Below are 56,343 nucleotides of genomic sequence, written 5' to 3'. Positions count from 1 at the left end.
TGCCAGCTCGGCGGGCGCTCGGCGCGCGTCGTGGAGGCGCTCGAGGCGCGTGGCTACGATGCCACGAACGTCGAGGGCGGCACGGCCGAATGGATCGCGGAGGGGCGCGCGATCGAGACGCCCGCGTCGTGATCACGCTGACCCTGATCGGCAAGCCCGACTGCCATCTGTGCGACGTCGCCTCCGATGTGGTCGACGCGGTCGTCGCGGAGCTGCCGGATGCACTCGCCGAGGACATGGAGATCACCGAGCTGTCGATCCTCGACGACCCCGCGCTCTACGAGAGGTACTGGGAGAAGATCCCCGTGCTGCTGATCGACGGCGAGATGCACGGGCATTGGCGGATCTCGCCCGATCGGCTCCGCGACGCCCTCGCCGAGAAGGCCGGGGGCGCGAGCGACCGGGAACGAGCCGTAGACGCGGCAGAAGAAGCTGCGGCAGAAGGTACTTCGGCCGGAGAACCTGCGGCCGGAGAACCTGCGGCCGAAGAAGCTGCGGCAGAAGGAGAAGAGCGATGACGCTGCGACACGTGGTGACCTGGAAGATGGCGGCGACCGATCCGGCAGAGCGCGCGGAGCACGCCGCGGGCGTGGCCTCGCGGCTGGAGGGGCTCGTGGGCGTGGTGCCGTCGATCCGTGCCCTCAGCACGGGCGTCAACGCGCTCGCGATCGAGGGCAACTGGGACGTGACGCTGATCGCCGACTTCGATGATGCCGCGGGTCTGGACGCATACCAGGTGCACCCGGCGCATCAGGAGGTCGTGGGCTATGTGCGCTCGGTCTCGGGCGGGCGCTCGGCCGTCGACTTCGAGGTCTGAAGAGCAGGTCGATCCGGCTTCCCTGACGCGTCACGTGAGTCATCGTCTCGGATCTCAGACATTCTGGACGCCCGGAGAGGATCGCGACCCGCGGGATTCCGCGGTGACGGTGTCGCCGAGACCGAACCGAGACAGCGGTGGGTGCCTTCCCGTTACACGGTGGTAACCGCACCGTGTCAAGATTGTCGGCAACCCGCATAGGACGCCCGCGTCCTCGACACAGGAGTCGCACATGGAACGTCGCTCGAAGATCGCCTACGGACTCGCCCTCGCGGCAGCCGCCACTCTCACCCTCGCCGGGTGCTCGACCGGGGCGGCCGCCGACCCGAGCGCGAGTGCCGCCGGTGGCACGGACTACGGCCTGATCACCGCGGGCACGCTCACCGTGTGCTCCGACATCCCCTACAAGCCGTTCGAGTACGAGGAGTCGGCGGGATCCGGCAAGTACACCGGCTTCGACGTCGACCTGCTCACCGCGATCGGCGACAAGCTCGACCTGAAGACGCAGTTCCAGGTCACCAACTTCGACACGCTGCAGTCGGGCGCAGCCCTGCTCGCGGGCCAATGCGACATGGGTGCCTCTGCGATGACGATCACCGACGAGCGCAAGAAGAACATCGACTTCTCCGACGGGTACTACGACTCGCTGCAGTCTCTGCTCGTCAAGACCAGCTCCGGTATCAAGGACATCAACGGCCTCTCCGGCAAGAACGTCGGCGTGCAGCAGGGCACGACCGGCGAGAACTATGCGAAGGAGCACGCCAAGGGCGCCAGCCTCGTGCAGTTCTCCGACGACGGCGTGCTGTGGCCCGCCCTCCAGGGCGGTCAGGTCGACGCGATCCTGCAGGATCTGCCGGTCAACCTCCAGCATGAGAAGGACGACTCGTCCTACAAGGTCGTCGAGACCTACAAGACCGACGAGCAGTACGGCTTCGCTTTTGCGAAGGGCAAGAACGAGACCTTGCGCAAGGCCATCAACGAGCAGCTGAAGGCGCTCAAGGACAACGGCGAGTACAAGAAGATCTACGACAAGTACTTCACTGCGGCGAAGTGACCGGGGCCTGACTCACGCCGATGGCTCTGAAGAAGCGGACCCGCACACGGGTCTACCACTACACCGTCTACGCGGTGATCGTCGCGCTCGTCGCGTGGGCCGCGCTCGCCACGGACTGGCCCACGGTCGCGAAGCAGTTCGCGAATCCCGAGGTCGCGCTGAAGATGCTCCCGGGCATCATCACCGTCGGTCTCAAGAACACGCTGCTGTTCACGATCGAGTCCTTCGCGGGAGGCCTCGCCCTCGCGATCGTGCTGGCATTGATGAAACTCAGCAGCATCCCACCGTTCCGGTGGGCCGCGACCGTGTGGATCGAGTTCTTCCGCGGCATCCCCGCGCTGATGACGATCTTCGGGTTCGCGCTCATGCTGCCGATCGCGCTGCACGTCAAGATCCCGGGCGGCCCGGTGGGAGCCGCGACGCTCGGACTCATCGTGGTGAGCTCCGCCTACATGGCCGAGACAATCCGTGCAGGCGTCCAGGCGGTGCCGAAGGGGCAGACGGAGGCCGCGCGCTCGCTCGGTATGTCGCCGACGAGGACCATGGTCTTCATCGTGATGCCCCAGGGGTTCCGCATCATCATTCCGCCGCTCACGAACGAGTTCGTGCTGCTGCTGAAGGACACGTCGCTCTTCTTCATCGCAGGCGCCACGCCGCTCACCTATGAGCTGACGACGTACGCCCGCAACGGCCTGTCCACCTATGCGAATGCCACGCCGATGGTGATGGCGGCGCTGCTGTACCTGGTCGTGACGATCCCGCTGACGCGGTTGACGGCCTGGCTCGAGCGACGGATGGCGAGGGAACGATGAGCACCGACCTGATCAACCTGAACGCGCCTGCGATCGACATCCAAGGGCTCGTCAAGCACTACGGCGACAACGAGGTGCTCAAGGGCATCGACCTGACCGTGCACGCCGGCGACGTCGTCTGCGTGATCGGCCCCTCGGGATCCGGCAAGTCGACGCTGCTGCGCTCGGTGAACATGCTCGAGGAGCCGACGGGCGGGAAGATCTTCGTGGAGGGGATCGACATCACCGATCCCGACATCGACCTCGACCGCGTGCGCGCGCGCATCGGGATGGTGTTCCAGAGCTTCAACCTGTTCCCGCACATGAGCGTGCTCGGCAACCTGACGATCGCTCAGCGTCAGGTGAAGAAGCGCGGCAAGGCCGAGGCGGAGAAGGTCGCCAAGGCGATGCTGGAGCGTGTGGGCATGGCGCACAAGGCTGACGCCTACCCGAGCCACTTGTCCGGCGGGCAGCAGCAGCGCGTGGCCATCGCGCGGTCGCTGTGCATGAACCCGGACATGATGCTCTTCGACGAGCCCACGTCGGCGCTCGACCCCGAGCTCGTCGGCGAGGTGCTGCAGGTGATGCGGACGCTCGCCGACGAGGGCATGACCATGATGGTGGTCACGCACGAGATGGGCTTCGCCAGGGAGGTCGGCTCCCGCCTGATCTTCATGGACGGCGGGCACATCCTCGAGGAGGGCGACCCCCGTGAGGTGCTCGCGAACCCGCAGCACCAGCGCACGAAGGACTTCCTCGCGCGCGTGCTGTAAGACGCCTGCGACGAAAGGCCACCCCTGAGTCGCGGATCTGTAGCGCAAACCGGTGGCGCCGACCGGAATCCATGAGACGCGCCGGGGACTTATCCGCCCCCGGCGCGTCTCATAGCGTTCTCCGAGCCTGATCGGGGCCCTCGCACCGGTTCCGCCGAGGCGGCACGGAATACGATGGGTCGTCGCCCCGTCCGGAGGCGGGAACGGAGCACGCCCTTCATGCCGCGATGGTTGCTGGAGTTGGACCTCGCCGAGGGACCGGTGCCCTGGATCGTCTGGGGGCTCGCCGCCGCGGGCCTCGTCGCGCTGCTGATCCGACCGCTCCGCCGGCGCTGGATCGTGCGCGCCTCGATCGGCGTGGTCGCCGGTGCGCTCGTGGGCTGGTTCCTCGTGGTGTTCGTCGACGTCGCCGACCTGTTCGGCGTGCCGATGCCCGATGCGGTGAAGTGGTGGACGTCCGGTGGTTTCGCGCTGATCGGGCTGGCGATCGTGAGCCTGTGGGACTCGCGCTGGTGGCGCAAGATCATCGCGATCCTCACCGTGATCGCCTCCGTGCTCTCGATGGGCATCGGCATCAACCAGGCGTTCGCGCTGGACCGCACGCTCGGCGACATCCTCGGCATCAACACGCTGGGGGCGCTGGACGACTTCGCACCGCCGCTGAGCAACCCCGACCCGTCCACGAAGCCCTTGGCCGAGACGTGGACGCCGCCTCAGGGCATGCCGGCGCACGGACGGTTCGGATCGCTGTCCGGTGAGAACGCGCCCACGTCCTCCGCAGGGTTCAAGCCTCGCAAGGCGACCGTCTACCTGCCTCCGGCGGCACTCGTGGCGGATCCGCCGGCCCTTCCCGTCGTGGTCTTGATGATGGGCCTGCCGGGCTATCCCAATCCGCATCCGATGGTGGACGTCATGGACGAGTTCGCCGCGAAGCACGACGGCCTCGCGCCTATCGTGATCATCGCGGACCAGCTCGGTGCAGAGGATCAGAACCCCGGTTGCATCGACTCGGCCGCCTATGGCGGCGTCGAGACGTACTTCAACAAGGACATCCCGGACTGGATCCGCGGGCATCTGCGGGTGCTGCAGGATCCGAAGTACTGGACGATCGCCGGGTACTCGAACGGCGGGGCCTGCGCGTTCATCTACGGCGCCAGGCATCCCGGCATCTGGGGGAACATCGCCACCGCGTCCGGTGAGCCCTGGGCGGGCTTCGGCGACCCCAAGTCGGTCGAGAAGGCGTTCAAGGGCGACCAGGCCGCGTTCGACGCCAACAAGCCGGAGGCGATCCTCGCCGAGCACCCCGGAGCCTATGCGGGGCACTACGCGATCTTCGCGGCGGGCGCGCTCGACAGGAAGTACGGGCCCGCGAACCGCGTCTCCGCGGGCCTCGCGAAGGCCGCGGGGTTCACCACGACGTACTACCTCGTGCCGAACGCCACCCATACCGGGCCGGGCCTGCGCGGCGGCCTGGAGAAGGCGTTCGCGGTGCTCTACCCGCGCCTGGGGCTGTCCCGATGACCTCCTCGCGGGCGACGGCAGCGGTCCTGGCGGTGGCGCGCAGGGCCGGGCGCTACGCGCGTCATCATCCGTTCGCCGTCGGTCTGCCCTTCCTCCTCCTGGTCAGCGGTCTGGTGCTCGGACCGCTGCGCGGGTATCGTCCTGCCGGGGTCGGGCTCAGCCCGCTCGCGTTCGGGCGTGAGCGGGAGTGGTGGACGCCGCTGACGGCGCTGCTCGTGCCGGACTCATGGGGCGGCCTGCTGCTGTCCGCCGTGCTCGCCCTCACGCTGCTGGCCTACGCGGAGCGGCTGATGGGCACCTGGCGCGTCGTGAGCGCCTTCCTCGTGACGGGCGTGATCGGCGGGCTGCTCGGCCTCGGCATCCAGTCGCTGGCCTGGTCGTGGGGGCAGGTGTGGGCGCGGATCGACGCCCGCGGCGCCGTGCTGGATCCCTCGATCGGGATCTTCGGGGCGATCCTGGCGGGCAGCGCATTCGCGCCGGCCCTGTACCGCCGCCGGATCCGCCTGCTCGGCCTCTCGCTCCTCGTCACTTACACGTTGTACGGCGGCGACGCGGACAGCGTCTACCGACTGCTGGCCGCGCTCGCCGGTCTCGTCCTCGGCGTGATCCTCACGAGCGGCCGGCCGCGGCCCGCCTGGTACCGCAGTTCGTATCACGAGACCAGGACCCTCACCGCGGCCATGGTCGCGGTGACCGGCCTGGGGCCGTTGATCGTGCTCCTCACCGGCGTGGGCATCGGACCGCTGGCTCCCGTGGTCGCGGGACTGCGCGGCGTCGACATCTCCGGGATCACCGACGCGTGCGCGCGGAACAACGCCTCCGCGCACTGCGTCGCCGGAGTGACCACCGCGGTCGCCGCCGGAACCGGCGTGGTGCTGATGAGCCTCGTCCCCCTGCTGCTCAGCCTGGTCGCGGCATGGGGCCTGCGCTCCGGACGCCGCGCCGCGTGGTTCCTCGCGATCGGCGTGAACGCCGTGATGGCGCTGCTCACCGGTCTCAGCGTGGCCACCCGTTCGCTCCGGGTGCCGACGGATGTGATCGCGATCGACCGGCAATTCCCCGGATTCTCCGTGCTGGCGATCCTCGTCCCGGTCGGGATGTGCATCCTGCTCGCGATGACGCATCGTCGGTTCGCCGTGCGCGCATCGCGTCGCGCGGTGCGGCGGTTCTCGCTCACGATCGGGATCGCGTTCGTGGTGCTGGCCGCCACGAACATGATCCTTGTTTCGGCCGTTTCGCACTCGCCATCGTTCTGGTCTTCCCTGGGGACGACGCTGCGCCGGTTCCTGCCTACGATCATCGGCCGCCCGAGCGGGCACACGCCGCTCACCGGAATCGCGCTCGCGCTGCACCGGGACGTGGGCGCGCTGTTCTGGCTCGTCTTCGCGATCGCCATGGTCGCGCTGCTGCTGGGACGATCGCGCAAGGCGGCGGACGATGCGGAGCGGTTCCGCACCCAGCTGCGCACGACCGACGGAGGCACGCTCGGGTTCATGGGCACCTGGGAGGGCAACGAGCACTGGTTCACGGCGGACGGCCGTGGTGCGGTCGCCTACCGCGTCGTGAACGACATCGCGATCGCCGTGGGGGATCCGGTCTGCACGCCGGGCGACAGGGCGAAGACGATCCGCGGATTCCTGGACTTCTGCGACGCGAACGCCTGGACGGCGGTGTTCTACAGCACGCACGAGGAGTTCGCTCCGGCATTCAAGGACATCGGGTGGAAGAGCATCTCGGTGGCGGAGGAGACCCTGGTGCCGCTCGATCGGTTCGAGCTGACCGGCAAGGTGTGGACCAAGGTGCGTCAGCCGTACAACCGCGGACAGCGCGACGGGCTCACAACGCTCTGGACCACGTGGGAGCAGCTGCCCGCGGGCCTGGTCGCACAGCTGGACGCCCTCAGCGAGCAGTGGATCGCGGAGAAGGCGCTGCCGGAGATGCGCTTCACCCTGGGCGGGATGGAGGAGCTCAGGGATCCGGACGTCGAGATCCTGCTCGCGATCGGACCCGAGGGGGAGCTGCAGGCCGTGACCAGCTGGATGCCGGTGTGGCGCGAGGGTGAGCTGGTGGGCCGAACACTCGATTTCATGCGCCGCGCCGACGGTGCGATGCCCGGTGTCATGGAGTTCGCGATCGCTTCGGCGGCGCTGCACATGAAGGAGCAGGGGCTGGAGGTCATGAGCCTCTCCGGGGCGCCGCTCGCGCAGACCGTGGACGGCGATGCCGATGCGGATCCCGGGATCACCCGGCTGCTGGGATGGCTGAGCCGAGTGCTCGAGCCCGCGTACGGCTTCGCCTCGCTGCTGCGGTACAAGGGCAAGTTCAACCCCGAGTACCGTCCGATGTACCTGTTCTACGCCGACAACGGGCAGCTTCCGGCGATCGGGCTCGCGATCGGACGCGCATACCTGCCGAACGCCTCGCCGGCCGAGTACATGGCGCTCGCCCGATCGCTCGCGGGCTGACCTCCTGACACTGCGGAGGCGCCGCGCCCCGGGACGGCGCCTCCGACGTGTCAGCTCAGTCCTCGGTCTCGAGAGCCGCGATCATGTGTTTCCTGTGCGTCGGCGAGCCAGGGTCCGGTCCTCGTTACGATGGGGCGGGCGGGGTCAGGAGGCGTGTGCGAGATGTCCTCTTCGACGACGCGTGCCAGGAGCCGCGCCGGTGCGCTCGCCGTCCTGCTCGTGGCCGGGACGCTGGCCGTCCTGCTCGGCGTGATCGGCCGGCCCTGGTCGCCGGCACCCGGGGCGCCGCGCACCATGTCCGGGGCATCCGCGCTGCCGCTCTTCGATACCTGGACGCCGCCCGCCGACCTGCCGGCGAAAGGCAGCGTGACCCGGCTCACGGGGGATGAGCGCATCCCCTCCTCCGCCGGATTCGTTCCGAGGGACGCCTCGCTCTATCGGCCTCCGGCCGCGCTCGTTCCGGATCCGCCCGCGCTGCCGCTGGTCGTGTTCATGATGGGTGAGCCGGGCGATCCGGATCCGTCGTTCGTCGCGGCCGCGATGGACAGGCTCGCCGCCGCGCACCACGGGCTCGCCCCGATCGTGATCGTGGCGGACCAGCTCGGCTCCGAGGACGGCAACCCGGCCTGCGTGGATTCCGCCGCGTACGGCGGCGTGGAGACGTACTTCACGAAGGATGTCCCGGCCTGGGCGCGCAGCCACCTGCGGGTGCAGCCGGGTCCGGCTGCATGGACCATCGCAGGATTCTCGAACGGCGGCGGATGCGCGCTGGACTGGGGCGTCGCGGATCCCGGCCTGTGGGGTGGCATCGTGAGCATCGCGGGGGAGTCGTATCAGGGCACCGAGTTCCCGGACGAGGTGCTCCAGCAGGTGTTCGACGGAGAGCAGAGCGCCTACGAGGCCGCCAAGCCCGCCGCCAGGGCCGCGCAGAACGCCGGCCATTTCGACGGGCACGTGGCCCTGTTCGCCGCGGGCGACCAGGATGCGTTCTTCACGACTCAGGTGCAGCTGTCCGCGCAGATCACGCAGCAGGCGGGCTTCGAGACGCAGGTGTTCACGATCCAGGGCGAGGACCACGTCGGATCCCTCCCCGAGGGGCTCTTGGCGACGTTCGGCGCCCTGTTCCCGCACCTGGGGCTCGCTCCGCCCGGCGGCTAGTCGGTCTGCCGGATCGCCACGGGCTCGGGGTCGACCGCGAGCCCCACGAGGTCCCCGTACTGCGGGTGGATCCGCGCCGAGTGCTGCACGCGCACGAGCAGGCCGTCCTCGGTGCGCACGAGCGTGCGCCGCATGCTCCCCAGGAACATGCTCTCCTCGACGGTCGCCGTCACGGCCGCGCCGATGGGCTCGACCAGCCGCACGTTCTCGGGGCGCAGGAGCACATCGACCTCGCCGGTCGCGGGGATCTGCAGCGGGATCTCGGCGCCCCACACCCGCACCGTCGCCCCGTCGGCGAGCCCGCGCACGACGCTGGACAGCCCGACGAACGCGGCGACGTGCGCTGTCGCAGGGCGCAGGTAGAGCTCCTCCGGCGTGCCGATCTGGTCGATCCGGCCCGCGTTCATCACCGCGATCCGGTCGGAGACGCTGAGCGCCTCCTCCTGGTCGTGCGTGACGAAGACGGTCGTGATGCCGAGCCGCAGCTGCAGCCGGCGGATCTCGTCGCGCAGCTGCACGCGCACCTTGGCGTCCAGCGCCGAGAGCGGCTCGTCCAGCAGCAGGACCCGGGGTTCGGTGACGAGTGCCCGCGCAAGCGCCACGCGCTGCTGCTGACCGCCGGAGAGCTGGTGCGGATACTTGTCGGCGTGCGCCTCGAGCCCGACCAGGGCCAGCGCATCGAGCGCCCGCCGCCGGGCCTCGGCCGTGGCGACCCTGCGCCGGCGGAGCCCGAACGCCGTGTTGTCCACCACGCGCAGATGAGGGAACAGCGAGTAGGACTGGAACACCATGCCCAGGTCGCGCTTGTTCGTCGGGACGCCCGACACGTCCCTGCCGCCCAGCAGCACGGCGCCGCCGTCGGCGTCCTCGAGTCCTGCGAGCACACGGAGCAGAGTGGTCTTGCCGCAGCCGGAGGGGCCGAGCAGCGAGACGAACTCGCCCGGCGCGATGTCGAGGTCGATACCGTGCAGGACCGTGGTCCTGCTGTAGCTCTTCACGATCTCGCGGAACTCGACGCGGGTGCCGTCGGCCCGATCCGCGAGCAGGGAGTTGTCCGCCGTGCGGGGGAGCGCGATGTCGCTCATGAGTCGGCCTTTCCGGAGCGGCCGCGGGCGGCTCTTCCGATGATGAGGAGCAGGAGGAAGCTGAACGTGAGCGCCATCAGGGCGAACATCGCCGGAGCCCAGCCGTCCTGCTTCTGCACGACCACGAGCGCGGTCTGCAGCACGTCGCGATTCAGCAGAGAGGCGATCGTGAACTCGCCGAGCACGACCGCGATGGACAGGAGGGAGGCGGCGAGCAGTCCCTGACGCAGGTTCGGCGCGAGCACGCGCAGCACGACCGTGCCCCATCCGGCGCCCAGGGAGCGGGCCGCCTCGGCGAGCGTGGTCATATCGACCGCATCGATCGACGCCTGGATGGATCGGTACGCGAAGGGCAGCACGGTGATGCCGTACGCGAACGCGAGGGTCCAGGCGCCCGTGCCGAACGACCGCCCGATCTGCAGGTAGATCGGGGTGAGGCCGACCACGAGCACGATCGCCGGGATCGAGAGGGGCAAGAGTACGACGAACTCGAAGAGCGGGCGCAGCCGCGGGTAGCGCAGGTTCACCAGGATCATCGTGGGTGCGAGCACGAGCAGCACGATGAGCACCGTGACGACCGCGAGGACCAGCGAATTGCCGAGCCCGGTCCAGATGGGCTGGTAGATCGCCGCCTTCGCGGGATCTCCGAGAGCTGCCCAGTGCGCGAGGGTGAACCCGCCGTCCTCGCCCCGCAACGTGTACGCGAGCGTCGCGACCAGCGGGATGAGGAAGAAGAGACCGACCAGGATCCCGATGATCCAGCGGGTGAGCGGCGACGGGGCGAGCCGGTTCATGCCTGCCACCTCGCCGCTCGGCGCTGGACCAGGGAGTAGAGCCACATGACGATCCCGACGACGAGGATCATGCCGAGCGCGAGCGCGCCGGCGAGGTTCTCCCGGCCCAGCACCGTCTCGCTCGTGAGCGCGGCACGGATCTGCAGCGGAACGATCTGCGATCCCTGGCTCGCGAGGGCGGCGGCGGTCGCGTACGAGGAGAACGCGTTCGCGAAAAGCAGCAGGAAGCTGGCGAGGAAGGACGGGGCGAGGACGGGGATCCCGATCCGCAGCCAGAAGCTCGCGCGGGTGCCGCCGAGCGTGAGGTTGGCCTCGGTCCACTGCGGCTTCAGCGCCGAGAGGGCGGGCATGAACGTGATGACCATGAGCGGGATCTGGAAGTAGAGGTAGGGCAGGATCAGCCCCGGCAGCTCGTAGATCCACGGTCCCTGGGCGAACAGGTCGATGCCGAGGGTGTTCTTGAGCAGCTCGGTCAGGACGCCGCGAAGACCCAGCGTCGCGATGAACATGAACGCGAGCATCACGCCGCCGGTCTGCGCGAGCACTCCGGAGGCGGCGTCGATCACGGTGCGCACACCGCCTCCGGGGTTCATGCCGAGCAGGGCGTAGCAGACGAGGGCGCCGACCACCGCGCCGATCGCCGCGGTGAGGAGGGACAGGCCCGCGGAGTTCGCGAACGTGAGCAGCACCGTCGGATCCCAGAGCGCGGAGAGATTGCTCGTGGTGAAGGCGCCGTCGCGGGTGAAGAAGCCGGTGGCGACCGCGAGGATCGTGGGCAGCACCAGGAACAGCAGCAGGTAGGCCGCGAACGGAACGAGTCCGATCGCGGCGAGCCCCCGGGTCAGGCGGGCAGGGAGAGGGGTGCGACCCGCCCCGGGCCGGGCCGAAGCGCGAGGCTCCGACCCGGCACGGGATGCGGCGGGAGCCGCGGTGGTGTCGGAGGTCACTGGACGGCCGCGGCCCACTTCTCGCCGAGCAGCTTGCCGGCAGCGGTGCTCTGCGCCTCGGTCGGCACGACGGTCTCCTTGGGAGCCGTGGGGAGCGCCGCGGCGAGCGTCTTGTCGATCGTCCCTGCCTTGGTCATGGCGTCCATGCGGACGGGGCGGGCGCCGCCCTTGAGCCAGAGGTTCTGGCCCTCGTCGCTGTAGAGGAACTCCTGCCACAGGCGCGCGGCGGCCGGGTGCGGAGCCGCCTTGTTGATCGCCTGGTTGTAGTAGCCGGCGTAGCCGGTGCCCGGCAGGACGACGGTCTTCCAGTTCTTGTTGTCCTTGACGTGCGCGGCGTTCAGGTAGTCCCAGTCGAAGACGACGGGGGTCTCGCCGCTCGCGACGGTCGCCGTGGTGACGTCGACCTTGAGCAGGTTGCCGGCCTTCTGCATGTCGGCGAAGAAGTCGACGCCCTTCTGGTAGTCGTCGAGCGTGCCGCCGGACTGCACCGTGGCGAGGCCCACCGCGGCGAACGCGGCCCCGGCCTGCGTCGGATCGCCGTTGAGCGCGACGGCGCCCTTGTACTCGGACTTCTTCAGGTCGTCGAGGCTCTTCGGCTCCGGGAACTTCGAGGAGTCGTAGCCGATCGACATGTACCCGCCGTAATCGCCCGTGAACAGGCCCGTCTTGTCCTTGAGGTTCTCCGGGATCTCGTCCCACTTCTCCACCTGGTAGGCGGCGAACTTGTCCGTGTTCTGCAGCGTCACCGTCAGGCCGAGATCGAACACGTCGGGAGCCGTGTCCAGGCCCTCGTTCGTCTTGGCGGCCTGGATCTCCTCGGCGCTCGATGCGTCGGGGGAAGCCTCGTTGACGGTGATCTTCGGGTACTTCTTCGTGAACGCGGCGAGGATCTCGCCGTAGTTGGCCCAGTCGTGGGGGAGCGCGATCACGTTGAGCTTGCCCTCGGTCTCCGCGGCCTTCTCGAGGTCGGCCAGGGAGCCGAAGTCCTTGAGCGAGGTGGCGGTCGAAGCCTTGGCGCCGGAGCCGGACGTGCCGGTCGGGTCTGCGGAGGCGGATCCGGAGCAGGCGGAGAGCAGGAGCGCGGCGCTGGTCGCGAGCGCGATGCCGGCGCCGATGCGCGCACGACGGTTGCTGATGAGCATGGTTTCCTCTCGGTGTCCGGCGTCACCGCCGGGTCGGGTTGAGAGGGAATGTACGGCGGCGGAGTTACCGGTCGGGCGGAGCGGGGTGAATGCAGCATGAACGGTTCGGGTCCAGGGCGATCGGCCCTCGGATCATCCTCGGGACCGCGTGCTGCGCCGGAGGGGCGATTGCCGTCGTCGGGACCGCGTACTGCACGGGACCGGGCGCGGTCTGGTTGGATCGGAGCATGAGCACCCTTCCCGAGACGATCGAGCTCGACGGCGCCACCCTGATCCGGATCGACGCACCGGACGACATCGCCTGCTGGATCGGGGGCGTCGAGGGCGGGGACGGCGGGTGGACCGTGAGCCTCATCGCCGAACCGGCGGAGGAGCCCAGCACGGAGGCGCGGGAGGCTGCCCAGGGCATCGTGACCGAGTTCGCGGAGCTCAGCGAGGCCGCGATCCGCTACCTCGTGGAGGAGCTGGCCGGCCCGCGGGGCGCCCTGTCGGACGCCGACCGGGCGCGGCTCGCGGAGGAGGATCCGCCGTTCGGCGCGCCAGAGGCCGTGGTCTGGCAGGACGGCACGTGGATGATGCGCTTCGCGGAGTGCGGCCTGGACATCGGCGACGAGTACGGCGTGGGCGTCATGTTCGCCGGCCGCATCCCGGTCGCGGTCGAGGACCTGTCGGACCCGGACGAGGCCTGAGGCGCCCTTCGTCTCGCTGCGCTCGCTCAGGGACCACCCAGCCCGGACCGGTCCCTGAGCGAGGAGCGCAGCGACGAGACGAAGGGCGTCTCGCTCCGACGTCGTCGGTGCTCGCTCAACGACCGGTGGGCACGCTCAACGACTGGCGGGCGCGTTGTACTTGAAGCCCTTGTGCGATCCTGCGAAGCCGAGGCGCTCGTAGAAGCGGTGCGCCTCGACGCGCTGCGCATCCGAGGTGAGCTGCACGAGCGGGCTGTCCAGGTCGGCGGTCGCGACGTCCATGATCCAGCGCATGAGCGCGGAGCCGACGCCGCTCGAGCGCAGATCCGAGCGCACCCGCACCGCCTCGACGAGCAGGCGGGTCGAGCCGCGGCGGGACATCCCCGGAATGCGGGTGAGTTGGAACGTGCCGACGATTCCGCTGTCGTGCTCGGCGACGAGGAGGTCGTTGGATCCGTCGGCGAGCACCGACTCCAGGCCGGCCGCGTACGCCGGCAGGTCGTCGTCGGAGGCGGTGTCGCCGCGCGCGGCGCTGATCGCGTCATCGGCGAGGAGTGCGACGATCGCCGCGGTGTCCTCGGTGCGCGCGCGGCGCAGCGTCACCTCCCCGATCCGCGTGTCGAGGGGAGCGGGAAGTGTCAGTGCGAGCATGGTCCGATCCTTTCACCTCGGGGACGCCGAACGAGCGTCCTTCGTCTCGCTTCGCTCGCTCAGGAACCGGGGATCAGGAACCGGGGATCAGGAACCGGGGATCGCGAACCGGTCCCTGGGCAGCGTCCTTCGTCTCGCTTCGCTCGCTCAGGAACCGGGGATCGCGAACCGGGGATCAGAACCGGTCCCTGAGCGAGGAGCGCAGCGACGAGACGAAGGGCGTCGCCTCCGCCGTCAGGCGTCGACGGTCTCGACCGACTCGGCCACCGGGTCGACGCCGGCCTCCTTGCGCTGCTCCGCGGTGATCGGGGCGGGTGCGGCGGTGAGCGGGTCGAAGCCGTTGCCGGTCTTCGGGAACGCGATGACCTCGCGGATCGACTCGGTCTTCGACAGGTGCTGCAGCACGCGGTCCATGCCGAGCGCGATGCCGCCGTGCGGCGGGGCGCCGAACTTGAACGCGTCGAGCAGGAAGCCGAACTGCTCCTGCGCGACATCGTCGGAGAGGCCCATGACCTCGAAGACGCGCTTCTGCACGTCCTCGCGGTGGATGCGGATGGATCCGCCGCCGAGCTCGGAGCCGTTGCAGACGATGTCGTACGCGTAGGCGAGAGCGGATCCGGGGTCGGTGTCGAAGGTCGCCTCGAACTCCGGCTTCGGACCGGTGAAGGCGTGGTGAACGGCGGTCCAGGCGCCGGCACCGACGGCGACATCGCCCGAGGCGACCGCGTCGGCGGCCGGCTCGAACATGGGGGCGTCCACGACCCAGGTGAAGGCGAACACCTCGGGGTCGAGCAGGCCAAGGCGGCGGCCGATCTCGACGCGCGCGGCGCCGAGGAGGGCGCGGGAGTCCTTCACGGATCCTGCGGCGAAGAACGCGCAGTCGCCGGGTGCCGCTCCCACGAGCTCGGCGAGGCCCGCCTGCTCGGCCTCGCTGAGGTTCTTCGCAACAGGGCCGCCGAGCGTGCCGTCCTCGTTGAACAGGACGTACGCGAGGCCGCGGGCGCCGCGCTGCTTGGCCCAGTCCTGCCAGGCGTCGAGCACCTTGCGGGGCTGCGAGGCGCCGCCGGGCATGACGACAGCGCCGACGTAGTCGGCCTGGAAGACGCGGAACGTGGTCTCCGAGAAGTACTCGGTCGCCTCGACGAGCTCGAATCCGAAGCGCAGATCCGGCTTGTCGGATCCGTACTTCGCCATCGCGTCGGCGTAGGTCATCCGCGGCAGCGGGGTCTGCACCTCGACGCCGATGGTGGCCCACATCGCGCGGATCACGGCCTCCATCATCTCGATGATGTCCTCCTGGTCGGCGAAGGACATCTCGATGTCGAGCTGGGTGAACTCGGGCTGGCGGTCGGCGCGGAAGTCCTCGTCGCGGTAGCAGCGCGCGATCTGGAAGTACTTCTCCACGCCGCCGACCATGAGCAGCTGCTTGAACAGCTGCGGGCTCTGCGGCAGGGCGTACCAGCTGCCGGGGTGCAGGCGCGCGGGCACGACGAAGTCGCGGGCGCCCTCCGGGGTCGAACGGGTCAGCGTCGGGGTCTCGACCTCGACGAACTCGCGCTCGTGCAGCACGTCGCGCAGGGCCTTGTAGACCTTCGAGCGCAGCTGCAGGGGCGCGATCGCGGCAGGGCGGCGCAGGTCGAGGTAGCGGTGCTTGAAGCGCACGTCCTCACCGACCGGGTCGGTCTCGGCAAGGCCCGAGGAGACCTGGAACGGCAGCGGCGCCGACTCGTTCAGCACGACGACGTCCTGCGCGACGATCTCGATCTCGCCCGAGGGCAGGTTCGGGTTCTCGTTGCCGGCGGGGCGGCTCGATACCTCACCGGTCACCTGCAGCACGAACTCGCTGCGCAACGGGTGCGCGATCTCCTCGTCGCGGATGACGACCTGGGCGATGCCGGATCCGTCGCGCAGATCGATGAAGGCGACTCCGCCGTGGTCACGACGGCGATCGACCCACCCCGCAAGGGTGATGGTCTGACCGATGTGCTCGGCTCGTAGCGAGCCTGCCGTGTGAGTGCGAAGCACGGAATACGCCTCCAACTAGGGAAAAGGGATCCCGTCCATTCTACGGGGACGCGCGGAACGCCTCGTGGTGAGCGGGCGAGGCTCACTAGACTCGCGGCAGCACCACCCCTCGACCGATTCCTGGAAGGCGCTTCACATGCATATCCTCCCCACCGAAGACCCGACCGACGCCGCCAGCAACGTATACGCGGCGCTGTTCTCCGGCACGACCAGCGTCTTCGCGCTGATCTTCTACGTGATCGTCGTGATCGCGCTGTGGAAGGTCTTCACCAAGGCGGGCCACGCGGGCTGGCTCGCGCTCATTCCGATCGTCAACCTGATCTTCCTGATCAAGATCGCCGGCATGAGCGGCTGGTTCGTGCTTCTCTATCTGATCCCGATCGTAAACATCGTGATGTCCATCATCGTCGCGGTGAAGCTCGGCAAGAACTTCGGCAAGGGCGGGGTGTTCTCGTTCTTCCTGCTCTGGCTGTTCTCCTTCATCGGGTACTTCATCATCGGGTTCGGTTCCGCCCAGTACCGCCGCGTCTGATCGGATGGCGGCGGAGCGTCTTCACCTCGTCCGCCACGGCGAGGTCTTCAACCCGGGGCGGATCCTTTACGGACGGCTGCCCGGATACCACCTGAGCGACGCGGGTCGGCGGATGGCGCAGGCCGCCGCCGACCACGTCGCGGCGATGGACCGTCCGGTGTCCGCGCTGCGGTGCTCGCCACTCGAGCGCACGCAGGAATCGGCCGAGCCGTTCACCGCCGCCTTCGGGCTCAGTCCGGTGCTGGACGAGCGGATCATCGAGCCGTGGAATGTGTTCGAAGGCACGCAGATGCGTCGAGCCCTGATGAATCCGTGGAACTGGCGGCACTTGCGTCGTCCCGCGGTGCCGAGCTGGGGCGAGCCGTACTCCTCGGTCGCCGCGCGCATGCGCGACGCTATGGACGAGGCGTGGCACGAGGCCGACGGCGGCGACGTGGTGTTCGTCTCGCACCAGGCGCCGATCTGGATCACGCACCTGTCGGTCGCGGGGCTGCCGTTGCGGCACGACCCGCGGACGCGTCGGTGCGCCCTGTCCAGCGTCACCTCGTTCGAGCGCGTCGGCGACGTGTGGCGCGAGGTCTCCTACGCGGAACCGGCCGCAGGCGGGATCGACCTGGGCGCGGTCTGACGACGGCTTGTTCGATGCTTGTCTGACGTTCGCGTGACGCGACGTCTGGGCGGCGGCCGCTGATCCGCGCCTGACGCGACGTCCGGGCGGCGGCTCGTGCTTACCGCGCGCTCTCCGGGGAGGTCAGATGCGCGGGCCTCGTCGATCCGGATGCGTGGCCGCGTCCGTGCGCTCGCGTCGTCCCGTGCGGGTGCGGAACGGGTTCCAGGTCGAACGGATCCGCGTCGCGTGCGGGCAACAGGAACCGGCGCTCGGCGGTCGCGGCGACCGGGACGAGAGCGCGGATCAGTGCGGCCCCGCGCACGCCGGCCTCGCGCAGGGCCTCGACCTCGGCGGAGTTGAGGCCGGCCGGCTGGTCGCCGTTGCCGAGGTCGGTCCCGTAGCGGACCGTCCCGCCGTGCGCGTGGAAGCGGCGCAGGTTGTCCAGCGCGATCGCTCGGGCCTCGCCCTCGTGGATCGCGAGGGTGGAGATCCACGCGATCCGGCCTGCCTGGGCGGAGACCTCGGCATCGCTCAGCCGCTCGGTGAACGGGGTGTGCGCGAGCGCCCTGACGCCGAGTCGCGGCATGCGCTGCGCCTCGCCGGGGCCCTCCGCGTGGGCGACCACGGGCAGGCCGTGGCGATCGGCGATGCGCACGATCGCCTGGAGCAGGTCGTCGCCGAACACGGGGCCAGCCGTGCTGTTGCTGGCGACCTTGATGACCGATGCTCCTGCGGCCTTCATCTCGGCGACGGTGGCCTCCGCGGCCTCGGCGTCGGCGATCTCGCGGAAGGATCCCGCGGGCGCCCAGTTCCGGTCGGAGGGGTACCCGCCGATCGGGGTCAGGAACGCGCCGGAGAAGGAGATCGCGACGCCGCCGGGCGGGTGTGCGGCGAGGGCCGCGATCGCCGCGGGAGCGGATCCGAGATCCAGCACGCGGCCGAGCATCCCTGCGCCGTCGGGGACTCCGACGAATGCCACCCCGAGAGCGGCCGGATCCACGAGCTGCAGATGCACGTGATGGTCCGTGAACCCGCCGATCACCGTGCCGTCCGCCACGCTCACGCCGTCACTGCCCGATCTCGGTGCGCACCGCGTACAGCTCGGGGAAGAACGTCAGATCGAGGGCGCGCTGCAGGAAGTCGACGCCGCTGGATCCGCCCGTGCCGATCTTGCGTCCGATCGTCCTGGTGACGGTGCGCAGGTGCCGGAAGCGCCAGAACTGGAAGTTGTCCTCGACGTCGACGAGCTCCTCGCACGCCTCGTACAGGTCCCAGTGGTCATGGGGGTTCTCGTAGATCCGGGTGAGCACGGGCACGAGCGAATCGTGCATCCGGTAGGGCTGGCGCACGTCGCGGTCGAGGATCTCCGCAGGGATCGGCAGGCCGCGGCGCGCGGCGAACCGCAGGAACTCGTCGTACAGGGTCGGCCGCTCGAGCTCCGCCGTGAGCATCGCCAGGTTCTCGGGATGGGAGCGGAACACGCTCAGCATCCGCTCGTTCTTGTTGCCGAGCGCGAACTCGACGGCGCGGTACTGCACGGACTGGAAACCCGAGGAGTTGCCGAGGTCGCCGCGGAACTGCGCGTACTCCGTGGGGGTGAGCGTCGCGAGCACCGACCACTGCTGCGTGAGCACCTCCTGGATGTGCTTCACCCGTGCCATGTGCTTGAGGGCCGAACGCAGGTCGTCCTCGGCGAGCCGGTCGCGCGCGGTGCCGAGCTCATGCAGCACGAGCTTGAGCCACAGTTCGGTCGTCTGGTGCTGGATGATGAACAGCATCTCGTCGTGGTGCTGCGGCACGCTGACCGGGTGCTGCGCGCTGAGGAGCCGATCCAGGTCGAGGTACGACCCATAGGTCATGCGATCCTTCAGATCGGTGACGATGCCCTCTTCGAGCGCACGCTCGTTCTCGGTCGTGTTATCCGGCACGGGGCGACCTCCTTGTCGTTGAACATGTCCAGTATTTCATCGGCGCTTCGGAAGCGTCTGTGATCGGTGCCATCGCTCCGCCCGGTGATTCACCTCGCTGGACTTGTCCTCGGGGCGGCGAGCGTGTAGACGAGCATGTGAACCGGGGTCCCGCTCGCGCGCTCTCCGTGTTCACGCGGCCGATGCGGAGACGGAGTCCTCCTCCACGAACATCACGCGAGGCGGCGGTGTGTCCGAGTATTCGACGCCGGCAGGGGTGGTCCAGACGATGGTCCCGCCTCGGTGCTGCCGGGCGGTCCAGCGCCATCTCGGGTCGACGTCGGGGTGTTTGAGGGCGTGATGGGTGGCGCAGAGGCACGCGAGGTTCGTGATCGCGGTGGGCCCGCCACGGGCGTAGTCATAGGTGTGATCGATCTCGCATCTGCGCGCGGGTCTACGGCAACCCGGGAAGCGGCAGGTTCGATCGCGAGCCCGGAGATGTCGTCTCATCGCGTCGGTGGGCTGATAGGCCGTGGTGCGGGCGATCATCCCCGCGTCGTCCAGATGCAGGCGCCGCCAGGCCGCGGCGGATGCGGCGATGCTGCGCGCGGAGGCGGCGTCGATCGGTCCGTGCCCGTCGAGTTCGGCCAGGCGGTCGTCGATGCCGGCGAGGGTCGCGGCGCTGACGGTGACCTGCACGGTGGGCCGGATGCTGTCGAGGATGTCGGCGTCGTCGTCGATGCGGCCGGTGAGCAGCCGCAGCAGGGTCCGGTCGCAGCGCACCTGATCCAGCGACCGCGCGTCGCCCAGCGCATCGGGGGCCGCGCCGTCCTGCTTCGCCGCGCGGAGGATCGCGCGCCCCTCCTGGGTGACCAGGTCGTAGGCGGAGTGGATGAGCACGGCGGGGCCGGTGACGTGCAGGGTCGCCTGTCCGCGTCCCTCGTCGGTCACCGTGACGACCCGCTCGTCCTGTGCGCGGTCGTGCTGCTCCTGCACGGTCGCGGGCGCGAGCGCGGCGACGACGCTCTCGGCGAAGGCCTTCGTGCGGGCGCGCGTCTCGGCGGACGCGTAAGGGACGACCGCCGTCTCGTAGGCCGCCGCCACGGCGTCGTCCCCGGCGGGCAGGTCGCGGGCAGCCTCCACGATCACGTCGGCGTGCGCCAGCGTGAGCGCACCGGCGGCGAGGGCTTCACGCGTGCCCGGGAGACGCTCCTGCAGAGTGTGCGCGTTGGCGAGCTGTTTCGCCGCGGCGTAGGCGGTGATCCGCAGCCCCGCGGAGAACTCGCTGATCATCGAGCGTTCGGCCTGCTCGAACCCGTCCTGACCTGGTCGGATCTCATCGAGAAGCAGCCGTACTCGCTCGGCGAGTCTCTCCGCCTTCCTGGCGTGCAGCCGGGCGATCTGGCTGTCGATCTCGGCGCACTCCGCGACCAGCGCCGCGCTGCGGCGGAGCGTGTGGTCGGGAGCGATTTCCATGCCTTCAGCCTAGAACATAGCACCGACATTGAGTGGGCAAAGTCAGGATCTGTGGACAACTAGTATCGCACATGTGTTTGACGGATCGAAGAGCGGATCCACGGGGTTCGACCGCGCGGCTAGGCTGGGATTCGACAGCGCCTAGGGTTCCGGGGTTCGCCCGACTGGTCCGAGCGGCGCCACGTCGGGCCTTCGTGGGTCGGGCGTCATCTGAACGGACAAAAGCCTGGAGGAACCACGTCCGTCGCGCCCGCGGCGGACCGAAGGTTCCCATGTCTCTTCTCGCATTCGTCCTGGTCTTCTCCGCCGCTGTCGCGCACGCGGGCTGGAACGTGCTCGCGCACGGTATCAGCCGCGCCGGTCTCCCTTTCCTCTGGTGGGGCGCCGTCGCGAGCACGGTCCTCTGGGCCGGAGTGGTGCCGTTCACCGGCGGCCTCGGAACCGACGACATCGGCGGCTTCGCCCTCGGCGTGCTCGTCTCGAGCGTGCTCCACGTGGTCTACATGGCGGTGCTGCAGCACGGGTATCGCGTCGGCAATCTGTCCACGGTCTACGCGACCGCGCGCGGCACGGGGCCGTTCCTGTCGGTCATCATCGCGATGCTGCTGTTCGGGGAGCGTCCCACACCGCTCGCGCTCGTCGGGGTGGCGGTCGTCATCGTCGGGATCGTCGCGATCGGCTTCGTGGATCGGGCGGGGGTCGTGCGTCTCGACGCCGGGGCTGGCGACCGCCGACGGATCGACCCTGGACTGCTGTTCGGCGTGCTCACCGGCATCGCGATCGCGCTCTACACGATCTGGGACGCGTTCGTCGTGCGCTCGTTCTCGCTCTCCCCGGTCGCTTTCATGGTCGGCACCGCCGGCATGCAGGCGGTGTACTACTCCGCCGCGATGCGCCGCCGGTGGCCGGCCGCCGCGGCGCTGTGGCGCACCGAGTGGCGCCGCATCCTGGCCTTCGGGATCCTCTCGCCGTTGTCGTACATCCTCGTGCTGCAGGCGATCAGGATCGCGCCTGTCGCGCTCGTCGCACCGCTGCGCGAGGTGAGCGTGGTGCTGGTCAGCCTCTTCGGCGCCTTCGTGCTGCGCGAAGGCCGCCCGGCCTGGCGGATCGGCGCCGCGGCGGTCGTCGTCGCCGGGATCGTACTGCTCGCGGTGTGAGGGGCGTGGCGGGCCCTTCGACAAGCTCAGGGACCGGGACCGCGACCGGCCTGGGGTCGAGCTGACTCAGGGACCGGATCCGCGACCGCTCTCAGCCGCCCACGGCGCGGAGGTACTGGCCGTCGGGGGAGATGCCGGATCCGGAGACGGTGAAGCGCACGATGCTGGAGAGGTAGCGGTCCTCGCTGGCCTCGAAGATGCGGCCGTCGGCGCCCCGCGAGGTACGGCTGAGGCGCAGGATCGGGGTGCCCTGCGGCACCTGCAGCAGCGTCGCGTCCTGCTCGTCGGCGGCGACCGCGTCGATCTCGTGCTGCAGGCCCACGATGGGGTGCCCCTGCGAGCCCAGGAAGTCGGTGATCGAGATCGCGTCGGTGTCGATGGCGAACAGCAGGCGGCCCACCTCCTCGGTGTAGAACAGCCGCTCCAGCATCGTGGGGCGGTCGTCGAGGAAGCGCAGCCGGACGACGCTCACGATCGTGTCGTCGGGATCCACCCCGAGAGCCTGCGCCTTCTCGGTTCCCGCGCGGCGCAGGCTCAGCTCCTGGGTGCGCGCACCGGGGCGGGCGCCCAGCTCGCGGGCCCAGCGGGTGAACGGCACGGACACGTCGACCGCCTGGGTGGCCTTACGCTCCACGACGCGCGCAGGCCGTCCGCGGGCGGTTTCGATGAGGCCCTCGGCGCGGAGGGTGGCGAGGGCGTTGCGGATGGGGCCGCGCGACGTGCTCCAGCGTTCCGCGAGCTCCGCTTCGGTCGGTACCGCGTCTCCCGGACGCAGCCGGCCCGCCGTGATCCTGGCGCGCAGTTCGTCGGCGATCTGGGTGTAGACAACCTCGGGCACATAGGCATACTACTTCGTCGCCACGCTCGGGCGCACCCTCGTTCCTTAGGTGTTCATTCAGGCGAATCACGGGTAAACAGTCGGGGAACAGTGCCGAGGTAGGTATACATCTCGACCGCGGGCTTGAGAGAGTCTTCGAGGATTCCCTCCGCACCTGAAACCCGAAAGGTCCTCATGAAGCTTCGCGCTCTCACTGTCGCGGCCGGCGCCGCCGTGCTCGCCCTCGGCCTCGCCGCGTGTTCCGGCGCTGCCGGTGCCGCCACCGGCACCGATGCGCCCGCCGCCGCGAACGGCGGCTACGCCGTCGACGCGAACACCCTCGTCTTCGGTGTCGTGCCCGACTCGGTCGACACCCAGACCAACTACCAGCCGCTCATGGACTACCTCGCCAAGGAGACCGGCAAGAAGGTCGAGTACCACGAGTCGACCGACTACGCCGCCCTCATCGAGGCCGCCGTCGCCGGCAAGGTCGACGTCGCCTCGTTCTCCGGCTTCACGTACATCACCGCCACCAACGCCGGCGCCAAGCTCACCCCGATCTCCTCCATCGTCACCAAGCAGGGTCAGGAGCCGGGCTACTACTCCGAGGCGATCGTGCCGAAGGGATCCTCGATCTCCTCGATCAAGGACTTCAAGGGCAAGAAGGTCTGCTTCGTCGACCCGTCGTCGACCTCGGGCTACCTGTTCCCGAGCTACAACCTGCTCAAGGACGGCATCGACGCCAAGACCGGCGTCACCCCGGTGTTCGCGGGCAAGCACGACGTGAGCGTGCAGAAGGTCGGCGAGGGCAAGGAGTGCGAGGCGGGCTTCGCCGAGGACTCCGAGGTCGCCAAGAGCGACAAGGTCACGGTCGTCGACAAGACGATGGTGCCCGGCGCCCCGCTGGTCTACTCCTCGGCGCTGCCGAAGGAGACCAGCGACAAGGTCGTCTCCGCGCTCAAGGAGATCACGATCGACGACATCGTGAAGGCGGGCGTCAAGAACGCGGACAGCGACGCGTTCAAGGCGACCTTCTACGCGACCAAGCCGGTCGACGACAAGTACTACGACATCATCCGCGACATCTGCGACAAGACCAAGGCCGATCAGTGCAAGAAGTGATCTGACCGATCACGTCCTCATCGGGGTCATTGAGCGGGTGCGGCGCCCTTCGTCTCGCCTTCGGCTCGCTCAGGGACCGGTTGCCCCCGGTTCCTGAGCGGGTGCGGCGCCCTTCGTCTCGTCGCTGCGCTCCTCGCTCAGGGACCGGTTGCCCCCGGTTCCTGAGCGGGTGCGGCGCCCTTCGTCTCGTCGCTGCGCTCCTCGCTCAGGAACCGAGGACGGTCGCCGGCCCGGCATCTTCACTCAAGGACCCCGATCACAACCAGGAGCGCAACACCATGAGCACCTCCACCACGGAGCCGGTCATCCGCCTCGCCGGCGTCACCAAGCAGTTCGGCGCCACCACCGCCCTCAACGGCGCGGACCTCGAGGTCGCGCGCGGCGAGATCGTCGTGCTCCTCGGGCTCTCCGGATCCGGCAAGTCGACCCTACTGCGGCACCTCGACGGACTGGAGACGCCGACCTCGGGCAGCGTCGAGGTGCTCGGATCCTCCGTCCCGGCGCTCAAGGGCAAGGCGCTGCGCAGCCTCCGCAGCCGGGTCGGATTCATCTTCCAGCAGTTCGAGCTGGTGCCGTCGCTCACGGTGCTGGAGAACGTGCTGACCGGGTCGCTCTCGTCCGTGCGCGGGGCGCGCCTCGGGCTCTGGGGCTATTCGAAGGACGCGAAGCTGCGCGCCCTCGGCCACCTCGAGCGCGTGGGGCTGCTGGATCGCGCCTACCAGCGCAGCGACACCCTCTCCGGCGGCCAGCAGCAGCGCGTGGCCATCGCCCGCGCGCTCATGCAGCGCCCCGAGATCCTGCTCGCGGACGAGCCCGTCGCCTCGCTCGATCCAGAGTCGAGCGACCAGGTCATGGCGCTCATCCGCGAGATCGCGGCCGATCAGGGCCTCACCGTGGTGTGCAGTCTGCACCAGGTCGACCTCGCCATCAGCTGGGCCGATCGCATCGTGGGCCTCCGTCACGGCGAGGTCGTGCTGAACACCTCCACGACGGGCCTCAGCAAGGCCGAGGTCATGGAGATCTACGGCCGAGTCGCCACGACCACCGCCGACCTCACCGCCGTCACCACCGAGCTCATCGAGCAGGGGATCGCGACGCCGGCTGCGCCTGCCGCTTCGACGGGCTCAGCGACCGGCGGGTCCGTCGGGGTGCGCTCGTGACCGTCGTCGCCGCTCCCCGCCGCGAAGGCTACGTCGGCGGCCTTCTGTCGCGCGCCCCGCAGCGGCAGGTGTCGCCGGAGCGCATCGCGGCAGCGCTGACGCTCATCGTGCTCGTCGGGCTCGGCATCGCCTCGCTCGTGCAGAGCGGATTCTCGCTCACCGGCGTCCTGTCGAGCTGGGGCAACGCGCAGCGCTTCATGACCCGGGTGGGGGCGCTCAGCTTCCCCGCCCCGCTCGACCTGCTCTGGCTGATCGCGCTCACCGTGGGCCTGGTGCTGGTCGGCACGCTCGTCGCCGCAGCGCTCTCGGTGCCGATCGCCTACCTCGCCGCCGCGAACACCACGCCCGGACCCGTCTGGCGCGGGATCGCCCGGTTCATCGGCGTGCTCACCCGCTCGATCCCGGACGTGGTGCTGGCCATGGCATTCGTGCTCATGTTCTCGCTGGGCACGCTGCCCGGCATCCTCGCGATCGGGATCCACTCGATCGGGATGATCTCGAAGATGTTCGCCGACGCGATCGAGCAGATCGACGAGGGCCCGCGTCTCGCGATCCGCGCCGCGGGGGGCACCAAGCTGCAGCAGTTCACCGCGGGTGTGCTGCCCCAGGTGCTGCCCAGTTGGGTCGCCACCGTGCTGCACCGCAACGACATCAACCTGCGCGGCAGCGTCGTGCTCGGTTACGTCGGCGTCGCGGGACTGGGTCTTGAGATGTCCTACGCGTTCAAGGCGCTGAACTACGGCCGCGGCCTCGGGATCGCGCTCGTGATCTTCGTGCTCTGCGTCGTGATGGAGATCGTCTCGAGCGCCGTGCGCGGCGCGATGCTCGGCGAGACCGTTCAGACGCGCTCGTGGATCGACCGGATCCTGCATCCGCGTCTCCGCCACCCGGCCGACGCCGCGAGCGGTCCGGCTGCCGCAGCCGCGAAGCCGGCCTGGGCGGCGTCCCCCGCCGCGGCCGTGCACCGTCCGTGGACGCGCGAACGCCGCCGCAACACGATCGCCGGCTGGGTCGCCGTCGCGATCGTGATCGGCAGCCTGATCGTCTGCCAGATCCAGTGGAGCGACCTGATCACGGTATGGGCGAAGATCCCGGAGACCGCCGTCAAATTCTGGCCGCCCGACTTCGGCAACTACGACACCTCCGTCATGCTCGGCGCGATGCGCGACACGATCGCGATCGCGCTCGCCGCCACCGTGCTGACGCTGCTGCCTTCGCTGCTGCTGGGATCCTTCGCCGCCCGCAACGTCGCCCCGAACGGCACGGTGCGCGGCATCGCCCGTTTCCTGCTCGTCGGCATCCGCGGCATTCCCGAGCTCATCCTCGCGATCGTGCTCATCGTGGTCACCGGCCTCGGCGCCACCGCGGGCATCGTGGCCCTCGCGATCGGCGGTATCGGGCTGCTCGGCAAGCTGGTCGCCGACTCGTTCGAGGAGGTCGACCGGGGTCCTGAGCGCGCGCTCCGCGCGGTCGGGGCGACGCGGATCCAGACCTACRCCTCCGCCACCGTGCCGCAGGGCACGCGTGCGCTCATCGGACACAGCTTCTACATGCTCGACACGAACATCCGGGCGGCGACGATCCTCGGCATCGTCGGCGGCGGCGGAGTGGGCTACTACCTGCTGAACGCCGGGCAGGGTTCGCGCTACGAGGTGGTCACGGCGATCGTGCTGATGATCCTCGCCACGGTGCTCGTGGTCGAGGGCCTCGCGATGTGGATGCGGAGGGTCTTCCGATGACGAGCGTGAAGGCGATGACGGTCTCCTCGGACGATCGGTTCGACRTCGCGATCGTCGGCTCCGGMATCGTCGGACTCGGCGCAGCGTACGCGGCCGTACGACGAGGGCTGCGCGTCGTGGTCGTGGACCGCACCGACCGGCCGGTAGGTGCGACGATCCGCAACTTCGGCCACCTCTGCATCGGCGCGCAGGACGGACCCGCGCGCACCTATGGCGAGGCCTCGCGGGGGATCTGGCTGCGCCTCGCGGCGGACGCCGGGTTCTGGGCACGCGAGAGCGGCACGCTCGTGGTGGCCAGGGCGGAGGACGAGTTAGCGCTGCTGGACGAAGCCGCCCGGGCAGAGGAGGAGACGGACGGCGGGATCCGCGTGCTCTCGCCCGCTGAGGTGATGGCGCTCGCCCCCGTGCGCCCGGAGGTCGTTCACGGCGGCGCGCTCGTGCCCGGCGACCTGCAGGTGAATCCGCGGGAGGCCGCCGGTGCGATCGTGCGGCATCTCGCCGCACTCGGCGTCGAGTTCCGCTTCCGCACCGCGGTCACCGAGGTTCGGACAGGGCTCGTGCGCACGAGCCGCGGCGATATCGCGGCGGGCGATGTGGTCGTCGCGGTGAACCACGACGTCGATCAGCTGCTGCCCGCACTCGCCGAGCGCGCGGGAGTGATCCGCTGTGCGCTGGACATGATGCGCGTCTCGGCCGATCTGCCGTCGCCGCTGCAGGCGCCGCTGCTCACCGGCTGGTCGCTCGTACGCTACCGCCGGTTCGCGGGCCTCGGAACCGCGACGGCGCTGCGCGAGCGGCTGCACGCCGAGCGTCCGGAGCTTGCCGCGCTCGACCTGAACCAGATGTACACCCAGTTGCCCGACGGGACGCTCCTGCTCGGCGACTCGCACCACAGGGCCGTGCAGCCGGATCCGTTCCAGCCCGAGGCCGCGTTCGACGCGTTCCTCACCGAGGCGCAGGAGCTGTTCCGGGTCGGCGGCATGCGCGTGCTCGAGCGCTGGCAGGGCGTGTACGCGGCCGCCGGTGAGGAGTTCCTCATCGAGGAGGTCGCCCCGCGCGTGCTCGCGCTCGCCGCGACCACCGGGATCGGCATGACCACGGGACTCGGGCTCGCCGAGATCGAGACCGTCCGCGTCTTCGGCTGGGGCGGATCCGGATCCGCGGATGCCGACACGTCCGTCGCGGACGGCGCAGGAACGACCGCCACCGTCGGCGGCGCAGGAACGACCGCCACCGTCGGCGGCATCGCACAGGAGGAGAACGCATGACCCCGCACACCCCGATCGAACTGGTCGTGCTCGACATGGCAGGGACCACCGTGCTCGACGACGGCATCGTGGAGCAGGCGTTCCAGCGAGCGGCCGAGCGCACCGGCGTGGCCGCACGGATCGGCTGGGACGAGGCGCTGCAGTACGTGCGCGAGACCATGGGGCAGTCCAAGATCGACGTCTTCACGCACCTCGCCGATGGTGATGTGGAGGCCGCCGAGCGCGCGACCGCCCAGTTCGAGGCTGCCTACGCGGAGCTCGTGACCGAGCAGGGAGCGACCGAGATCCCCGGCGCGGCGGATGCCATCCGCGCCCTGCGCGACGCAGGTCTGAAGGTCTGGCTGACCACCGGGTTCGCCCCGGTGACCCGCGACGCGATCCTGGACGCGCTGGGCTGGCATGACCTCGTCGACGGCGTGCTGAGCCCGATCGATGCGGGCCGCGGACGCCCCGCCCCCGACCTCGTGCTCACCGCGCTGCTGCGCGCCGGTGCGTCGTCAGTGCAGGCGGTCGCGGTCGCCGGCGACACGGTCAGCGACGTGCGGTCGGGCCGTCGGGCCGGCGCCGGCTTCGTGGCGGGAGTGCTGAGCGGTGCGCACGACGTGCTCGCGCTCGAGAGCGCCGACCCCGACGTCGTGCTGCCCGACGTCACCGCCCTCCTCGGCGTGCTCGCGGAGCTCGGACTCGTCCCGGCTCTCGCGCCGATCGCGGCCGACTGACATGCGCGCGGCGCTGGTCCGCCCCGTAGAAGAGGTGCACCGCCAGGACGTGCCACTGCGGCCGGCCGGCGTCGCGATGGCCTGGCTCGGCGTGGGGCTCCCACACGAGGTGCTCGCCGTGCCCGGCGTCGCCCTGGCCCTGCACGACGTGCTCGTCGCGGTGGAGATGTCGACGATCTGCGGATCCGACATCCACACCGTGCAGGGCCGACGGCATGCGCCGACGCCTCTCGTGCTCGGGCACGAGAGCGTGGGCCGGATCATCGCGATCGGCGACGAGGGCGCTCAGGCGGTCGATGGCGCGGCACTGCACATCGGTGACCGCGTGGTCTGGTCGGTGACGGTCTCGTGCGGGCACTGCGACCGCTGCCTCGCGGGGCGCACGCAGAAGTGCCGGCAGCTCGCGAAGTACGGGCACGCGCGCATCGAGCCGCGCTGGGAGCTCACCGGCGGCTTCGCCGGGCACGTGCATCTGCGCGCGGGCACCGGGATCGTGCGCGTGCCGGAGGCGCTCCCGGCCGCCGCACTCGCGCCGGTCTCGTGCGCCACCGCGACCGCCTGGGCGGGCGTCGCACGCGGAGCCGCGCTGCGGGGCCGTGCGGTGCCGGATCCGTCGCCGTCCGCGGGGGAGGATGCGGAGGTGCTCGCCTGCGAGCGCGTGCTCGTGCTCGGCGCCGGGCTCGTCGGGCTGACCGCCGCGGTGATCGCCGCGGAGCTGGGCGGGCGTGTGCAGATCGCGGATCCCGACCCGGCCCGGCGTGCCTTCGCCGAGCGGTTCGGCCTCACCGCCATCAGCCCGGACGACGTGGCGGAGGAGGGGTTCGACCTGGTGATCGAGGCCTCGGGGCACGCCGTGCGCGCGGCGCTGGACGCCGTCGACGTGGGCGGCGCGGTGGTGCTGCTGGGCAGTGTCTTCCCCGCGGAGCCGGTGCCGCTCGACGCCGAGCGCATCGTCCGGGGTCTCGTGACCGTGGCGGGGGTGCACAACTACACCGGCGCCGAGCTGCAGGCCGCGGCCGCCTTCATGGCGGGTCGCGGACGCGCGCACCCGTTCGCCGACGCCGTCGGGGCGGTGCATCCGCTCGTCGCGGTGGACGCCGCCCTCGTGCAGGCGGCCGCTCCCGGAGCCCCGTTGCGGGTCGGGCTCACCCCGCGCTGAGGGGCGTGGCCGCACCCGTGTCCTGATCGTGGCAGCACCGTGTCCCACTTTTGGCTGTACCGTGTCCCGATTTCGGTCGGGAAACGGGCCCGATCGCAGCCAGAAGTGGGACATGGTCGGTGGCGGCACACGGACCGGGGCCGTGCCAGGCTGGAGGGGTGAACTCCCAGGAACCGCGGCAGCAACCCGCTCTCGGCGTGCTGCTGGTCGTCGGATCCTGCCTGTCCCTGCCGTTCGGCGCGGCCGTCGCGACGACGATCTTCCCGGAGCTCGGGTCGTGGGGTGTCACGGGGCTCCGCGTGCTGATCGCGGCGATGGTGGTGCTGATCATCGCGCGCCCGCGCCTCGGGCGGTGGAACCGGGGGCAGTGGATCGCCGCGATCCTCTTCGGCGTCTCGATCGCCGCGATGAACGGCACCTACTACGCGGCGATCGACCGCATCCCGCTCGGGCCCGCGGTCGCGATCGAGTTCCTCGGCCCGCTCGTGCTCGCCGCCCTGCTCACCCGCCGCCTCGCGGATGCCGTCTGGGTGGGGATCGCCCTGCTGGGCATGGCGCTGCTCGGGGTCGACGGGCTCACGGGCGCGGAGGCGCTGGACCCCTGGGGTGTGCTGTTCGCCCTGATCGCCGCCGGGTTCTGGATCATGTACATCAGGATGAGCACCCGCGTCGGCGCGCTCACCACGGGAACCGAGGGGCTGGCCGTCGCGCTCGCCGTGGCCGCCGTGCTGCTGCTGCCGTTCGGCGTGCCCGCCGCGGCCGCCGCAGTGGGGGACCCCCGAGTGCTGGGGCTCGCCGCACTCACCGCCCTGCTCGCCTCGGTGATCCCGTACATCCTCGAGCTCGCGGCGCTGCGCCGCCTGCCGCAGCGGGTGTTCGGGATCCTGCTCAGTCTCGAGCCGGTCTTCGCGACGATCGCGGGGCTGCTCGTGCTCGGGCAGCACGCATCGCCGCTGCGTCTCGCCGCGATCGCGCTGGTCGTGGTCGCGAGCATCGGCGTCACAGCAGGCGCGCGTCGTCGTCGCGGCGCCCGCCCCGATGAGGAGCCGCCGTCGCCGCTGACCGGATCCATCCCCGTCGTCCCCGACTGAGGTTGCCGTCGTCCCCGACTGAACCGGAGCGAGGGGCCGGAAGCAACCGCCGACGACCGGCGCGAAGGGCCGGCAGTGCCGCGTCACACCGGCCTGCCCCGCCCTGCACGGGCGTAGCCTCGGGAGCATGAGCTCGCTCACCGACCTCCTCGACATCCGCACGCCCGTATTCCTCGGCCCCTTCGGCGGCCTCAGCTCGATTCCGCTCGTCGCCGCGGTCAGCGCGGCGGGAGGGCTCGGATCCTACGGCCTGTACGGCTACGACGCGGAGCGGATCCGCACGACCGTCGCCGGGATCAGGGCCGCGACGCGCAGGCCGTTCGGGGTCAACATCTGGCTGCCCCGGGGCGATGAGGTCGAGCCCGGCGCTGAGCACGACGATTATGCGGCGGCCCTCGCCCCGTACTTCGCCGAGGTGGGCGCCGAGGTGCCCGCTCGGCCCGAGGCGTATCTGCCCTCGCTCGACGAGCAGCTCTCCGCGGTCCTCGAGGCCGCGCCGGCCGTGCTGAGCGTCGTCTTCGGCGTGCCGTCGGCGGCGCTCGTCGACGAGGCGCACCGCAGGGGGATCCGGGTGATCGGCACCGCGACGACGGTGGCGGAGGCGCGAGCCCTCGCGGAGGGCGGGGTCGATGCGATCGTCGCGACGGGGGCCGAGGCCGCGGGCCACCGGGTGTCTTTCCTGCGACCCGCGGAGGAATCGCTCGTCGGGCTGTTCTCGCTGCTGCCGCAGGTCGTGGATGCGGTGGACGTGCCGGTGATCGCCGCGGGCGGGATCTCCGACCGGCGAGGGGTCACCGCCGCGTTCGCGCTCGGGGCGCAGGGCGTGCAGGTCGGCACCGCCTTCCTCGGCACGGCCGAATCGGCCGCGAACGAGGCGCACAGGGCGGCGATCCGCTCGACGCCCGCCGAGGGCGCCGTGCTCACGCGGGCGATGAGCGGCCGGCTCGCACGGGGCGCACGCAATCGCGTGGTCACGGAGATCGAGGCGGCCGGATCCATCGCCCCGTTCCCTGCGCAGAACTGGATCACCGGACGTTTCCGCACCCCGGCCGGACAGCAGGGCAACGGAGAGCTGCAGTCGCTGTGGCTCGGCCAGTCGGCGCCGCTGGCCCGCTACGAGACCGCTGCCGCGGCGTTCGCGGAGCTGGCCGCGGGGGTTCCCGTCTGATCAGAGGATGACGGTCGAGCGGCCGTGCACGATGACGCGGTCGTCGGCGTGCCACTGCACGGCGCGCGCGAGCACAAGGCGCTCGACGTCGGCGCCCCGGCTCTGCAGCTCGGAGGCCGACTCGGCGTGCGTGACGCGCGTGACGTCCTGCTCGATGATCGGGCCCTCGTCGAGGTCAGCCGTCGCGTAGTGCGCGGTGGCGCCGATCAGCTTCACGCCGCGCTCCTTGGCCCTGGCGTAGGGGTTCGCGCCGATGAAGGCCGGCAGGAAGGAGTGATGGATGTTGATCACCGGAGCGCCCACGCTCTCGATGAACGCGTCGGTGAGGATCTGCATGTAGCGGGCGAGGACGACCAGATCCACATTGCCCTGCAGCAGCTCGAGCTGACGCTGCTCCATCTCCGCCTTGTCGCCGGACGGGATGTGCACGAAGGGCACCCCGAACGAGCGCACCGACTCCGCCAGGTCCGGATGATTCGAGACGACCATCGTGACGTCGATGTCGAGCTGGCCGCGCTGGGTGCGCCAGAGCAGTTCCATGAGGCAGTGGTCGTACTTGGACACGAAGATCGCCACCCGCTTGCGCTTGGACGCGTCGTGCAGCGACCACTCCATGCCGAAGCGCTCGGCGACCGCGGCCAGATCCGCTTCGAGCGCCGGACGCGCGGCGGCGAGGCCGTCGCGGTGGATGACCGTGCGCTGGAAGAAGCGCCCGCCGGCTGCGTCGGTCGAGTGCTGGTCGAGGGAGATGATGTTCGCCCCGTGAGCCGTGAGCACTCCGGCCACGGCGGCGACGATTCCTGGCTGATCATCGCACGCGATGAGCAGTCGTGCGGTGTCGGGCTGCGCCATGGGGTCGTCTCCTTGCAAGCGGGGTGTCCGTCGATTCTGCCGTGCCCCGGCGCGCGGGGCGAATCGCGTCTGCAACGCGCCCGCCCGGCGCGGGGACCGCGCCCCGCAGACGCAGACGCAGAGGGACCCCGGCGCATGGCCCGGGTCCCTCTGCCGACGATCCTGCGTCGGGGATCCCTTGCCGTCAGTTCCCGGCGAACTCGGCCAGGCTCAGCGTCTGGTCGCCCGGTCGCGTGAAGCGACCCGCCTGGGAGGTGCTGGAGGCGCCGTGCGCCGCCGGCGCGTTCCAGGTGCGGCCGGGCGTGGTCGCCGCGGTGGACGTGTCGATTCCCAGCGCGAGCCCCGAGTAGCGGTTCACGAGCCGGACGGATCCGGTCGCCTCACCGCTGGCGGGGTCCGTGTTCGGCACGAGGAACCACTGCTGCCCTACACCGGCCGACGCCTTGTCGGTGAGCGTCAGCCCTGCTCCCCACGCCCGACCGGCGGTCGAGGAGGCGTCGACGCCCAGGAGCGCTCCGGCCTGGGTCGCGATCGTGTACGCGCCGTCGCCGGTCGCCGTGAACGTCCAGGCGCCGTTCTTGCGGTTCACGGAGCCCGCCGTCGTCAGCTTCTTGCCGTTGCCGGACGCCGAGAGCTTGCGGCCGTCCGCGTTCGCGATCGTGTACGCCTTCGTGGTGTCGATCGCGGTCGCCGGCGAGACGGACGGACCGGCGTCGATCGTGATGTTGGCGAGCTGCGCGTAGGCGTCGCCCATGCAGCCGAAGGAGCAGTACGACCGGAACGACTTGCCCACGATCGCCGAGCTCGTCTTGTTGGCGGGGTCCACGAACCACCGGTACCACGAGGCCGTGGTGTAGGCGGATCCGGAGTCGCCGAGACGGAACCACTTCTGCGTGGCGAGGTTCTTCGTGGCGTAGAACTCCTGGGGCGCCTTGCCCGACTGGTCCGGATTCTGCGGCTGGCCGATGTACAGGCCGAGGTAGGCGTCGTAGGTGACGTCCATCACGAACAGCGGCGAGGTCGCGGGCATCCGCCCGTTCTTGATCTGCTGCTGCGCCGTGCCGGGGGTGTGCGGGTCGTACTCCTTGTCGACCGGCGTGTAGCCGGTCTCGCTGTCGTCGGCGACGGGCACCATGTTGCTCTCCTTGCCGGAGACGCCGGGCTCGGTCCATGCGCCGTCGTACCACTTCTGCCACGAGCCGGTCGCCATCTTCCCGGAGATCGGGGCGCGGGCGACGTGCTCGTAGAAGGCCACCCAGCCTCCGGTCTTGTTCACGACGCGGGAGCCGTAGAACGCGTAGAAGTAGCCGGAGGCGTAGTCGACGTAGAGCCGGGGGTCCCCGTCGCCGTAGTAGTACGTCTGCTGTGGGAACGCGCCGGTGTCGCCGCGGGTCGTGCTGTACGGAGAGGTGATCGCGTGACCGGGGATGCTCCAGGTCTTGCCCTTGTCGGTCGAGACCGCGTAGTCGATCGCGTCGTAGTGCWGGCCGTCGCCGAAGGGCTTGGGCGTGAACTCGTTGTGCACGAGGCCGTACCAGTCGCCCGTGTCGGGGTCGACCCACATCTGCGTGATGTCGCAGTAGTTCGGCTGGGTGTAGCTGGATCCGGCCGGCGCCTTCGTCGACTCCACGCCGGTCGGGCTCGCGTTGCAGAAGTCGGTGGTGTCCGGATTCGTGCCTGCGGCGTTGAGGGCATCGTTCGGCTTCGCCGTGTCGAAGTTCGAGCCCGTGTACCAGTTCCACTGGCGGATGCCGCCGTTGCTGCCGTCGGGCTCGTTGTAGTAGTTCGCGTGCGACTCGCCGAAGTGGAACGTGCCGTCGGCGTCCATGAACGGGCTGGCCGGGGTGTCGTCGGGGTAGTTCCACGTGCTGTTGTCGACCGAGTCCGTGGTCACGGTCGCTGCAGCGGGTTTGGGTGTCGGTGTGGGCGTCGGCGTCGGGGTCGGCGTGACGATCGGATCGGTCGTGTAGGCGACGATCTCGGAGGCCGAGGCGTTGTTCGAGCCGTTCACCGCGTCGAGGATCTTGAACTCGACGTAGCGCGCCGACACCGGCTGGGTGAACGTGACGTACTGGATCTGCGTGCTGCTCGTCGGCTGCGAGAACGTCGCGGTGCCGGCGGGCGTCCAGCCGCTGCTCTTGCCGTCCTTGGCGATGGCCGCGTCGTTCGTGGTGAGCACCTGCACGTCCTTGGCCGGGCCGTTGCCCTGCACCTTGACGGAGTAGCCGAGCCCGGTGAGGGTGTGCTCGGCGCCGATGTCGAACGTGAGGTAGTGCGGCATCGGATCCGGCGTGCCGCCGTTGTAGTTCGACGCCCACTGGGTGGAGTAGTCGCCGTCGAACGCGCCCTTCGCGGTGCCGTCGAGGGAGGGCGGGGCGGGGTAGGGGGCCGACTCGGAGTCGACGTCGAGCAGCGCGTAACCCGTATCGGGGATCGCGGCGCCCGCGGGAGGGGCGGGGTCGGCGTGCGCCGGGGCGACGGCGCCGAGGGTCAGCGTCGTCGCGGCGATCGCGAGTGCGGCGCCGGCGGCGAGAACGCCCCGTGATCGACGGGGGAGGGACAGGATCTGTGGAGGCATCGGTCTTCCTTGCTGCGTCATCGAGGCGGGGAGAACACGGGCCACGGTACTCGCAAGTTATCGCTAACATCAAGACTCTTCTGCGAAATTCGCCGCTTTCGGCGCGCGGGAGATATCGCGAACATCGTCGAGTCCACGGGCGCGACGAGGCGAGAGCGGGCGGCGAACTCGGTCCGGGCTGTCAGCGACGGGGTGCGGCGGTCGAGCGGCGCACGACGAGCTGCGGCGCGATCGATTCGGCCGGGGGCACGGCGCCGGGATGGGAGATCGCATGCAGGAGGTGCTCGACGGCGATGCGGCCCACGTCGACGAACGGCTGAGCGACCGTGGTGAGCGCGGGGGAGCAGAACTCCGCGAGCGGGATGTCATCGACGCCCACGATCGACACCTCGTCGGGGATCGTCCGCCCGAGCTCGGCGAACGCCCGCGCGAGGCCGAACGCCATCTCGTCGCTCGCGACGAACACGGCGGTGACTTCGGGGATGCGTGCCAGGATCTGGCCGGCCCGATGGCCCGAGGCGGGAGACCAGTCCCCGGCGATCTCGGGCGGCGCCTCGCGGCCGGCGTCGGCGAGCGCCTCGCGCCAGCCCAGGGTGCGGCTCGAGGCGTCGAGCCACTGCTGTGGTCCTGCCACGTGCCAGACCGTTTCGTGGCCGAGATCCAGCAGATGGCGAGTCGCGATCCGTCCGACCTCGCGCTGATCGACGGCGACCACCTGGGTCGATGCCGTGCGCGAGCCGTCGATCGTGATCGTCGGCAGCGTGCGGGTCAGTTCGTCGATCGCGCGCGTGGTCGAGATCAGCGGCACCGCGAGCACGATGCCCTCGACGCCCTGGTCGGCGAGGCGCGACATCGCCCGCTCGATCTCGCCGGCATCGAGCGAGGGCGTCGTGACCGAGTTCACGATGTACCCCGCCTCGGACGCGGTGGTCTCGATGCCGGCCGCGACCGCGCCCCGCGAGTAGAAGCCCGTGCGAAGAGACACGACCCCGATCGCCCTGCTGCGCCCGGAGGACAGGGCGCGGGCCGCATTGTTGCGCCGGTAGCCGAGCTGATCGACCGCGGCGAGCACCTTCGCCCTGGTCTCGGGCTGCACGCTCGGATTGCCGCTCAGCGTGCGCGAGACGGTCTGCGCCGAGACTCCGGCCAGGCGTGCGACGTCGGCCATCCCCGGGATGCGGCGGGGATCCGGCGTCGCTGCGGTCGTCATGGGGTCCGATCGTGGGTGGGCGCCCGGGCGTGGTCCCGGCACAGGAGCATGATATCGATCACATCCGGAGGTGCGCGCGAGGCGCCTCCGCGGGCGTCGCACGGGCATAGCCTGGATCCGTGACCTCCTCCGAACCGGACGCTCCGCTCGCGGTGCTCCTGGACGGCGCCCGTGTCGCCCTCGCCGGACTGCCCCAGGAGGCGCTCGGTCGTGAGAAGACCTCGCGATGGCGGGCGCCGCGGATCGTCCGCGCCGGATCCGCGTGGCACCTCGGCGTGCTCCTGATCGCGGACGACGCCGTGTTCGCCACGGCCGAGGTGCTGCGCTCCGCGGCACCGGTGCGCCGGGGCTACGCGGCGGAATCGGCGCGCGCGAGGGCGGAGCGCCGGGCCGAGGCGTCGCGCGGCGGCTTCGCAGACGGCGAGACCGTGCACGTGGGCTGGACCCCGATCGATGTGGCCGCCGTGGCGGCGGGCGGCTCCTCCGGCCCGCTCGCGCTGGTGGACGGCGTGCCGTCGGTGCGGTGGTCCGCGTCCGGCGGATTCGTGCCCCTCTCCGCCTACCTGGACGACCGGATCGCGTTGCTGCGTGGGGAGCGCTGAGGTCCTTCGTCTCGCTGCGCTCGCTCAGGAACCGGGGACGGAGCGAGGAGCGCTGAGGTCCTTCGTCTCGCTGCGCTCGCTCAGGAACCGGGGGTTGCGCTCGCTCAGGAACCGGGGCGGTACCCGGTCCCTGAGCGAGGAGCGGAGCGACGAGACGAAGGGCGCGGTTCAGCGATCGCGGCGACGAGCCAGGGCGCGCTCGCCGAAGCGGTGCAGGATCCGGGCCGGCTCTGTCACGACGGATCCGAGCACGGCCTCCTGCACAGTGTGGAAGGCGTCGGGGTCGAAGTATCCCGTGGTGCGGTAGAACACCATGCGGTCGGCGAAGTCGCGCGGGGACGGCTCGGGGTGGAACTGCGTCGCGTACAGGTCGGTGCCCACGCGATACGCCTGCACGGGGCAGGTGTCGTTGCCGGCGAGCAGGACCGCGCCGGGCGGCACCTCCGCCGAGCCCTCCTTGTGCGCCGTGAAGGCGTGGAACACCGGTCCGGCGGGGCCGAACAGCGGATCCGCCGCGGCGTCCGTCGTGCAGCGGATCTCGGCCGCGGTCGCCTCTTCTGGCGTGTCCATACCGACGTCGCCGCCGAGGAGGCGGGTGACCACGCCGATCCCGAAGCACGTGAAGAACGCGGTCGTGGCGCCGTCGATCGCGTGCTCGGCGATCCGCTCCAGATCCGCCTCGACCCGTCGCTGCGCCTCGGACTTGCGGACGTCGGTGACGTTGAACGGGGAGCCGCCGATCACGAAGCCGGCGTAGCGGTCGAACACGTCCTCGGGCAGTGCGGCGGTGGTGAGGTCGATGCGGTCGAGCGCGTCGGCGTCGACGCCGAGGGCGACACGGAAGGACGCGCGCTCCGCCGTCGCCGCATCCAGCTCAGGGCGCACGCCGACATACAGAAGCGAGGCCATCCCTGGATTCTAGGCGAGCGGCGAGGGTCGGCGGAGTCGCGCTGCAACGGTCCGGAACACACGGGAGAGGGGGCGGGAATACTCGCCGCAGGGTCGCGTTGAACTTGACAGCACAACGCTCAAGTTTGAGAGGAAGCGAAATGCCCAACGACTTCACCGATGCGGGTTCGGGCTCGTTCGACGAGTTCCTCGCCCGCTACCTCGCCGGTGAGCAGGCCCGGCAGACCCGGTCGATCGACCTCAGCCGGTTCCTCACCGTGCGCACCCAGCGCATCCTGCAGCGCGCCGGCCGCTTCGCGCTCGAGCGCGGCCAGACCGAGCTCGACGCGCTCCACGTCCTCCGCACGATCGTCGAGGACGACGCGGTCGAGCAGGCGATCCGCAACATCGGCGTCGGCCCGCAAACCATCGTCGACGCCGTCGACACGCGACTGCCCGCGCCGGGCGAGACGTCCGACGTCGAGGCCGCGACCATCACCCCGAGTGCCAGCCGCGCGCTGTTCCACGCCTACCAGGTCGCGCGCTCGTCCGGCGCGACCTACATCGAGCCGGAGCACGTGTTCTTCGCGCTCGTGCTCGGGCAGGATGCCCCCGCGGGCCAGATCCTCGCCCGTGTCGGCGTCACCGCCGAGGCCCTGACCCAGGGCCTGCGTGAACCCATGCCCGCGGGCACGGCCCAGGATCAGGACGAGGCGACGACCCCGTCCGGATCCGAGACGCCGATGCTCGACCAGTTCGGTCTCGATCTCACGGCGCGTGCGCGCGCGGGCGAGCTCGATCCCGTGATCGGTCGCGCCTCCGAGATCGAGCAGACCATCGAGATCCTCAGCCGCCGCACCAAGAACAACCCGGTGCTGATCGGCGAGGCCGGCGTCGGCAAGACTGCGATCGTCGAGGGCCTCGCCCGCGCGATCGTCGACGGCGCAGTGCCCGCGCAGCTCAAGGACCGTCGCGTCGTGGCGCTCGATCTGCCCGCGATGCTCTCCGGCACCCGCTATCGCGGCGACTTCGAAGAGCGCCTGACCAAGACCATGGACGAGATCGCCGCGCACAAGGGCGAGATCATCGTCTTCATCGACGAGGTGCACACGGTCGTCGGCGCGGGCGGATCCGGAGAGGGCGGCATGGATGCCGGCAACATCCTGAAGCCGCGCCTCGCCCGGGGCGACCTGCACCTGGTCGGCGCGACCACGCTCTCGGAGTACCGCAGGATCGAGAAGGATCCGGCCCTGGAGCGCCGCTTCCAGCCCGTGAAGGTCGCGGAGCCCTCGATCGAGGACGCGGTGCGCATCCTCGAGGGGCTCAAGCCCGCGTATGAGCAGCACCACGCCATCGCCTACACGGATGAGGCGATCCGCGCCGCCGTCGAGCTGAGCGCTCGGTACCTGCCCGACCGGGTGCTGCCGGACAAGGCGATCGACCTGATCGACCAGGCCGGCGCGCGGCTGCGGCTCCGTCTCGGCGTCGTGACCGACGTCGCGGCGCTGTTCGCCGAGCTGGCCGACCTCGAGGCGCGCAAGAACGCCGCGGTCGGCGCCGAGCACTACGAGGAGGCCTCGCGGATCCGCGATGAGATCGCCGCGGTACAGGCCCGGATCGACGACGCCGGCACCCCTGCCGGCCCCGTCGACCCCGAGCCCGCGATCGTAGGGGAGGCGGACATCGCCGCGGTGATCGCGCGCGCCACCGGGATCCCGGTCAGCCGGGTGTCCGAGAGCGAGCGTGAGCGGCTGGCGGACCTCGAGTCCGACCTGCACGCCCGCGTGATCGGGCAGAATGACGCGGTCGCCGCCGTGGCGCGGGCCGTGCGCCGCAGCCGCACCGGCATGGGCGATGCCCGTCGGCCGGTCGGATCCTTCCTGTTCCTCGGCCCGACCGGCGTCGGCAAGACCGAGCTGGCCAAGGCCCTCGCCGACCGTCTCTTCGACGATGAGACCGCCGTGATCCGGTTCGACATGAGCGAGTTCGGCGAGCGGCACACGGTGTCGCGGCTCGTCGGTGCCCCTCCGGGATACGTCGGCTACGACGAGGCGGGGCAGCTCACCGAGCGCGTGCGGCGCAACCCCTACTCGATCGTGCTGTTCGACGAGATCGAGAAGGCGCACCCCGACGTGTTCAACCTGCTGCTGCAGGTGCTCGACGACGGCCGCCTGACCGACGGTCAGGGCCGCACGGTCGACTTCCGCAACACCGTGATCGTGATGACGTCGAACATCGGATCCGAGTTCCTCGCCTCGCGCTCGGGCGCGCTCGGGTTCGTCGCCTCGCAGGACTCCTCCGCAAACGGATTCGCCTCGCAGGAGGACCTGCGGGCGCGCGTGATGGGCAAGCTCCGCGAGGCCATGCGACCCGAGTTCCTGAACCGCATCGACGAGATCGTGCTGTTCCAGAAGCTCAGCCGCGAAGAGCTGGGCCGCATCGTGCGGCTCCTGCTCCAGGCGACGTCCCGGCGCCTGGCCGGGCGCGAGGTGACGCTCGACGTCACCGACGCCGCTGTGGCCTGGCTCGGCGAGCACGGCTACGAGCCGGAGTACGGGGCGCGTCCGCTGCGCCGCCTGATCCAGCGCGAGGTGGACGACCGCATCGCGGACCTGTTCGTCTCGGGGGAGCTGGGCGACGGCGGGCGCGTGGTCGTGGACGCGTCCGGCGACGCGCTGCGCGTCACCGCGATCGCGGAGATGGCGCAGGCGGCCTGACGCCGCCGTACGAAGGGCGGGGCGATCCACCGGGATCCCCCGCCCTTCGTGCGCGCAGGGGACGGCCCCAGTGGGCGGCTGGAGACGACTGCCCGCCGAATGCAGGACGGCCCGCCCAACTGCAGGACCGCGACGTGCATCCGGGCGTTCGCGGGCGTATCGCCCGCGTCGTTCCGGCTTGCGGCGTCCGGGTGGGCCGGGGCGCTCCTGCATTCGGGAGCGCGGCCCTGCATTCGGCGCCGCCGCGGTGTGCGGCCCGGCTCGCTCAACGGCCCCGGAGCAACCCGGTGCGCGGCGACTCAGCGGGAGGACGTGGCGCGGCGGCCTCGCACGACGCCGACGAACGCCTCGATGTCGGGCGTCGTGGCGGCGGCCGGCCAGGCCAGCAGCACCGGTGAGACCGGCGCATCGCGGAGGGGTCGGTACTCGACGTCCTTGCGGTGATACAGGCGCGCGAGCGACATCGGGGCGACGAGGATTCCGACACCCGAGGCGACGGTCGCGATCGCGTCCTCGACGGTCTCGAGCGGGGGGATCCGCGACGGCTCGGTCGGAAGATCGAGATCGCCCAGCACGTCCTCGCGCGTCGTGAGCAGCGTCTCGCCCTCCAGGTCTGCGGGGGAGAGTTCCTCGGCGGCGAGCAGATGGGACTCGGCTCCGACGATCACCACGGGCAGCTCCTCGTAGAGCGGGATCGCGTGCATGCCGTCCTTGTCGAACGGTGCGCGCACGAGCGCGAGGTCGACGGTGCCCTCGGTCAGCGCCGTGCGCTGCGCGGCGAAGGCGATCGGCACGAGTTCGAGCGTCACCTTCGGCATCCGCTCCTTCCAGGCGTCGATCCAGTGACCCGGAGTCGCGCCGGGGACCGCACCGAGGCGCAGGGTGCGCGGCTCATCGACCGGGGTCGGGGCGTCGAAGACGACCTTCTCCGCCTTCTTGCCGCGCGGTGCGGACTTGACGGCAGGTTTCCCGCCGCTCTTGCCCTTGCCGCCCGGACCGCCGACCGTGCTGCGGGCGCCGCCCTTCGCGGAACGCACCGCGGGCTTGCGTGCGCCGGATGCCCCTCGCCTGCTCATGTGTTCAGCGTACCGGCGGGTGCGTGTGAAACGGATGCGGAGGCGGCGCCGCCGCATTCGGCGACGCCGCCCGCCCGGCGTCAGGCTGCGAGCCAGAGCCCCTTGCGGTCGGTGTCCAGCGTCATGCCGGCGGCGATGATCTCGTCATCGCCGATGCGGGCGCCGCGCGCGATGTGCGCTCCGGCCCCGACTTCGGTGCGGACGCCGATGCTGGCACCGTCCCCGATCACGGCCCCCTGCCCGATATGGGCATGGGCTTCGATCCGGGCGTTCACGCCCACGACCGCGTCGGGTTCGACCCAGGCTCCGCGCGCGACGCGCGCTCCGGCCCCGACCTTCGCGCGCGGTTCGATGTAGGCGCCCGCTTCCACGACTGCCTGCGGGTGCACCTTGGCACCGTGCGCGATGAGGCCGCGACCGTTGGTGTGCTTGCGATAGCGCAGCGTGCCACCCTGGCCGTCCTCGATGTCGACATAGTTCTTGCCCACGAAAACCTCCCGTGCCCGGGACTTTCCCCGGATACATCTGCAACCGTGACGGTGGCGGATCTATTCCCGTGCACGCACTTCGCGCGTGTCGTGGACGCCGGTCAGCGCTGGCATCGGGGGCACCAGAACGTGCGGCGCTCCTCGGTCGGATCCGCGCCGAGCTCGCCGCTCTCGATGAGTGCGCCGCAGCGCCGGCACGTGCGGTGCGCCCGCCCGTAGACCCAGGTGGTGCGGCCGCGCTGAGCGACGCCGGTGAAGGTGCGGTCGAGGCGGTCCCGGTTGGCGCGGATCGTGCGCGCGCCGAGCTCCAGCAGGGCTGCGACGTCGACATCGCTCGCGGGCGTCGTGGGGCGCACTCCGCGGAGGAAGAGCAGCTCGGCGGCGTACTCGTTGCCGAACCCCGCGACGTTGCGCTGGTCGAGCAGCGCAACGTGGATCGGACGCCGATCCGCGCCGAGACGGCGCGCCGCCTCGGCGATGTCCCAGTCGGCAGCCAGCGGATCCGGTCCGAGATGCGCCAGGAGCGTGTCCTCCTGCGCCGTGGGCACGAGCGCCAGCATCGAGACGTCGAAGCCGACCGCCTCCGCCTCCGCGGTGCTCACGATCGCGCGGGCGGTGTAGCCCGGTGCCCGCCAGCGCTCGCCGGGGCGGTACAGGTGCCAGGCGCCGTCCATGCGCAGGTGCGAGCGGAGCGTGGAATCGCCGATCCTCATCAGGATGTGCTTGCCGCGCGGAACCACGGCGTGCACGACGGATCCGGTGAGGTCGGCGGTTGCGAGCTCTGGCACGCGCAGGTCGAAGCGGGTGACCACGCCGTCGCGCAGCGCGTCGTCGAGGCGGTGCGCCACGCGGTAGACGGTGTCGCCCTCAGGCATGCGCCGACGCCTCTCCGGTAGTGCCCGCGGGGCCGGCGTCGAGCACGGACGCGGGCGTTCCCGCGCCGTTCCCTGCGGCGCGATCGGTCAGGGCGCGGGCCAGCATCGTCGATCCGGCGACGGCCGCGGGCATCGTGATGACCGCGCCGAGCGGAACCATGAAGCAGAGTTGGGTGGCGACGCCGAAGCCGAGCACCCGCGCGCGCCCCGCACCGAGCAGCCGCAGCCGGACATCGTGGTCGAGCCCGCGGGCGTCGAAGGCCCGCCCGGTCAGTTCGCGGGCGAGCAGCCGGCCCGACAGCAGCACCCCGACCACCGTCGCGAGCACACCGCCCACGAGCGGGATGAAACCGAGGACCAGGGTGAGCAGGGCGACGAGAGCGCCGAGCAGGATCAGGCGCAGTCCCTCGCCGACGGTGCTCCAGAAGCCGGTCTCGCCTGTCGGATCCGCCCCTCCCAGCGATCGCTCCACCTCACGCCAGATGCGTTGGTAGAAAGGGTCGCCGATCGTCAGCGTGAGCGCGGTGAACACCAGTCCTGAAAGCACCGCGGCCGCGACGAAGAGCACGATGCCGAGCGCGATGCGCAGCGCCTCGCGCCACCCGGCGATCCATCCGTCGGCGAACGGGGTGATCCACGTCGTGATCGTGCCGAGCGAGAAGCCCAGCGGGATCAGCGCCGCGGCGAGCACGGCGAAGCTGATCGCGGCCGGGATGAGTCCGAGCGCGAGCAGGCGCGGGTGCGTGCGCCACAGGCCGAATCCGYGCACCAGGGTGCCGAATCCGGCAGCGAACTCACGGATCATGCCACCAGGGTATGCGTCCCGCCGGGCCGCCGCGGATCCGGCTCCACTCACAGGGTCTTCCGCAGCGTGTAGCCGCGCGGAGTGGCGACGAACCCCGCCTCCTGCAGCAGCCGTCCGAGCGCCGAACCGCCGGCCGTGCCGTACATCCCCTCGCCGTTCACCTTCTCGACCGTGAGGGTCTCCAGCCGCCGCGCCTTCGCCGTCGCCGCGAGATCGGCGGTCGCGGCGCGCAGCTCGTCCTCATCGTCCGTGAACGCGAGCACGGTCTTGCCGCCGCGCTCGAGGTAGAGCGCGAGGGCGCCGTCGATCAGCACGACCAGGGCTCCCGCCTTGCGGCCGGGCCGATGCGAGACGTCGTCGCGCCGCGGCCAGCCGAGCGCCGCCCCGTACGGGTTGGCAGGGTCGGTCGCGGCGAGCGTGCGCGCCGTTCGCGGAGGGGGATCGGCGAGCCCGGCGAAGGTGCGGAGCCGGTCGATCGTGGCGGACGCGGCGAACTGGGCGGCGCCGAGTCTCTCGATCACGTAGCCGCGCCGGCAGTGCCCCGCCTCCTCGAAACCGGCGAGCACCCGGTACGCCTGGGCGAAGCCTCCCGGCATGCCCTCGGACTGCACGGATCCGCGCGTGACGACGCCGTAGCGGTCCAGCAGGAGGCCCGCGGAGACGGTGGCGCGCCGGGCCGGATCCGTCTCGGCCTCCGGCAGCAGCGACCAGCGGCCGCCGACGTTCAGCGGCCGCGGCACCGAGGAGGGACGAGCAAGGGACATGCCGCGGAACGTGCGCGTCCGAGGGGTGCGGCGCGCGACCTTGTGCGCCTGGTTGCCACCGCTCAGGAGCGCGCGGATCGGGGCGAAGGTGTCATTCGTCACGTGGCCCGACCAAGCGAGGTTCCACAGCGCCTCCACCACGGACGCCTCGTTCTCGGCACCCGTGGTCTCGCGCAGCTGAGCGGCGAAGTACGCGCCGCCCGAGGCGAGCGCGGCGAGCAGCTGGGCGTCGAGGGATCCTGCGTCCGGAACCTCCTCGGCGAACGGCACCGTGAACGGCGCGAGGTCGGCGGGGTGCAGCGAGACCCAGCCGTCGCAGCCGGGGAGCGCTCCGTGACCGGCCCAGACGACCTCGCCCGAACTGGTCAGCTCGTCGAGCATGGCCGGGGCGTAGTCGCGCACGCGCTGCGGCAGCACCAGCGACTCCCACGCGCTCGCCGGAATCGGCACGCCGGCGAGCTGCTCGATCACCGTCGCGACGCCGTCGATCCCCTCGAGAGGCCGCGACAGGTGCTGCCACTCCGGGAGGAATCGCGCGAACGCGGCGGGCGGCACCGGCTCGACGCTGCCCCGGATGGCCGCGAGCGAGCGCATCCGCAGGCGCCTCAGCACCTCGGTGTCGCACCACTCCGTCTCGTCGGGCCCTGCCGAGGTCGCGGAGGCGCGCGTTGTCGTATCCGAGGTGACGGCGGGGTTCGGCAGGAAGTAGCCGCTCGTGACGCGCCCGTCGGCCTCGAGCCGCTGCAGCGTCTGCCGCACGATCGCCGGACCGAGCCCGAAGCGGGCGGCGACGGCGGATCCGAGGAACGGGCCGTGCGTGCGCGCATGCCGGGCGACGAGATCGCCGAGCGGATCCGCGACCGGCTCCAGGAAGGCCACGGGGATCCCGACGGGCAGGGGCACGCCGAGCGCGTCGCGCAGCCGTCCCGCATCCTCGATCGCGGCGACCCGGCGCACACCGCCGATCGTGACCTCGATCGCCCGGCGGGCGTCGACCAGGGCGGCGAGGTGGGCCGCCGCTTCGGAGTCGGTCGCGCCCTTCGTCTCGTCGCTGCGCTCCTCACTCAGGGACCGGTCTGACTCCGGTTCCTGAGCGAGCGGAGCGAGACGAAGGATGCCGCCCTCGCTCGACGCCTCCAGTCGCAGGGCGGCCTCGCGTGCGTCGAGGGGCCCGAGCAGGCGCAGCAGATCGGCGACGCCCTCGACCCCGCGCGCACGGCGGGACGGATCCAGCCGCTGCGCCTCGCGCTCGAACTGGGCGATGACCTCGGGATCCAGCAGCTCGCGCAGCTCGACCGTGCCGAGCAGCTCGCCGAGGAGCGCCGGATCCACCGACAACGCGGCTGCACGGCGCTCGGCGAGCGGGGAGTCGCCCTCGTACATGAACGCGCCGACGTAGCCGAACAGCAGGTCGCGGGCGAACGGAGAGGGCTGGGCGGTCTGCACCTCCACGAGCCTGATGCGCCGTTCCGCGATGCCGGTCGCGAGACGTCGCAGCGAGGGCAGGTCGTAGACGTCCTGCAGGACTTCGCGCAGCGTCTCCAGGATGATCGGGAACGTCGGATGCTTGCGGGCGACCTCGAGCAGCTGCGCCGAGCGCTGCCGCTGCTGCCACAGCGGGGTGCGCCGGTTGGGGTTCATCCGAGGCATGAGCAGGGCGCGCGCCGCGCACTCGCGGAAGCGCGAGGCGAACAGCGCGGATCCGCCCACCTCGTCGGTCACGATCCGCTCGAGCTCCTCGGGCTCGAAGACGAACAGCTCGGCGCCGGGCGGGTCCGCATCGGCGTCGGGTACGCGCACGATGATGCCGTCGTCGCTCGCGACCGCGGACCCCTCCACCCCGAGGCGCTCGCGGATGCGTGCGTTCACGGCCAGTGCCCACGGGGCGTGGGCCATCTGCCCATAGGGGGAGTGCAGGATCACGCGCCAGTCGCCGATCTCGTCGCGACTGCGCTCGACGGTCAGCGTCCGATCGGTGGGCAGCGTGCCCGTCGACTCCTTCTGCTCGTTCAGGTGCGCGAGCAGGTTCGCCTGCGCGCGGTCGTCGAGGCCGGCCGCGCTGAGGCGCTCCCTCGCCTTCTCCGGCGTCGCCCCGTGCACCTCGCGGTTGAAGACGCCGAGCGCCTCCCCGAGCTCGAACGGGCGGCCGAGGCCGTCGCCGTGCCAGAACGGCACCTTGCCCGGCTGCCCGTATGCGGGGATCACGTTGACCCGGTCGTGCGTGATCTCGGCGATCCGCCAGCTCGTCGTGCCGAGCGTGAACACGTCGCCGACCCGCGACTCGTAGACCATCTCCTCGTCGAGTTCGCCGACGCGCGCACCGGTCGTCTCACCGGCGACGAAGACGCCGAAGAGCCCGCGGTCGGGGATCGTGCCGCCGCTCGTGACCGCGATCCTCTGCGCGCCGGGGCGTCCGGTGAGAGTGCCGGCGTCGCGGTCCCAGACGAGGCGCGGGCGCAGCTCGGCGAACTCGTCGGAGGGGAAGCGCCCGGCGAGCAGGTCGAGCGTCGCCTCGTACGCCGAGCGGGGGAGCGCGGCGAAGGGCGCGCTCCGGCGCACGGTGTCGAACCACTGCTCGACATCGAGCGGCTCGAGCGCGCAGGCAGCCACCGTCTGCTGCGCGAGGATATCGAGCGGGTTCCGCGGCACGCTGATCGACTCGATCTGGCCCGCGAGCATGCGCTCGGTGACGATCGCGGTGTGCAGCACGTCGCCGCGATGCTTGGGGAACAGCGAGGCCCGGCTGATCTCGCCGACCTGGTGTCCTGCGCGACCGACGCGCTGCAGTCCGGACGCGGCCGAGGGGGGTGCCTCCACCTGGATCACGAGGTCGACCGCCCCCATGTCGATGCCGAGCTCGAGGCTGCTCGTCGCGACGACGCAGCGCAGCACGCCCGACTTCAGCTCCTCCTCGACGATCGCCCGCTGCTCCTTCGAGACCGAGCCGTGGTGCGCCTTCGCGAGCACCGGATCCGCCCCGGCCGTCGAACCCGCCTGCGCCATCATCGCGGCGGGCGGTCCCTGAGCCTGTCGAAGGGTCGCCGCCGGCAGGTCGAGCCCGATCCGTTCGCTGTAGATCTCGTTCAGCCGCCCCGTGAGCCGCTCGGCGAGACGGCGCGAATTGGCGAAGACGATCGTCGAGCGGTTCTGCAGGATCTTCTCGACGATCGCCTCTTCGACGTGGGGCCAGACGGATCCCGTCATCTCGGTGTTCTCACCGAACGCGTCGGCGCCGAAGTCCTCCGCGCGCTCTGCGCCGGCCGGCCGCGGGGTCTCGTCGGTGCCGGGCGGCGGGGGAGGGTTGAGCATGTCCTCGATCGGGACCACGACCTGCAGGTCGAAGGTCTTCGATGCGGGAGGCGCCACGATCTCGACGGGCTGTGCGCCACCGAGGAACCGCGCCACCTCGTCGATCGGGCGCACGGTCGCGCTGAGGCCGATCCGCTGCACGGGGGCCTCGGCCCCGGCTGCGCGGCGCAGCTGATCGAGACGCTCCAGACTGACCGCGAGATGAGCGCCGCGCTTGGTCGCGGCGACCGCGTGCACCTCGTCGATGATGACCGTGTGCACGTCGCGCAGAGTGTCGCCGGCGCGGCTCGTGAGCATGAGGTACAGCGATTCGGGTGTGGTGATGAGGATGTCCGGCGGATCCACGACGAGGCGGCGCCGGTCCGACGAGGTCGTGTCGCCCGAGCGCACGCCCACCGTCACCGTGGGCGCGGGGATCCCGAGCCGCCGGGCGGACTGCCCGATGCCGATGAGCGGCGAGCGCAGGTTGCGCTCCACGTCCACGCCGAGGGCCTTGAGCGGCGAGATGTAGAGGATCCGGGTGCGTCCGGGGCGATCGGGATCCTTCTTCGTGGCGCGCTTCTTCGCGGGCCGTGCGGGAGCCGGGGCCGTGTGCGCGGTCGAGCCGGCGGAGCCCGCGTCGGGTGCGGGTGCCTCCGCGGCCTTCTCTGGTGCGGCCGCCTCGGCGGTGCGCTCGCGGAACACCCGGTCGATCGCCGAGAGGAACGCCGACAGCGTCTTGCCCGATCCGGTCGGCGCGACGACGAGCGCGTGCTTCCCGCCGGAGATCGCGTCCCACGCGCCCGTCTGCGCGGGGGTGGGTGCGTCGAACGCCCCGCGGAACCAGTCCTGGGTCGCGGGGGTGAAACGGTCGAGCACGCGGTGCGCTGAGCCGGTCGGAGCGTCGCTCATCCGTCCATCTTCGCCGCTGCCGCCGACATTCGGACGCGGATCCGCCCTGGGCGCAACGGCCGGACACACGACGCGAAGGCGTTCCGTTCAGCGCTGGTTCTGTCCTCCGGCTCCGTGGCGAGCTCGGCGGGAGCGCTCTCGGATCCCGGGGGCGACGAAGATCAGCACGCCGAGCACTGTCGGCACCAGGGCGGCCATCGAGAGCAGGTATCCCTTCGGCTCCGCGTATCCACGGCTGACGAGGACCGCGTCTACGATCGCGAACCCGAATGACAGCCCGGCGACGGCGCTGCCGAGTGCGCGCAGAGTGACAGCCCTCGTGCCGGTTCCGCGCACACGAAGGGTCAGGAGATCGACGACGACGGCGAGCACCGCACAGGCGACGGCGATGAGGATCCAGACGGTGCTGACGATGCTCGCCTCGGTGTGCAGGTACCGCAGGGTCGCGCCCGAGGCGGCGGCCCACGCGAGGGCGGCGATGATCCATGCGGTCATGGACAAGGCCGAGGCCGGGCGTGCGCTGGGCCGCGGGCGGGCGGACGGGGCGGCGGGCTCCATACCTCGACGCTACCCCGGCGGTCGCTGTGGCCGCGTTCCGATCCTGTCGCGGATCTTCAAGCCCGGCGTCCCCGCACGGTGCGAGCATGGATGCATGGCCGAGCACACGACGAACTACACGAGCACGTTCATCGAGGTGGCCGAGGACTGCCCCACGGATCATGCGCAGGAACCGCCCGCGAGCGAGGTTCCGACGATCGGAGCACTGCACTACCGGATGATCGCGGAGCGCCCGTTCGAGCGGACCTCGGACGACGTCATCTTCTCCACCTGGGCGCTGCGGCGCGGCATCGATCCGGACGACGGCGCGGCGCGGGACGCCTTCTTCTCGAAGGGGCAGGCCTGCCTTCGCGCCTCGCCGCTCGGCAAGCGCTACGGCTGGGGCGTCCTCAGCGATGCCGAGGGGCGGGTCACGCTGGTGCCTCGCGAGTCCGAGGAGTACGCGCTCCTCGCGGCGGATCCGACCCTCGGTCACACCCGCGCGATGCGGGCGAAGCGGGCCTGAACCGCCGGTCGGGCGGGGTCACTTCTCCTTCGGGATGAGGATCCAGAGCACGATGTAGACCCACAACGGCAGCCCCGCGAACACCATCAGGACGATGGCGAGCAGGCGCATGACGAGGACGGGCCAGCCGAACCTGTGGGCGAGGGCGGCGCAGACGCCGGCGATGATGCGGCCCTTGCGGGGGCGGACGAGGGTGCTCATGCCCTCATCCTGCCCCCGCGCCCTGGACGGCCGCTGGATCCATCCGTCGGCCGTCCAGCGTCGGCACGCCGAGCCGACCGCGTGTCAGGGCAGGCGGTTCGCGGCGGCGAGGTTGGCGCGCAGCTCCTCGGCGTTCTGCCGTGTGACGTAGGCGGGGCGGTCGCGTTCGAGGCGCCACGACTCACTCAGCGGGCCGGCGCTCACGGTGTCGAACCCGAGCCGGTCGTAGACGTCGGTCACGAACGCGATCGCGTCGTCGTCGTCGCTCGCCGTGCCGAGAGCGCGCCGATCGGGCGAGCCGGCCGGAGATCCCGTCGTCAGGATCTCCGCGGCCCGGATCTGGTTGAACGCCTTCACGACCCTCGAGTGGGGAAGGTGATCCTGCAGGAGCTGCGACGTGGTGGTCTGGCCCTGGTCGAGGGCCTCGATGTGGCCATCCCGCTCGAAGTAGTAGTTGTTCGTGTCGAGCACGATCTTCCCGGCGAGCGGCGCCACGGGAATATCGGTCACCKCGGTCAACGGCACGGTGACCACGGCGACGTCCGCGGCCTCGGCGGCTCCGGTCGCGGTGGATGCCGTCACGCGCGGCCCGAGTCGCGTCACGAGCGCGTCGAGCGTCTCCGGACCGCGCGAGTTCGCGATCACGATGTCGTAGCCGAGGCTCGCGAAAGCCTCCGCGACAGCGCTGCCGATGTGTCCTGCTCCGATGATTCCGATTGTCGTCATGACGTGCGCAACAGTGGGATCACGCGACCGCATTCCCGATGTGTCGAGATGCCTTCGCGGCGCGCACCCGACCGGCCCCGGAGGGCATCGGCCGGGTGCGCCTCGCGCCGGGCCGTGCCCGTCAGGATCCCAGAGAGACTTCCGTGAGCGCGCCCTCGGCGTCGAGCTCGAGCGTCAGGTCGAGGTCCAGTCGGCGCAGGAACGCGTCGTCGTGGCTCACGATCAGCACGGCTCCGCGGTAGGCGCGGAGCGCCTGCACGACCTGGTCCACGGTGTCGAGGTCCAGATTGTTCGTCGGCTCGTCCAGCACCACGAGGTGCGGTGCGGGGTCGGCGAGCAGCAGCGTCGCCAGGGCGACCCGGAAGCGCTCGCCGCCGGACAGCGCGCCCACACGCCGGTCCATGGCCGCCCCGCGGATCAGGAACCGGGCGAGCCGGTTGCGCAGCTCCTTCTCCGGGATCTCCGGGGCGCGCGCCGCCACGTTCTCCACCACGGTGGCGGTCTCGTCGAGCCCATCGATCCGCTGCGGCAGGTACCCGATGCGGTCCGTGTGGCGGACCGTTCTCAGGACGGATTCTGCGGATCCGCGAGAATCCGCCGTTCCGGTCGCCGTTTCGGCAATCGATCCTGAATTCGGTACGGACACGGGATCAGCGGTCGAGACGGTGATCCAGCCTGAACTCGGCGCGCCGTCGACCGGAGCCGAGTCGGCACCCTCGACGAGCCGGCGCAGCAGCGTCGTCTTGCCGACCCCGTTGCGCCCGATCAGCGCGACGCGCTCCGGGCCCTGGATCGTCCAGGACCTCTCGGCGTCGCCGATGGTCGCGATGCGGCGGCTCCGGGAGACGCATGGATCCGGTAGTTCGATCTTCATCGTCGCGTCGTCGCGGATCCGATGACCTGCGTCGTCGAGCGCCGCCCGGGCGGCGCCCTCCTTCTCGGCGACCTCGGTGCGGAGCCGGCCGGCGGAGACCTGCGCCGCCATCTTGCGCCCGTTCGCGATGATCTTCGGCACGCGCTTCTCCTCGAACGCCTTCTTCGCCATCTGGGAGCGGGTCGCCAGCTTCAGCTCGGCCTCGATGCGCTGCCGCTTCTCCTTCTTGAAGGCCTGCTTGGCGTCCTTCTCGGCCTGCCGGGCGGACTCCTGTTCGGTGTCCAGCCACGCGCGCCATTGGGAGTACGGACCGCCGAAGACGCTGAGCTCGCGCCCGTACAGCTCGGCGGTGTCGTCCATGAGCTCCAGCAGCGTCACGTCGTGGCTGACCACGACGAGCGTGCCGCGCCAGGAGCGCACCATCTCGCCGAGCCGCGTTCGTGCGTCGCGGTCGAGGTTGTTGGTCGGCTCGTCGAGCAGCGTGACCGGCGCCCGACGCGCACGGATCCCCGCGATCGCGACGAGCACCGCCTCGCCGCCGGAGAGCTCGCCGACCGTGCGGTCGAGGAACGACGGGTCCAGGCCGGCTTCGGCCAGCGCCGCCTCGGCGCGCGCCTCGACGTCCCAGTCGTCGCCGACCTCGTCGAACCGTGCCGGGTCGACGTCGCCCGCCGCGATCGCGCGGACGGCGTCGAGGGCGCGGGCCACGCCGAGCAGCTCGGCCACCCGGGCGTGCGTGTCGAGTGTGAGGCGCTGAGGCAGGTAGGCCACGTCGCCGGTCGCGGTGATGTGGCCCGCCGTCGGGGTCAGGTCGCCGGCGATGAGGCGGAGCAGCGTCGATTTGCCGGATCCGTTGCGTCCGACAAGTCCCGTGCGGCCCGCGCCGAAGGCGCCGGAGACGGCGTCGAGCGCGGTGGACCCGTCGGGCCACGTGAAGGTGACGCGGTCGAGCACGACCGCGGAAGAGGGGGTGAGGATTGACATGGGCGACTCCCGGAAGTGTTCGGGTGCGCTGATGCCGATCGGTCCTGAGCCCGTCGAAGGGCGAGACGCCACGAAGAGGACGGATCTCGGGGACCGCAGATGCCTGTGCCGAAGCACGCGAGGGCAGGAAGGAGTGTCGGATCAGCGCGTGGATGGAACGCGGAGGCGACGACTCAGATCAAGGGACTTCCTTACACGGCGGACAGGACCCGGACGACGATACCGGGAGCTCTGCGTTCGTGCAACCCGGGCGTGTCGCGTCTGTTCGGCGCGTTCGGATGCAGCTGCGCGGATCCGGCCGGCCCGGTCGAGCGCGACTCCGCGGTGTCGGATCCGGATCCGTCCGGCGTCGGGCCCGGATCCGTCTCGCGGCGGATGGCCGCCCTCGCGACGGGATCTAGCCTGGAGGCATGGATGAGCAGCGGCCGGGATCCGGCGAGACGATGCGCCGGGTGGGGCTCGGAGCCGGCCTCGCGATCGGCATGGGTGTCGGCGTGGCGCTCGGCGTCGCGCTGAACAACATGGGCACCGGGATCGCTCTCGGGCTCGTGGTCGGAGCCGCGGTCATGGTCGCGTTCACCTTTGCGGGTGCGCGCATGCATCGGGACGAGCAACGGCGCAGGGCGGAAGCTGCGGGCCGGACGGACGCAGGACCGGTGGACGCTCGCGATTCCGACGCCCCAGGCCGCGACGCCCGGGAAGACCAGCCCGATCAGCCGTCGAGCGGCTCCTCCGACACCGGGGTCTGAAGGCTGTCCAGCCACCCGTCGAGGAATCGGCGGACGTCGGCCAGCTCCTCCTCCGACACGCTGTGCGTGAGGCCCGGATACACGCGCCCTGTCAGCTCCGAATGCTCCGGAAGCCACTGCGCGGTGTGCACGATGAGGGCGGGCGGGATGACGTCGTCCTTCGAACCGCGACCCCAGAACACCGGGGTGCGGCGCTCGCGCAGCGCGGCGTCGCCGGGGAGGTCTCCGGGGGCCGCGTAGCCGCTCAGGTTCACGACCGCGGCGATCCGCTCGGGATCCTGGCGGGCCGTCTGGAGCGCTACGGAGGCGCCCTGCGAGAAGCCGAGCAGCGCGATCGACGAGGCGTCGGCCGCCTCGTCGTCGAGCCAGCGCAGCACGGCCTCGGCGGCGGCGGTCACCGATGCGGGATCGCGCCGCTCCAGCTCGTCGATCGGGTACCAGGAACGCCCGGGCATCGGCCACGGAGCGGCGAGGGGAGCGGGCAGCGACGCCACGGCCACGCCGTCGGGCAGGAACGGCACGAGCGAGAACAGGTCCCCCTCATCGGATCCGTAGCCGTGCAGGAGGACGAGCAGCGGGAGCGCCTCGTCCTGTCGCGTCCAGCGCACCGCGGCGCGGTCGATCTCCACGGGTTCGGCCATGCCTCCATCCTGCCCCAGTCCGACGACGTCCCGCCCCCGATCCGGGCTCGTGCTCGGCGCGCATGGCAGACGCTGGTAGAAAGAGACCATGGCGGTACGCACACCCGATCCTGAGCCGTCCGACGACGACGGTCTCCCCGACGCGCTGTCCGGCCTGTCCGGCGGCCTCGACGGCCTCGGGGCGTCAGGCGGGGCGAATCCCGGGTGGCTGACAGACTTCGAGCTCGCCCAGGCGCGACGACGGCTGCCGATGCTCTACGTCGAGGCCGTGCCGGTGCGCACCGACGGATCCGGCGTGGTCACCGACATCGGGATCCTGCTGCGCGCGACGCCTCTGGGCGAGATGACGCGGACGATCGTCTCGGGACGCGTGCGCTACGGCGAGACCGTGCGCGACGCGCTGTTCCGGCACCTGGAGAACGACCTGGGCCCGATGGCCTTCCCGATGCTGCCGCCGTCGCCTGCGCCGTTCACGGTGGCCGAGTACTTCCCGATCCCCGGCGTGAGCGCCTATCACGACGACCGCCAGCACGCGGTGTCGCTCGCTTTCGTGGTTCCGGTGACCGGCACGTGCGAGCCGCGTCAGGACGCGCTCGAGGTGACCTGGTTCAGTCCGGAGGACGCCGCGAGCGACGCGCTCGCGGCCGAGATGGAGGGCGGCCGCGGCACCCTCATCCGCCAGGCGCTCGCGCACCTCGGCCTGCTGCGCTGACCCAGGCTGCGCTGTCCCCGGCTGCGCTGTCCCCGGCTGCGCTGACCTCGGCTGCGCTGCGGTCGTGGTGGTGCCATCGGCGCTACGACCGTGTCCCAGGTCTGGCTGGACCATGTCCCGAATTCGGCTCCGGATCCGGGACTCCCGCGCAAAAAGTGGGACACGGTCTGGAGCGCCACGACCGTGTCCCACTTCTGGCTGGCCCATGTCCCGAATTCGGCTCCGGATCCCGGGACTTCCGCGCCAGAAGTGGGACACGGTCCGGTAGCCCCCGACCTTGTCCCGAAAAGCGGAGAAGAGCGGCGGAAGCAGGCCGCGGTGGCGCTAGGCCACCCCGCCCGACCCCGCCCGATGACCTACCGGCTGGTCTCCTGGGCGACGAGTGCGACCAGCGCGTCGATGTCCGCCTCGGCCGTGTCGAAGCCGCACATCCAGCGCACCTCGTTGCGGGCGGCGTCCCAGTCGTAGAACCGGACCGTCTCGCGCAGGCGGTCGGCGATGCCGTCCGGCAGCGTCGCGAAGACGCCGTTCGACTGGGTCTGCTGGGTGAAGCCCACGCCCTGGATGGATCCGTCGGCGATGCCTGCTTCGAGCGAGGAGCGCAGGCGCTGGGCCATTGCGTTGGCGTGCCGTGCGTTGCGCAGGTACAGGTCGCCCTCCAGGAGCGCGATGAGCTGCGCCGACACGAAGCGCATCTTCGAGGCCAGCTGCATGTTGAACTTGCGGGAGTAGACGAGGCCGTCGGCGGCGCCGGGGGTGAGCACGACGATCGCCTCGCCGAGCATGGCGCCGTTCTTGGTGCCGCCGAAACTCAGCACGTCGACGCCGGCGTCGCGGGTGAACGCGCGCAGCGGCAGGTCCAGCGCGGCCGCGGCGTTCGCGAGGCGGGCGCCGTCGACGTGCAGCTTCATACCGCGGGAGTGCACGTGGTCGGCCAGCGTGCGGATCTCGTCCGCGGTGTAGAGCGTGCCGACCTCGGTGGACTGCGTGATCGAGACGACCAGCGGCTGGGCGCGGTGCTCGTCGCCCCAGCCCCAGGCCTCGCGGTCGACGAGCTCGGGCGTGAGCTTGCCGTCCTCTGTGGGGACGGAGAGGATCTTGAAGCCGCCGATGCGCTCGGGCGCCCCGCCCTCGTCGACGTTGATGTGCGCGGTCGTCGCCGCGATCACCGCGCCCCAGCGGGGGAGCATCGCCTGCAGCCCCGTCACGTTCGCGCCCGTGCCGTTGAAGACCGGGAAAGCCTCGACACCCTCACCGAAGTGCTGCCGGAAGACATCCTGCAGCCGCTCGGTGTACTGATCCTCGCCGTATGCGATCTGGTGGCCGTCATTGGCCTCCACGATCGCCGCGAGCACCTCGGGGTGGATGCCGGAGTAGTTGTCGGATGCGAAGCCGCGCAGGGCCTTGTCATGCAGAATGCTCACCGGACGAGTCTATTCTGCGGCGCCACGCCAGCCGCCCGCCCGGCCCGCGCCACGCCCGCCACCCGGCGGGCCCGCGC

At 70.9% G+C, this 56,343-nt stretch carries 50 protein-coding genes and 1 pseudogene (1 of these 51 only partly in view); 26 read left to right on the top strand and 25 right to left on the bottom strand.

Annotated elements, in window-relative coordinates:
• The 9 genes and pseudogenes from AC1DG4_RS14680 to AC1DG4_RS14640 all read left to right on the top strand — a co-directional run.
• On the top strand, positions 1-132 hold the 3' end of the coding sequence (locus AC1DG4_RS14680) for a rhodanese-like domain-containing protein (RefSeq protein ID WP_477378616.1). 171 nt of this gene lie to the left of the window's left edge; only the last 132 of its 303 coding nucleotides appear in the window; its start codon lies off the left edge, out of view; its stop codon occupies positions 130-132.
• A pseudogene (locus AC1DG4_RS14675) lies at positions 129-380 on the top strand (glutaredoxin family protein); the annotation flags it as partial. The gene AC1DG4_RS14680 and the pseudogene AC1DG4_RS14675, both read left to right, overlap by 4 nt.
• Before the next feature lie 134 nt (positions 381-514).
• The gene (locus tag AC1DG4_RS14670; protein ID WP_477378617.1) at positions 515-817 is read left to right on the top strand and encodes a Dabb family protein; all 303 of its coding nucleotides are present in this window, start codon (positions 515-517) and stop codon (positions 815-817) included.
• A 232-nt stretch (positions 818-1,049) separates the two neighbouring features.
• Positions 1,050-1,871 (top strand): basic amino acid ABC transporter substrate-binding protein, encoded by an 822-nt coding sequence (locus AC1DG4_RS14665; protein WP_477378619.1) that lies wholly within the window; start codon positions 1,050-1,052, stop codon positions 1,869-1,871.
• A gap of 20 nt (positions 1,872-1,891) precedes the next feature.
• Positions 1,892-2,683 carry an amino acid ABC transporter permease gene (locus tag AC1DG4_RS14660; protein ID WP_477378621.1) on the top strand — a complete coding sequence of 264 codons (792 nt, stop codon included), beginning with the start codon at positions 1,892-1,894 and terminating at the stop codon, positions 2,681-2,683.
• Positions 2,680-3,435, top strand: coding sequence for an amino acid ABC transporter ATP-binding protein (locus AC1DG4_RS14655; RefSeq protein ID WP_477378623.1), 756 nt, complete (start codon positions 2,680-2,682; stop codon positions 3,433-3,435). Before AC1DG4_RS14660 ends, AC1DG4_RS14655 begins: the two co-directional genes overlap by 4 nt.
• 219 nt (positions 3,436-3,654) lie before the next feature.
• Positions 3,655-4,956 (top strand): alpha/beta hydrolase, encoded by a 1,302-nt coding sequence (locus AC1DG4_RS14650; protein ID WP_477378625.1) that lies wholly within the window; start codon positions 3,655-3,657, stop codon positions 4,954-4,956.
• The gene (locus AC1DG4_RS14645) at positions 4,953-7,421 is read left to right on the top strand and encodes a bifunctional lysylphosphatidylglycerol flippase/synthetase MprF (protein ID WP_477378627.1); all 2,469 of its coding nucleotides are present in this window, start codon (positions 4,953-4,955) and stop codon (positions 7,419-7,421) included. Before AC1DG4_RS14650 ends, AC1DG4_RS14645 begins: the two co-directional genes overlap by 4 nt.
• A 162-nt stretch (positions 7,422-7,583) precedes the next feature.
• A complete protein-coding gene (locus AC1DG4_RS14640) occupies positions 7,584-8,579 on the top strand; it encodes an alpha/beta hydrolase (protein ID WP_477378629.1) in 996 nt (331 codons plus the stop codon).
• On the opposite strand, the gene AC1DG4_RS14635 is transcribed toward AC1DG4_RS14640, so the two are convergent.
• From AC1DG4_RS14635 to AC1DG4_RS14620, 4 genes are read right to left on the bottom strand one after another with little or no spacing between them, the layout of a single operon-like run.
• Complete coding sequence (locus AC1DG4_RS14635) at positions 8,576-9,664, bottom strand: ABC transporter ATP-binding protein (protein ID WP_477378631.1); 1,089 nt, start codon at positions 9,662-9,664, stop codon at positions 8,576-8,578. The genes AC1DG4_RS14640 and AC1DG4_RS14635 overlap by 4 nt on opposite strands.
• A complete protein-coding gene (locus tag AC1DG4_RS14630; RefSeq protein WP_477378633.1) occupies positions 9,661-10,458 on the bottom strand; it encodes an ABC transporter permease in 798 nt (265 codons plus the stop codon). The genes AC1DG4_RS14635 and AC1DG4_RS14630 overlap by 4 nt, the downstream gene beginning before the upstream one ends.
• Positions 10,455-11,405: an ABC transporter permease gene (locus AC1DG4_RS14625; protein WP_477378635.1), complete on the bottom strand. Its 951-nt coding sequence runs from the start codon at positions 11,403-11,405 to the stop codon at positions 10,455-10,457. The genes AC1DG4_RS14630 and AC1DG4_RS14625 overlap by 4 nt, the downstream gene beginning before the upstream one ends.
• Complete coding sequence (locus tag AC1DG4_RS14620) at positions 11,402-12,547, bottom strand: ABC transporter substrate-binding protein (protein WP_477378637.1); 1,146 nt, start codon at positions 12,545-12,547, stop codon at positions 11,402-11,404. Before AC1DG4_RS14620 ends, AC1DG4_RS14625 begins: the two co-directional genes overlap by 4 nt.
• Before the next feature lie 227 nt (positions 12,548-12,774).
• Here AC1DG4_RS14620 and AC1DG4_RS14615 point away from each other — a divergent pair, with 227 nt between their 5' ends.
• Complete coding sequence (locus tag AC1DG4_RS14615) at positions 12,775-13,236, top strand: hypothetical protein (RefSeq protein WP_477378638.1); 462 nt, start codon at positions 12,775-12,777, stop codon at positions 13,234-13,236.
• A gap of 135 nt (positions 13,237-13,371) precedes the next feature.
• Here the strand turns inward: AC1DG4_RS14615 and AC1DG4_RS14610 are convergent, their stop codons facing one another.
• Both AC1DG4_RS14610 and aspS read right to left on the bottom strand, forming a co-directional pair.
• Entirely contained in the window at positions 13,372-13,887 is a 516-nt protein-coding gene (locus AC1DG4_RS14610; RefSeq protein WP_477378640.1) for a GNAT family N-acetyltransferase, read from the bottom strand.
• A gap of 234 nt (positions 13,888-14,121) precedes the next feature.
• The gene (aspS, locus tag AC1DG4_RS14605) at positions 14,122-15,912 is read right to left on the bottom strand and encodes an aspartate--tRNA ligase (RefSeq protein ID WP_477378642.1); all 1,791 of its coding nucleotides are present in this window, start codon (positions 15,910-15,912) and stop codon (positions 14,122-14,124) included.
• A 136-nt stretch (positions 15,913-16,048) separates the two neighbouring features.
• On the opposite strand from aspS, the gene AC1DG4_RS14600 reads away from it, so the two are divergent.
• A complete protein-coding gene (locus AC1DG4_RS14600; protein WP_477378644.1) occupies positions 16,049-16,444 on the top strand; it encodes a DUF5684 domain-containing protein in 396 nt (131 codons plus the stop codon).
• Between the two features lie 4 nt (positions 16,445-16,448).
• Positions 16,449-17,072 carry a histidine phosphatase family protein gene (locus AC1DG4_RS14595; RefSeq protein ID WP_477378646.1) on the top strand — a complete coding sequence of 208 codons (624 nt, stop codon included), beginning with the start codon at positions 16,449-16,451 and terminating at the stop codon, positions 17,070-17,072.
• Positions 17,073-17,172: 100 nt separating this feature from the next.
• Here the strand turns inward: AC1DG4_RS14595 and AC1DG4_RS14590 are convergent, their stop codons facing one another.
• The 3 genes from AC1DG4_RS14590 to AC1DG4_RS14580 form a co-directional block, all read right to left on the bottom strand.
• Positions 17,173-18,117, bottom strand: a complete 945-nt coding sequence (locus AC1DG4_RS14590; RefSeq protein WP_477378648.1) for an amidohydrolase family protein — start codon at positions 18,115-18,117, stop codon at positions 17,173-17,175.
• Between the two features lie 4 nt (positions 18,118-18,121).
• Positions 18,122-18,982, bottom strand: a complete 861-nt coding sequence (gene kynA, locus AC1DG4_RS14585) for a tryptophan 2,3-dioxygenase (RefSeq protein ID WP_477378650.1) — start codon at positions 18,980-18,982, stop codon at positions 18,122-18,124.
• Positions 18,983-19,153: 171 nt separating this feature from the next.
• Entirely contained in the window at positions 19,154-20,437 is a 1,284-nt protein-coding gene (locus AC1DG4_RS14580) for an HNH endonuclease signature motif containing protein (RefSeq protein WP_477378652.1), read from the bottom strand.
• 272 nt (positions 20,438-20,709) lie between these two features.
• Between AC1DG4_RS14580 and AC1DG4_RS14575 the strand changes: the two genes are divergently transcribed.
• Positions 20,710-21,594, top strand: coding sequence for an EamA family transporter (locus AC1DG4_RS14575; RefSeq protein WP_477378654.1), 885 nt, complete (start codon positions 20,710-20,712; stop codon positions 21,592-21,594).
• Between the two features lie 91 nt (positions 21,595-21,685).
• Here the strand turns inward: AC1DG4_RS14575 and AC1DG4_RS14570 are convergent, their stop codons facing one another.
• On the bottom strand, positions 21,686-22,432 hold the full coding sequence (locus AC1DG4_RS14570) for a GntR family transcriptional regulator (protein WP_477378656.1): 747 nt from the start codon (positions 22,430-22,432) through the stop codon (positions 21,686-21,688).
• 174 nt (positions 22,433-22,606) lie between these two features.
• On the opposite strand from AC1DG4_RS14570, the gene AC1DG4_RS14565 reads away from it, so the two are divergent.
• The 8 genes from AC1DG4_RS14565 to AC1DG4_RS14530 all read left to right on the top strand — a co-directional run bounded on the left by AC1DG4_RS14565 (position 22,607) and on the right by AC1DG4_RS14530 (position 31,837).
• A complete protein-coding gene (locus tag AC1DG4_RS14565) occupies positions 22,607-23,533 on the top strand; it encodes a phosphate/phosphite/phosphonate ABC transporter substrate-binding protein (protein ID WP_477378658.1) in 927 nt (308 codons plus the stop codon).
• 278 nt (positions 23,534-23,811) lie between these two features.
• Positions 23,812-24,693 carry a phosphonate ABC transporter ATP-binding protein gene (gene phnC / locus AC1DG4_RS14560; RefSeq protein WP_477378659.1) on the top strand — a complete coding sequence of 294 codons (882 nt, stop codon included), beginning with the start codon at positions 23,812-23,814 and terminating at the stop codon, positions 24,691-24,693.
• Entirely contained in the window at positions 24,690-26,432 is a 1,743-nt protein-coding gene (phnE, locus tag AC1DG4_RS14555; RefSeq protein WP_477421309.1) for a phosphonate ABC transporter, permease protein PhnE, read from the top strand. Before phnC ends, phnE begins: the two co-directional genes overlap by 4 nt.
• Positions 26,429-27,700 (top strand): TIGR03364 family FAD-dependent oxidoreductase, encoded by a 1,272-nt coding sequence (locus AC1DG4_RS14550; RefSeq protein WP_477421308.1) that lies wholly within the window; start codon positions 26,429-26,431, stop codon positions 27,698-27,700. Before phnE ends, AC1DG4_RS14550 begins: the two co-directional genes overlap by 4 nt.
• A complete protein-coding gene (locus AC1DG4_RS14545; protein ID WP_477378665.1) occupies positions 27,697-28,419 on the top strand; it encodes an HAD family hydrolase in 723 nt (240 codons plus the stop codon). The genes AC1DG4_RS14550 and AC1DG4_RS14545 overlap by 4 nt, the downstream gene beginning before the upstream one ends.
• 1 nt (position 28,420) lies before the next feature.
• Positions 28,421-29,578 carry an alcohol dehydrogenase catalytic domain-containing protein gene (locus AC1DG4_RS14540; RefSeq protein ID WP_477378667.1) on the top strand — a complete coding sequence of 386 codons (1,158 nt, stop codon included), beginning with the start codon at positions 28,421-28,423 and terminating at the stop codon, positions 29,576-29,578.
• 158 nt (positions 29,579-29,736) lie between these two features.
• Complete coding sequence (locus AC1DG4_RS14535) at positions 29,737-30,669, top strand: EamA family transporter (protein ID WP_477378669.1); 933 nt, start codon at positions 29,737-29,739, stop codon at positions 30,667-30,669.
• Between the two features lie 127 nt (positions 30,670-30,796).
• Positions 30,797-31,837: an NAD(P)H-dependent flavin oxidoreductase gene (locus tag AC1DG4_RS14530; protein ID WP_477378670.1), complete on the top strand. Its 1,041-nt coding sequence runs from the start codon at positions 30,797-30,799 to the stop codon at positions 31,835-31,837.
• Here the strand turns inward: AC1DG4_RS14530 and purU are convergent, their stop codons facing one another.
• From purU to AC1DG4_RS14515, 3 genes are all read right to left on the bottom strand, one after another.
• Positions 31,838-32,689: a formyltetrahydrofolate deformylase gene (gene purU, locus AC1DG4_RS14525; RefSeq protein ID WP_477378672.1), complete on the bottom strand. Its 852-nt coding sequence runs from the start codon at positions 32,687-32,689 to the stop codon at positions 31,838-31,840.
• 184 nt (positions 32,690-32,873) lie between these two features.
• On the bottom strand, positions 32,874-35,267 hold the full coding sequence (locus tag AC1DG4_RS14520; protein ID WP_477421306.1) for a discoidin domain-containing protein: 2,394 nt from the start codon (positions 35,265-35,267) through the stop codon (positions 32,874-32,876).
• 181 nt (positions 35,268-35,448) lie between these two features.
• The gene (locus tag AC1DG4_RS14515; RefSeq protein WP_477378676.1) at positions 35,449-36,477 is read right to left on the bottom strand and encodes a LacI family DNA-binding transcriptional regulator; all 1,029 of its coding nucleotides are present in this window, start codon (positions 36,475-36,477) and stop codon (positions 35,449-35,451) included.
• A gap of 119 nt (positions 36,478-36,596) precedes the next feature.
• Between AC1DG4_RS14515 and AC1DG4_RS14510 the strand changes: the two genes are divergently transcribed.
• Positions 36,597-37,079 (top strand): glutaminase, encoded by a 483-nt coding sequence (locus tag AC1DG4_RS14510; RefSeq protein ID WP_477378678.1) that lies wholly within the window; start codon positions 36,597-36,599, stop codon positions 37,077-37,079.
• A 168-nt stretch (positions 37,080-37,247) separates the two neighbouring features.
• Here AC1DG4_RS14510 and AC1DG4_RS14505 read toward each other — a convergent pair whose 3' ends face one another.
• Positions 37,248-37,988: a glutamine amidotransferase-related protein gene (locus AC1DG4_RS14505; RefSeq protein WP_477378680.1), complete on the bottom strand. Its 741-nt coding sequence runs from the start codon at positions 37,986-37,988 to the stop codon at positions 37,248-37,250.
• A gap of 140 nt (positions 37,989-38,128) precedes the next feature.
• Here AC1DG4_RS14505 and AC1DG4_RS14500 point away from each other — a divergent pair, with 140 nt between their 5' ends.
• Positions 38,129-40,684: an ATP-dependent Clp protease ATP-binding subunit gene (locus AC1DG4_RS14500; protein ID WP_477378681.1), complete on the top strand. Its 2,556-nt coding sequence runs from the start codon at positions 38,129-38,131 to the stop codon at positions 40,682-40,684.
• Between the two features lie 299 nt (positions 40,685-40,983).
• Here the strand turns inward: AC1DG4_RS14500 and AC1DG4_RS14495 are convergent, their stop codons facing one another.
• From AC1DG4_RS14495 to AC1DG4_RS14470, 6 genes are all read right to left on the bottom strand, one after another.
• Complete coding sequence (locus AC1DG4_RS14495) at positions 40,984-41,760, bottom strand: LysR family substrate-binding domain-containing protein (protein WP_477378683.1); 777 nt, start codon at positions 41,758-41,760, stop codon at positions 40,984-40,986.
• Between the two features lie 80 nt (positions 41,761-41,840).
• Entirely contained in the window at positions 41,841-42,248 is a 408-nt protein-coding gene (locus tag AC1DG4_RS14490) for a transferase (protein ID WP_477378685.1), read from the bottom strand.
• A gap of 101 nt (positions 42,249-42,349) precedes the next feature.
• Positions 42,350-43,123: a DNA-formamidopyrimidine glycosylase family protein gene (locus tag AC1DG4_RS14485; protein WP_477378687.1), complete on the bottom strand. Its 774-nt coding sequence runs from the start codon at positions 43,121-43,123 to the stop codon at positions 42,350-42,352.
• The gene (locus AC1DG4_RS14480) at positions 43,116-43,928 is read right to left on the bottom strand and encodes an EI24 domain-containing protein (RefSeq protein ID WP_477421305.1); all 813 of its coding nucleotides are present in this window, start codon (positions 43,926-43,928) and stop codon (positions 43,116-43,118) included. Before AC1DG4_RS14480 ends, AC1DG4_RS14485 begins: the two co-directional genes overlap by 8 nt.
• Positions 43,929-43,975: 47 nt before the next feature.
• Positions 43,976-48,892 (bottom strand): Lhr family ATP-dependent helicase, encoded by a 4,917-nt coding sequence (locus AC1DG4_RS14475; protein WP_477421304.1) that lies wholly within the window; start codon positions 48,890-48,892, stop codon positions 43,976-43,978.
• An 87-nt stretch (positions 48,893-48,979) separates the two neighbouring features.
• Positions 48,980-49,387, bottom strand: a complete 408-nt coding sequence (locus AC1DG4_RS14470; RefSeq protein WP_477378693.1) for a hypothetical protein — start codon at positions 49,385-49,387, stop codon at positions 48,980-48,982.
• Positions 49,388-49,544: 157 nt separating this feature from the next.
• Between AC1DG4_RS14470 and AC1DG4_RS14465 the strand changes: the two genes are divergently transcribed.
• The gene (locus AC1DG4_RS14465; RefSeq protein WP_477378694.1) at positions 49,545-49,955 is read left to right on the top strand and encodes a DUF6157 family protein; all 411 of its coding nucleotides are present in this window, start codon (positions 49,545-49,547) and stop codon (positions 49,953-49,955) included.
• A gap of 18 nt (positions 49,956-49,973) precedes the next feature.
• On the opposite strand, the gene AC1DG4_RS14460 is transcribed toward AC1DG4_RS14465, so the two are convergent.
• The 3 genes from AC1DG4_RS14460 to AC1DG4_RS14450 form a co-directional block, all read right to left on the bottom strand.
• Entirely contained in the window at positions 49,974-50,156 is a 183-nt protein-coding gene (locus tag AC1DG4_RS14460) for a PspC domain-containing protein (protein WP_477378696.1), read from the bottom strand.
• A gap of 84 nt (positions 50,157-50,240) precedes the next feature.
• Positions 50,241-50,882, bottom strand: coding sequence for an NADPH-dependent F420 reductase (locus tag AC1DG4_RS14455; protein ID WP_477421303.1), 642 nt, complete (start codon positions 50,880-50,882; stop codon positions 50,241-50,243).
• Between the two features lie 121 nt (positions 50,883-51,003).
• Positions 51,004-52,740 carry an ABC-F family ATP-binding cassette domain-containing protein gene (locus tag AC1DG4_RS14450; RefSeq protein ID WP_477378700.1) on the bottom strand — a complete coding sequence of 579 codons (1,737 nt, stop codon included), beginning with the start codon at positions 52,738-52,740 and terminating at the stop codon, positions 51,004-51,006.
• Between the two features lie 410 nt (positions 52,741-53,150).
• On the opposite strand from AC1DG4_RS14450, the gene AC1DG4_RS14445 reads away from it, so the two are divergent.
• The gene (locus tag AC1DG4_RS14445; protein ID WP_477378702.1) at positions 53,151-53,489 is read left to right on the top strand and encodes a hypothetical protein; all 339 of its coding nucleotides are present in this window, start codon (positions 53,151-53,153) and stop codon (positions 53,487-53,489) included.
• On the opposite strand, the gene AC1DG4_RS14440 is transcribed toward AC1DG4_RS14445, so the two are convergent.
• Positions 53,453-54,130, bottom strand: a complete 678-nt coding sequence (locus tag AC1DG4_RS14440; RefSeq protein ID WP_477378704.1) for an alpha/beta hydrolase — start codon at positions 54,128-54,130, stop codon at positions 53,453-53,455. The two genes, AC1DG4_RS14445 and AC1DG4_RS14440, sit on opposite strands and share 37 nt — an antisense overlap.
• A gap of 88 nt (positions 54,131-54,218) precedes the next feature.
• Here AC1DG4_RS14440 and AC1DG4_RS14435 point away from each other — a divergent pair, with 88 nt between their 5' ends.
• Positions 54,219-54,842 carry an NUDIX hydrolase family protein gene (locus AC1DG4_RS14435; RefSeq protein WP_477378706.1) on the top strand — a complete coding sequence of 208 codons (624 nt, stop codon included), beginning with the start codon at positions 54,219-54,221 and terminating at the stop codon, positions 54,840-54,842.
• 356 nt (positions 54,843-55,198) lie between these two features.
• Here the strand turns inward: AC1DG4_RS14435 and AC1DG4_RS14430 are convergent, their stop codons facing one another.
• Entirely contained in the window at positions 55,199-56,266 is a 1,068-nt protein-coding gene (locus AC1DG4_RS14430; RefSeq protein WP_477378708.1) for a threonine aldolase family protein, read from the bottom strand.
• Positions 56,267-56,343: the final 77 nt, after the last annotated feature.

Source organism: Microbacterium sp. 05N427 (assembly GCF_056397105.1).
This window is presented reverse-complemented; position numbering and strand designations above follow the sequence as displayed.

What these genes read in the sequence shown, in the direction of transcription:
- AC1DG4_RS14440 (WP_477378704.1), bottom strand. Translation starts at nt 54,130, where the DNA reads ATGGCCGAACCCGTGGAGATCGACCGCGCCGCGGTGCGCTGGACGCGA.
- AC1DG4_RS14485 (WP_477378687.1), bottom strand. Translation starts at nt 43,123, where the DNA reads ATGCCTGAGGGCGACACCGTCTACCGCGTGGCGCACCGCCTCGACGAC.
- AC1DG4_RS14575 (WP_477378654.1), top strand. Translation starts at nt 20,710, where the DNA reads ATGTCTCTTCTCGCATTCGTCCTGGTCTTCTCCGCCGCTGTCGCGCAC.
- AC1DG4_RS14465 (WP_477378694.1), top strand. Translation starts at nt 49,545, where the DNA reads ATGGCCGAGCACACGACGAACTACACGAGCACGTTCATCGAGGTGGCC.
- AC1DG4_RS14460 (WP_477378696.1), bottom strand. Translation starts at nt 50,156, where the DNA reads ATGAGCACCCTCGTCCGCCCCCGCAAGGGCCGCATCATCGCCGGCGTC.
- AC1DG4_RS14445 (WP_477378702.1), top strand. Translation starts at nt 53,151, where the DNA reads ATGGATGAGCAGCGGCCGGGATCCGGCGAGACGATGCGCCGGGTGGGG.
- AC1DG4_RS14495 (WP_477378683.1), bottom strand. Translation starts at nt 41,760, where the DNA reads ATGAGCAGGCGAGGGGCATCCGGCGCACGCAAGCCCGCGGTGCGTTCC.
- AC1DG4_RS14530 (WP_477378670.1), top strand. Translation starts at nt 30,797, where the DNA reads ATGAGCTCGCTCACCGACCTCCTCGACATCCGCACGCCCGTATTCCTC.
- phnC (WP_477378659.1), top strand. Translation starts at nt 23,812, where the DNA reads ATGAGCACCTCCACCACGGAGCCGGTCATCCGCCTCGCCGGCGTCACC.
- AC1DG4_RS14635 (WP_477378631.1), bottom strand. Translation starts at nt 9,664, where the DNA reads ATGAGCGACATCGCGCTCCCCCGCACGGCGGACAACTCCCTGCTCGCG.
- AC1DG4_RS14595 (WP_477378646.1), top strand. Translation starts at nt 16,449, where the DNA reads ATGGCGGCGGAGCGTCTTCACCTCGTCCGCCACGGCGAGGTCTTCAAC.
- AC1DG4_RS14665 (WP_477378619.1), top strand. Translation starts at nt 1,050, where the DNA reads ATGGAACGTCGCTCGAAGATCGCCTACGGACTCGCCCTCGCGGCAGCC.
- AC1DG4_RS14615 (WP_477378638.1), top strand. Translation starts at nt 12,775, where the DNA reads ATGAGCACCCTTCCCGAGACGATCGAGCTCGACGGCGCCACCCTGATC.
- AC1DG4_RS14435 (WP_477378706.1), top strand. Translation starts at nt 54,219, where the DNA reads ATGGCGGTACGCACACCCGATCCTGAGCCGTCCGACGACGACGGTCTC.
- AC1DG4_RS14645 (WP_477378627.1), top strand. Translation starts at nt 4,953, where the DNA reads ATGACCTCCTCGCGGGCGACGGCAGCGGTCCTGGCGGTGGCGCGCAGG.
- AC1DG4_RS14660 (WP_477378621.1), top strand. Translation starts at nt 1,892, where the DNA reads ATGGCTCTGAAGAAGCGGACCCGCACACGGGTCTACCACTACACCGTC.
- AC1DG4_RS14545 (WP_477378665.1), top strand. Translation starts at nt 27,697, where the DNA reads ATGACCCCGCACACCCCGATCGAACTGGTCGTGCTCGACATGGCAGGG.
- AC1DG4_RS14580 (WP_477378652.1), bottom strand. Translation starts at nt 20,437, where the DNA reads ATGGAAATCGCTCCCGACCACACGCTCCGCCGCAGCGCGGCGCTGGTC.
- AC1DG4_RS14670 (WP_477378617.1), top strand. Translation starts at nt 515, where the DNA reads ATGACGCTGCGACACGTGGTGACCTGGAAGATGGCGGCGACCGATCCG.
- AC1DG4_RS14620 (WP_477378637.1), bottom strand. Translation starts at nt 12,547, where the DNA reads ATGCTCATCAGCAACCGTCGTGCGCGCATCGGCGCCGGCATCGCGCTC.
- AC1DG4_RS14470 (WP_477378693.1), bottom strand. Translation starts at nt 49,387, where the DNA reads ATGACCGCATGGATCATCGCCGCCCTCGCGTGGGCCGCCGCCTCGGGC.
- AC1DG4_RS14475 (WP_477421304.1), bottom strand. Translation starts at nt 48,892, where the DNA reads ATGAGCGACGCTCCGACCGGCTCAGCGCACCGCGTGCTCGACCGTTTC.
- AC1DG4_RS14630 (WP_477378633.1), bottom strand. Translation starts at nt 10,458, where the DNA reads ATGAACCGGCTCGCCCCGTCGCCGCTCACCCGCTGGATCATCGGGATC.
- AC1DG4_RS14450 (WP_477378700.1), bottom strand. Translation starts at nt 52,740, where the DNA reads ATGTCAATCCTCACCCCCTCTTCCGCGGTCGTGCTCGACCGCGTCACC.
- AC1DG4_RS14540 (WP_477378667.1), top strand. Translation starts at nt 28,421, where the DNA reads ATGCGCGCGGCGCTGGTCCGCCCCGTAGAAGAGGTGCACCGCCAGGAC.
- AC1DG4_RS14500 (WP_477378681.1), top strand. Translation starts at nt 38,129, where the DNA reads ATGCCCAACGACTTCACCGATGCGGGTTCGGGCTCGTTCGACGAGTTC.
- AC1DG4_RS14610 (WP_477378640.1), bottom strand. Translation starts at nt 13,887, where the DNA reads ATGCTCGCACTGACACTTCCCGCTCCCCTCGACACGCGGATCGGGGAG.
- AC1DG4_RS14650 (WP_477378625.1), top strand. Translation starts at nt 3,655, where the DNA reads ATGCCGCGATGGTTGCTGGAGTTGGACCTCGCCGAGGGACCGGTGCCC.
- purU (WP_477378672.1), bottom strand. Translation starts at nt 32,689, where the DNA reads ATGGCGCAGCCCGACACCGCACGACTGCTCATCGCGTGCGATGATCAG.
- AC1DG4_RS14640 (WP_477378629.1), top strand. Translation starts at nt 7,584, where the DNA reads ATGTCCTCTTCGACGACGCGTGCCAGGAGCCGCGCCGGTGCGCTCGCC.
- AC1DG4_RS14505 (WP_477378680.1), bottom strand. Translation starts at nt 37,988, where the DNA reads ATGGCCTCGCTTCTGTATGTCGGCGTGCGCCCTGAGCTGGATGCGGCG.
- AC1DG4_RS14565 (WP_477378658.1), top strand. Translation starts at nt 22,607, where the DNA reads ATGAAGCTTCGCGCTCTCACTGTCGCGGCCGGCGCCGCCGTGCTCGCC.
- AC1DG4_RS14515 (WP_477378676.1), bottom strand. Translation starts at nt 36,477, where the DNA reads ATGACGACCGCAGCGACGCCGGATCCCCGCCGCATCCCGGGGATGGCC.
- AC1DG4_RS14655 (WP_477378623.1), top strand. Translation starts at nt 2,680, where the DNA reads ATGAGCACCGACCTGATCAACCTGAACGCGCCTGCGATCGACATCCAA.
- AC1DG4_RS14600 (WP_477378644.1), top strand. Translation starts at nt 16,049, where the DNA reads ATGCATATCCTCCCCACCGAAGACCCGACCGACGCCGCCAGCAACGTA.